The organism is Azonexus sp., assembly GCF_041909095.1.
Lineage (GTDB): Bacteria > Pseudomonadota > Gammaproteobacteria > Burkholderiales > Rhodocyclaceae > Azonexus.
Map to the genome: position 1 here is coordinate 113,172 of NZ_JAYREB010000010.1, position 41,394 is coordinate 154,565.

A 41,394-nucleotide genomic window follows, 5' to 3' on the forward strand; every position below is an offset into this window, starting at 1 on the left:
TTCGCCCTTGTGGATGCTGCGTGAGCCGGTTTCTTCGGAAACGCCTGAACCAGTTGCGGTGGCTGCCCCGGTCGCGCCGGCAACGCCAGCGCAGCCGGTGCTGCCGGCGCCGATCGCTCCGCCTGGTGCAGTGGCCGAATTCGACTGGCCTGCCTTGCTGGCGGGGATCGCTGATTGCCGTGCCTGCGAACTGTGCAAGCAGCGCCGCCAGGTCGTACCCGGGGTCGGCGACCGCAATCCTGACTGGCTGTTCATCGGCGAAGGCCCGGGCGCCGAGGAAGATGCGCGCGGCGAACCCTTCGTCGGCCAGGCCGGCAGGTTGCTCGACGCGATGCTGGAGGCGCTGGGCATGACGCGCGGCAACAAGGTGTATATCGCCAATGCCGTCAAGTGCCGTCCGCCCAACAATCGCACTCCGGAAGCAGCCGAGATGGCGGCCTGTCGTCCCTGGCTGGAGCGGCAGATCGTGCTGCTCAAACCCCGGGTCATCGTGCTGCTCGGCAAGGCGGCTGCGCACACCATTCTCGGTAATGATAGCGCACTGGCGGCAATGCGCGGCAAGCGTTTTGAATATGCCGGGATACCGGTCGCCGTGACCTATCATCCGGCGTATTTGTTGCGTAATCAGTTCGACAAGGGCAAGGCCTGGGAGGATCTTTTGTTCGCCCGGCGCCTGCTGCGCAGCGGGAATACCTGATCCCCTAGGGTAATACCCGGTTCCCCGATCCTCCCTTTGTTTCTAAGCTATGACGAACAACACAAAGAACAAGAAGGTGTTCGTCCATGTCGGAAGCAATCGACGAGAACAAAGACGGGCAAGCGTGCAACCTGGATTACCTGCTGGTGAATCTGGGGCGCAATCGAGCTGCCGCAGAACGACTTATCCGCATTTTTCTGGAAAACTATCCGCAGTTGGTGGCGCGTCTTGAGCGAGCTGCCGCCGATCACGACATTCTGGCGATGCAGGACGCGGCGCATGACATCCGCAGCAGTTGTGTGCTGTTTTCCGCCCATCAGACGGTGGCACTGGCTCGTGAGCTGGAATACATGCTTTATTGCCATCGGCGTGATGGCGTGCAGGTCGATTGGCTGTCGCGCAGTGGACGCTTGCGCGATTCGCTGTCCCGGGTTCGCGCCGAATTGCTGAACTATCTTGGCGAAGGCAGTGGCGCGGTGACGCCTTGAGCGTTCAGTAGATCAAGCCGTTCTGGATTGCGAAGCGGGTAAGGCCGGTCACATCATGGACACCGATGCGCTGCATCAGGCGGGCACGGTGAAATTCGACGGTCTTCGGGCTGATCTCGAGCTGGCGGGCGATTTCCTTGGTTGTCCGGCCGCCGGCGACGAGGCGCAGGATTTCGATCTGGCGTGTCGTCAGACGTTCGCCGCGCTCGCTGTCCGATCCCGTGTGGGGCTGGACGATCTCCCGAATCTTTGGCGACAGGAAGGGCTTGTCAGCCAGTACCGTCATCAGTGCTTCCTGTAGCTCATCGAGCAGGAAGTCCTTGAGCAGGTAGCCGTTGACGCCAGCGTTGAGCGCCTGTTCGACAATTTCCCGCCGTTCGATGCTGGACAGGACGAGGATGCGCAAGCTGTTGTCGTGCCCGCGCAGCGTTTTTGCCACTTCAATGCCCGAAGGGCCGGGCATGGCGATGTCGAGCAAGAGGACATCCGGTTGTTCCGTGGCAATTGCCGCCGGAACCTCGGCACCGTTGGCGCATTCGGCAACAACGGCATAACCGGGGAGGGTTTCAAGCAAGGCTCGGATGCCGGCGCGAACCAGCAATTGATCATCGGCGAGTACGATACGGACGCTTTTCATTTCATGGAAAGCATATGCGAAAGCATTGCTTTTGTGTTGCCAGGTTTACGTGGTATGCCGATTTTAACCGAGAGCCGGTAGCGTCCACCGGAAACGCAAGGCCAGCAGCCGCAATAGAAGGACGATGCCCATCGCCACCCAGGCCGCGCTTACCGGCGCCATGCCCAGGGTTTGCAAAGCGATCAACGACAGCGCGCCAAGCCAGGCAGCCGTCGCATACAGCTCGCCCTTGAGAAATACGCTGGGAACATCGTTGCACAGGATGTCGCGCAACACGCCGCCGACGACGCCGGTGATGACGCCCATCAGGCTGGCCGCCAGCCACGGGGTATGCCACTGCAACGCGACCTGGGTGCCGACGATGGTGAACAGCGCCAGGCCGATGGCGTCCGGGATCAGGAAGAGATTGGCCGGCAGGTGGCGATGGCGGACGATGATGAAGGCGAGGATGGCGGTAGCCAGTGCGGCCATCAGATAGGTCTGGTCGACTACCCAGAAGACGTTGCGGTCGAGCAGCAGGTCGCGCACCGTACCACCGCCGAGCGCGGTGGCGACGGCGACCAGCAGGGCGCCGATCAGGTCCATCCGCTTGCGTGCCGAATCGAGTACGCCGGTCAGGGCGTTGACGGCAACTGCTGCCATGCCGACCCAGTAGAGCAGGGTGTCCATGCGCGTTGCGCTCAGCGCAACTTTTCCTTCATCGCCCGTTGGGCCTCGCGTTTGCCTTCCTTCTCTTGTTGGTCGGCACGTTTGTGGCTACGGCCGCCGCTACGCGGCTTAACATCGCTACGCGAGTTAGCCTGCGCCGAAAACGTGCCGATCACCGCAATTTCTCCTTCATCGCCCGTTGGGCCTCGCGTTTACCTTCCTTCTCTTGCTGGTCGGCACGTTTGTCATGTTGTTTTTTGCCCTTGGCGAGGCCGATTTCGAGTTTGATGCGGCCGCGGACGAAGTGCAGGTCGAGGGGAATCAGTGCATAGCCGGCGCGTTCGACCTTGCCGATCAGCTTGCCGATCTCGCGGGCGTGCAGCAACAGCTTGCGGGTGCGTACCGGATCGTGGTGGTTGTGGCTGGACGCGGTCGATAGCGGCGTGATGTGCATGCCGATCAGGAACAATTCGCCGTGGCGGATGATCACGTAGGATTCCTTGATGTTCATCCGGGCGGCGCGGATCGCCTTGACCTCCCAGCCTTCGAGCACGATGCCGGCCTCGTACTTCTCTTCGATGAAGTAGTCGTGAAAGGCTTTTTTATTGACCGTGATGCTCATGCTGCCGCGCGTTCCATTAAAATCCGCAATTCTACAGGATTACAGGAATACCGCCGCAGCATGGCCCAGGTCGAAAAAACCGTCTTGATCGAATACTCGGCGTTGCAGATGTTCGAACTGGTTGATCGTTGCGAGGATTATCCCGCCTTTCTGCCGTGGTGCAGCCGTACCGAACTGAAGCACCGTGACGAGCGGAAAACGATTGCCACCCTGCATATCAACTACCATGCGGTGAAGTCGAGCTTCACCACCGAGAACGACAAGGAAATTCCGACCCTGATGAAGATTCGCCTGGTCGATGGTCCTTTCCGCCGTCTCGAAGGTGCCTGGCACTTCCGGCCGCTCGCCGAGCACGCCTGCAAGATCGAATTCCGCTTGCACTACGAGTTCTCCAGCAAGTTGTTTGAAAAGGTGATCGGTCCGGTGTTCAGCCACATCGCCAATACCTTTGTCGATGCCTTCGTGCGCCGTGCGGCGCAGGTTTATGGAGCCAGTCATGGCTGATGAAATGATCAATGTCGAAGTCTGCTACCCGCTGTCACTGCGCCAGGAGGTGATTCGTCTGCGTCTGGCGTCGGGTGCCACCTTGCAGCAGGCGGTCGAGGCTTCCGGCTTGCTGGCGAAGTATCCGGAAATCGACCTCCAGAAAAACAAGTTCGGCATCTGGAACAAGCTTTCCAAGCTCGATGCCGTGCTCCGCGATTTCGATCGCGTGGAAATCTATCGGCCGCTGATCGCCGACCCTAAGGAGGTGCGCAAGCAGCGTGCTGCCGAAGGCAAGGTCATGAAAAAAGGCGCCGGGGACGCCGACGCCTGATTGCGCTGAGGTCGGCGCTGCCTACTTGCAGGCTTCCTGCATGATGCGCCGCGTACGCTCAAGTTCCTGGCTGCGCCTTGCCGCATCCATGGTCTGCAGGTTTCCCTTGCTGTCCGCCTGCGATATCGGCGTATCGGACTGCAGCATCCGGTAATTGTTGCGGGCGCGTTCGCAGGTTTCGCGTTTCTGGCGAGCGGCAGCGGCTTCCTTTTCTTCCTTCTCGGCCTTCTCCCGGGCTTCCTGTTGCCGCTTGCGGAAATCGAGCTCCTTCTCGGCCACGGTCTGTGGCTCGCTGCTCGCAGCCTTGGCTTTTTCCGCTGTCCCGTTTTCGGTTGCGTTTTCTGCGCTGCCGGTGACGACTGCCGGCTGCTTGGCGCCGATCGAACGGCTGCCCTTGGCTGAGCCGGGTGGTGGGGTGTCGGAAATCACGGTCTTGCCGCTGCTGTCCTTCCATTGGTAAGTTTGCCCATGGGCAGCGCTGAGCATGACGACGGGGGCGACCAATAGTGCGGCAAACAGGGCTTTGTTCATGATTGGCTCGTGAAGGCGTGGCTCGGATTTCTGTATAATACGATTTTGTGACCTTGGATCAAAGGCCATGCGACTTCTGCAAAAAGCCCTCACTTTCGACGACGTCCTGCTCGTCCCCGCTCATTCTCAAGTTCTGCCGCGCGATGTCAGCCTGTCTACCCGCCTGACGCGCAACATCACCCTGAACCTGCCCTTGCTCTCCGCCGCCATGGATACCGTGACGGAAGGCCGTCTGGCCATTGCCATGGCCCAGGAAGGTGGCATTGGCATCATCCACAAGAATCTCACGTCCCGCGCCCAGGCTGCCGAAGTGGCCAAGGTCAAGCGTTTCGAGTCGGGTATCCTGCGCGATCCGATCACCGTGACGCCGAACATGACGGTGCGCGACGTGCTCGAAATCACCCGCCAGCACAAGATTTCCGGCTTGCCGGTGATCGACAAGTCGGGCAAGGTGGTTGGTATCGTCACCAACCGCGACCTGCGTTTCGAGACCAATCTCGACCAGCCGGTCAAGTCGATCATGACGCCGCGCAAGCGTCTGGTCACCGTCGGCGAGGAAGCCGGCGTCGAGGAGGCCAAGGAACTGATCCGCACGCATCGTCTGGAACGCGTTCTGGTCGTCAATGACGCCTTCGAACTGCGCGGTCTGATCACCGTCAAGGACATCCTCAAGTCCACCGAACATCCGCTCGCCAACAAGGATGCCAGCGGCCGCCTGCGCGCCGGTGCTGCGGTCGGCGTCGGTGCCGGTACGGAAGAGCGCGTCGAACTGCTGGCCGAAGCCGGCGTCGACGTCGTCGTCGTCGATACCGCCCACGGTCACTCGCAGGGCGTGCTCGATCGCGTGCGTTGGGTGAAGCAGAATTTCCCGCAGATTCAGGTCATCGGCGGCAACATCGCCACCGCCGACGCCGCGCGCGCGCTGGTCGATGCTGGCGCCGACGGCGTCAAGGTCGGCATCGGCCCCGGTTCGATCTGCACCACGCGTATCGTCGCCGGTGTCGGCGTGCCGCAGATCACCGCCATCCAGAACGTTTCCGAAGCCCTCAGGGGCACCGGCGTGCCGATGATCGCCGACGGCGGCATCCGCTACTCCGGCGACATCGCCAAGGCGATTGCCGCTGGTGCCGACACGGTCATGCTCGGTGGCCTGTTCGCCGGCACCGAGGAGGCGCCGGGCGAGGTCGAGCTGTTCCAGGGCCGCTCGTACAAGTCCTACCGCGGCATGGGTTCGCTTGGCGCGATGCAGGCTGGCTCCTCAGATCGTTACTTCCAGGAGAACACCGGCAACGTCGACAAGTTCGTCCCGGAAGGCATCGAAGGCCGCGTCCCGTACAAGGGTTCGGTGCTCGCCGTGATCCACCAGCTGATGGGCGGCCTGCGCTCGTCGATGGGTTACCTGGGCACGCCGACCATCGCCGACATGCACGAGAAGGCCTGTTTCGTCGAAATCACTTCGGCCGGCATCCGCGAATCGCACGTGCACGACGTGCAGATCACCAAGGAAGCGCCGAACTATCACCTCGACTGATCGTTCCAGTGTCCAGAAGGGCGGCTAATTCAGCCGCCTTTTTCATTCAAGGTTGTGAATATGTCCCACCAGAAAATCCTCATCCTCGATTTCGGTTCCCAGGTCACCCAGCTGATCGCCCGCCGCGTGCGCGAAGCCAAGGTCTTCTGCGAAATCCATCCTTACGACGTCTCGGATGATTTCATCCGCAACTACGGCGCCCAGGGCATCATCCTCTCCGGTGGTCCGAACTCGGTGACCGAGGGCGACACGCCGCGCGCGCCGAAAATCGTTTTCGAGTTGGGCATTCCGGTGCTCGGCATCTGCTACGGCATGCAGACCATGGCGCAGCAACTGGGCGGCCAGGTGATGACTGCCGAAGCGGCCGGCAAGGCGCGTGAGTTCGGTTACTCGGAAGTGCGGGCGCATGGTCACACCGCGCTATTGAAGGACATTGCCGACTTCACCACGGCCGAAGGCCACGGCATGCTCAAGGTGTGGATGAGCCACGGCGATTCCGTGATGGAACTGCCGCCCGGCTTCAAGACCATGGCGTCCACGCCGTCCTGCCCGATTGCAGCGATGGCAGACGAGAGCCGCAAGTTCTACGCTGTCCAGTTCCACCCGGAAGTCACCCACACACTGCAGGGCAGGGCGATCCTCGAACGCTTCGTGCATGGCATCTGCGGCTGCGGTACCGACTGGGTGATGGGCGACTACATTGCCGAAGCCGTCGAGGCGATCCGCGCCCAGGTCGGCAGCGACGACGTCATTCTCGGTCTGTCCGGCGGCGTCGATTCCAGCGTTGCCGCAGCATTGATCCATCGCGCCATTGGCGATCAACTCACCTGCGTCTTCGTCGATCATGGCCTGTTGCGCCTGAACGAAGGCGACATGGTCATGGACATGTTCGCGCGCAACCTCGGCGTCAAGGTCATCCGCGTCGATGCGGTCGATGACTTCATGGGCAAGCTGGCCGGCGTCTCCGACCCGGAGCAGAAGCGCAAGATCATCGGCAAGGAGTTCGTCGAAGTCTTCCAGGCCGAGTCGAAGAAGCTGGTGTCGGCCAAGTGGCTGGCTCAGGGCACCATCTACCCGGACGTGATCGAGTCGGCCGGCAAGGGCAAGAAGGGCGCCCATACCATCAAGAGCCACCACAATGTCGGCGGGCTGCCGGAAGACATGCACCTCAAGCTGCTCGAGCCGCTGCGCGAGTTGTTCAAGGACGAAGTCCGTGAGCTCGGCGTGGCGCTCGGCTTGCCGCGTGAGATGGTCTATCGCCACCCCTTCCCCGGCCCCGGTCTGGGTGTGCGCATCCTTGGTGAAGTCACGCTCAAGGCGGCGCACCTCCTGCAACGCGCCGATGCGATCTTCATTGACGAACTGCGCGCCACGGTTGCCACCGAGCGCGATGTCGCCACCGGTGCCTGCACCGAGGCCGACATCGGCAAGACCTGGTACGACCTGACCAGTCAGGCCTTTGCCGTTTTCCTGCCGGTCAAGAGCGTTGGCGTCATGGGCGACGGCCGCACCTACGAGAACGTGGTTGCGCTGCGCGCCGTCGTCACCAGCGACTTCATGACCGCGCACTGGGCGCACCTGCCGTACGAATTGCTCGGCCGCGTTTCCAACCGTATCATCAACGAAGTGCGCGGGCTGAACCGGGTGGTGTACGACGTGTCCGGCAAGCCACCGGCGACGATTGAGTGGGAATGATTCCGTGCCACCAGATGGCAACGAGTAGAATAGACATCTAAGCCCGCGTCATTGCGGGCTTTTTTGATTTCTTTTGGTGTTTCTTGGGAATATTTTTTATCGCGCGATTATTCGTTATTCGTTATTTGTTCGCGACGAATCGACTTCCAGTGTGTAACTTTCAGTTGCGACGTTCTTCGCTTCATTGAGATGATCAAGCTCAGCCAGCATCGTGTCGCTGATCACAGGGGATGACAAAGCGATGATGGCGATGATTGCAAGGCCGAAATCGAGGCAGGCGCAAAGACCGCGGATCGTCTCGATGTGGCTTGCTCCGTAAAGACTGGTATGGCTCACCGCGATAAAGCGGTCAGCCGGCTGCTCGCCTATGGACACATGGCCGAAAATACCTTTGATATTGGGATGTGCGCCGTAGTCAATGGCACCTTCGTAGCCGAGAGCAGCGAGCGCATGAATATCGGGAGCACGCTCCTTCAATGGTGCGATTGCTTTCTCGAATGTGAATGCTTTTCGACAAGCCTTTTTTTCCTTTTCTCCTTGATGTCTGCGGCACCAAATCTCTTGCAAATCAGGGTCATGCGTCATCAAACTGGCATAGGCTGCCGATTCGAGTGCCGTGCGTAGTAGCGGAAAAACAGCGGCACAATGGCCGCTCAGGGCCATGCGCGAGCCAGCCAGGAAGAGTTGGTACGCGTTCATGCATAGCACGAGCGGGACTGCGGTGAGTTGATGTTCCTGCCAAAGTCCTTCACGAAAATATGTGTCGTATTCCCTAAGTGCCACCACTATCGGGGCGCTTGAGTCCAGCAATTTGGAAGTCGTTTCATTGGCGGCGGCGATATAGGAGTCGATCCCGCCCTCAATCACGATACGCACTCCACCAGTTTCCATCGCTAGCACCTCCTTTGGCGGCTAGGCATCGATCACGATTTTGCTTGCAGAGTCATGTATTCCGTTGATAAGGCTGCCGAATGGGTTCAGTGCAAGTATGAATGATCCGTCCTCCGGCTGACAACAAAAACGGCGCCTCGCAAGGCGCCGTTTTCATTTCCCGATCAGTCGCTTACTGCGCAATCGCCTCTATCGCGACATCGATGCGCACGTCGTCGCCGACGTAGGGGGCGAACTTGCCGGCGTTGAATTCGGAGCGCTTGATCACGGTCCAGGCGTTGGCGCCGATGGCCTTCTTCTTCAGCATCGGGTGCGGCGCCGCCTTGAAGTCGGTGACGGTCAGCGTGACCGGCTTGGTGACGCCCTTGATCGTCAGTTGGCCTTCGATTCTGGCCGGCTTGTCGCCCTCGAAGACGACCTTGGTCGATTTGAAGGTGGCAGTCGGGAATTTGGCGGTGTCGAGTAAATCCTCGCCCTGGATGTGTTCGTTGAAGGTGGCGTAGCCGGTGTCGACGGATTTGGCGTCAATCACGATGTCGACTGTGCCGGTCCTGGCGGCGGCGTCATAGACGACCTTGCCGCTGGTGCTGTTGAAGCGTGAGAGCTGGGTCGAGTAGCCGAAGTGGCTGTACGAGAAGCGCGGGAAAGTGTGGGTGCCGTCGACCGTGTAGGTTTCCGGCGCGGCGAGGACCGGGCTGGCGGCGGCGAGGGCGAGGACGAGGCTGGCGAGTTGCTTTTTCATGGGGTTTTCTCCTTGGGGTTGGGGGTTACTTGCCGCTGGCGGCGATACGGAACTTGAGGCGGACATCGTTGGCGACGATGTCGAACTTGGCCCAGCTACCTTCGCCGATGGCGAAATCGGCGCGGCGCAGCGTGAAGGCGCCTTCGAAGACGCCGCTGGCGCCCTGCGCGGTGAAGGTGGCAGGAACGACGACATCCTGGGTGCGGCCTTTGATCGTCAGCTTGCCGGCGACTTCGTAGCGGTTGCCGCCGAGTGCCTTGACGCTGCTGGAAACGAAGCGGGCGACCGGGAAAGCGGCGGTGTTGAACCACGGCTTGCCGGCGACTTCGGCGTCGCCTTCCGGTGCACCGGTGTCGACACTGGCCAGTTCGACGTCGAAGCTGACGCGGGCGGCGGTCGGTTTGGCCGGGTCGAACGATAGCTGACCGGAAAACTTGCGGAACTGGCCGTCGACTGCGACGCCCATCTGCTGGTAGGTGAAGGCGACGCTGCTCTTGGCCGGCAGCACCTGGTTGTATTCGACGGCGCCGGCGCTCAGTGGTGACAGCGCGGCGAGCAGGGCGAGGGTGGATATGGCGTGTTTCATGTCAGTTCTCCGTGGTGGGGCGGGCAGGCAACATCCGGGTCAGGATGTCGTCGCGGTCGATGAGGTGGTGTTTGAGGGCGGCGGCAACGTGGCCGACGAGGATCAGGACGAAAAGTACGGCCAACGTCGCATGCACGTTCTGCAGCAGGTCGCCCAGTGCCTTGTCCTTGGCCAGCAGGTCGGGGATCGGCAGCAGGCCGAACCAGACGGTCTGGAAGCCCTTGGCCGAACTCATCAGCCAGCCGGACAGCGGCATCGCCAGCATCAGCCCGTAGAGCGCCAGGTGGCCGCCGTGCGCCGCCAGTTGCAGCGGCTTCGCCATGCTCGTTGGCAAGGGCGGCGGGCGATGACCGGCGCGCCAGGCGAGGCGGACGAGGACGAGCAGGAAGGCGGTGACACCGGCCCACTTGTGCCAGGAATAGAGCTTCAGCTTCTCGGGCGATAGCGGCAGGTCCTGCATGTAAAAGCCGAGGGCGAGCAGGCCGATGATCAGGACGGCCATGACCCAGTGCAGGGACTTGGCGGTGGCGGTGTAATGGTTTTTCATGGTCAAGCTCCTTGCTGGGGCAGAAACTGGTAGGCATCCATCGCCAGCACGTAGTCGTCGATGCCTGCATGGAAACGTTCGTAGTGGGCGTCGTCGCCGGCCGCGCCGAGGGCGACGAAGAGCGGCAGCAGGTGCTCTTCGGTCGGGTGGGCCTGAACGGCGCCGGGGGCTAGCTGGCGATAGTCGAGCAGGGCGTCGCGTTTGCCGGCGACCAGTTGCGCATCGAGCCAGTCGGCGAACTCGCGGACGTAGGCGGGCGTCTGGCCGCCTGCAGCGTAGGCGCGCTGGAAGTCGCGCAGGTTGTGGGTGATGTTGCCGGAAGCGACGATCAGGAAGCCGCGCTCGACCAGCGGCGTCAGCGCCCGGCCCAGTTGCCAGGCCTGCTGCGGCCCGCCGCGGCTCTGCAGCGACAGCGGAATGACCGGGATCTGCGCGTCCGGGAACATCAGTCGCAATGGCACCCAGGCGCCGTGGTCGAGGCCGCGATTGCGGTCGATGTCGACCGCCAGGCCGGCGGCCCTCAGAGCGGCGACGACTTCGGCGGCGGCTTCGGGGCAGCCGCTGGCCGGGTAGTTCAGCGTGTAGAGCTCGGGCGGGAAACCCCAGAAATCGTGGATGGTTTCCAGGCGTTCGGCACTGCCGACGGTGGCGACGGCGGTATCCCAGTGCGGGCTGACGACGACGATTGCCCGCGGCAACGGCAGCGTCGCTGCCTGCCGGGCCAGCGCGGCGCCGGCGGCGCCCGGCCGGAGCGCGAAGGTTGGCGCGCCGTGCGGAACGAAGAGGGTGGGAAGCGGTAAGGTCATGGCATGACTCCTGTGCGATGGACGTACTTTATTCGCCATCGCCTGAGCGAAATAGCCGACAATATGGAAATTATTATTGCTGGATATGCAACAATGGACCGTCTCGACGCGATGCGCCTGTTCGTCCGGGTCGCCGAACTCGGGAGTTTCTCCGCCGTCGCCCTGCAGCTCGACGTCGCCCGTTCAGTGGTGACGCGCCAGGTTGCCGGGTTGGAGAGTCGCCTCGGCGTCAAGCTGATGGCGCGCAGCACGCGGCGGCTGTCGCTGACCGCTGCCGGCGCCGCCTACCTGGAAAAATGCCGGGTCATTCTCAACCTGGTTGAGGCGGCGGAAAGCGAATTGAGCGATGAAAACCAGGCGCCGCGCGGTCATCTGCGCGTCAGCGTGCCGCTCAGTTTCGGCCTCAAGCGGGTGGCACCGCTCCTGCTCGACTTCGCCCGGCGCTACCCGGAAGTGACGCTGGACATGGATTACAGCGACCGCCCGGTGAAACTGATTGAAGAGGGGATTGACCTCTCGCTACGTATCACGCGCCAACTGGCCGGTGGCGATGTCGCCCGCCGCATCGGCAGCATCCGCCTGCACGCGGTGGCGGCGCCGGATTACCTGGCCCGCCACGGCCGGCCGCGCCATCCGGGCGAATTGTTGCACCACGAATGCCTTGCCTACGCGGCAGGTGGCAATACCCAGCAATGGCAGTTCACGGTTGACGGTCAGTTACGGGCATTTCCCGTGCGCAGCCGGATCCAGGCCAACAATGGCGATGTGCTGGTCGAGGCGGCGGCGCAAGGCCTGGGCATCACCCTGCAGCCGGATTTCATCGTCGAGGCGGCGCTCACCGCCGGCCGCATCGAGACCGTGCTGGAGGACTTTCCGCAGCCGGAACTCGGGATCTACGCGCTACTTCCGGGCAACCGCCACGTGCCGCACCGGGTCCGCGTGCTGATCGACTTCCTGGCCGCCGGACTCAGGCCGCCGGCGGCGTCTTGATCCCGTTACGCACGAAACTGACGATCAACGTGATCACCGTCAGCGGCAGCACGTAACCCAGCATCGCCGACGAGAATGCAGGCAGGCTCTCATGCTGCGTTGCCGAAAGCACCAGATAGAGCGTGTAAGCGACGTAGTAAGCGAGGAAGACGCCGCCTTCCCAGCGCGCGATCTCACGGCCGGTGACGACGATCGGCAGGCAGGCGAAGGCGACCGCGAGCATGACCCAGAGGTCGAAATTACGCGCCGCCTCGGAGACGACGATGCCGCCGTCGGCGATCAGGCTGGCGAAGCCGAGCACTGCGAAAACGTTGAAGATGTTGCTGCCGACCACGTTGCCGACCGCGATGTCGCGCTCACCGCGCCAGGCGGCGACCAGCGAGGTGGCGATTTCCGGCATCGAGGTGCCGACCGCGACGACGGTGAGGCCGATCACCAGATCGCTGACGCCAAAGGCGCGGGCGACCGCCACCGCCGCATCGACCAGCCAGTCCGCGCCGAGGACGAGCAGGCCGAGGCCGCCGGCGACCAGCAACAACTGGACGCTCCAGTGCGCGTCCCAGCGGCTGCTGGTATCAGGCATTTCGTCGGCGAATTCGGCTTCTACCGCCTTGCTGGCCCGGCGCGACTGGGTCACCAGAAAGACCGTGTAGGCAATCACCAGCGCGAACAGCAGTGCGCCCTCGCCACGACTCAGGTTGCCGTCGAGCGCCAGGACCAGGAAGAGCAGGCTGGCACCGATCATGATCGGGATCTCCTGACGGATGATCTGCTCGTTGACCGCCAGCGGCACGATCAGCGCCGATAGGCCGAGGATCAGCAGGACGTTGGCGATGTTGCTGCCGACCACGTTGCCGATCGCCAGGTCGCCCGAACCGCTGAGCGCGGCGCCGGCGGAGACCGCCATTTCGGGCGCGCTGGTACCGAAAGCGACGATGGTCAGGCCGACGACCAAGGGCGAGATGCCGAAGGTCAGCGCCAGGCGGGCGGCGCCGCGAACCATCAGTTCGGCGCCCAGGGTCAGGGCGGCGAGGCCGAGGATGAAAAACAGGAGATGTTCCAACATAGGTCTGGTCTGCGCAAAAAGGGGCCGGGAAGCTGATGAAGTGGCTGCGGTATACTACGCCCCCGCCTTGCCGCAGCGCCTCGGACGATGACTTCGGAAAATTCTGCTGACTCCTCATTTCCCGCCCTGGGCGACGAATATTTCATGCGCGAGGCGATCTCGCTGGCGCAAGCCGCCGAATGCCTTGGCGAAGTGCCGGTCGGGGCGGTTGTCGTCCTTGATGGGAAGATCGTCGGCCGCGGCTTCAACTCGCCGATCGGCGAACACGACCCGACCGCCCACGCTGAAATCGCCGCCCTGCGCGATGCCGCCCGCAACCTCGGCAATTACCGGCTGCCCGGCTGCGCGCTCTACGTCACGCTCGAACCTTGCGCCATGTGTGCCGGGGCGATCATGCATGCGCGGATCAGCCGCGTCATCTACGGCGCCCGTGATCCGAAGACTGGCGTTCATGGCAGCGTCGTCGACCTGTTCGGTGTCGAGCGCCTGAATCACCATGCGACGGTCGAGGGCGGCGTGCTCGCCGACGAATGTAGCCGGCTGCTTTCCGCCTTCTTCGCCGGTCGGCGCCGGAGAGCGCAATGAAGCTGCTGGTTTCGGTCGCTCGCCAGACTTTGCAGCTCGTCGACGAGACTGGCGCAATATTGCGCGAATACCCGGTGTCGACCGCCAAGGCAGGCGTCGGTGAAATCTCCGGCAGCTTCCAGACGCCACGCGGCCGCCACATCATTCGCGCCAAGATTGGCGCCGGCCAGCCGGCCAACACGGTTTTCGTCCGCCGCCGGCCGACCGGCGAAATCTGGACGCCGGAGCTCGCCGAACAGTTTCCCGGGCGGGACTGGATACTCACCCGCATCCTCTGGCTGTCCGGCTGCCTGCCCGGCCACAACCGCCTCGGTTGCGTCGATACCATGCGCCGCTACGTCTATATTCACGGTTCGCCGGATAGCGCGGAAATGGGCGTTCCCGGTTCGCACGGCTGCGTGCGCATGCGCAACGCCGACATCGTCGAGTTGTTCGACTACGTTCCCTGCTATTCTGAAGTTGAAATCACTGAAGATTGAATCACTTGTCCGTCAGAGTTAAAGCTTTTCTCGAATATCGTGATTGATCCGTCCTTGCCGCGCAGCAGCACGGTCGAGGCACGGGTGCCGTAATCCGCCGACTGCACGAAGACCGCCGAAAGCAGACGTTCCCAGGGCAAGGGCACGCCGGTGTCGGGCAAGCGGTGATCAGGTTCGACGGCGCGATCGGCGAGCAACGAAAAGCAGGCATCGGGATCGGGTAGGGTGGCGATGGCCGCGGCAAAGCGCTGGCGGGCCTTGAGCAGCTTGGGCCAGGGCGTGTCGAGACGATGGTTCGACACGCCGTAGATGCCGGGCGCCAGCGGGCGCGGGCCGGCGTCGCGGTTAGAGAGATAGAGCAAGCTGTCGTTGTCGGCGAGCAGCAGGTTGAAGCCGGCGTAATCGTCGAGGACGAGATTTGTTGCGTAGTCGGTGGGCGAGTTGGCCGAACGCAGGAAATCCGCCGTCAGCGCGCCGCGTGAGCGCCGGCCGGCCGGCCGGCCCGGTTCGCGGACATTGGTGACGGCGGCGAAGCGGCCGCCGCGCGTTGCGCCCAGCCAGGTGCCACCGGCTTCGAGGTCACGGCCGCCGAGGATCTCCGGTTCCGCTGGCCAGAAGCCGGCGGCAGCGCTTGGCCGGGCATGAAACTCGTCACGGTTGGCGGCGACTACCAGCGGGTAATCGGCATGCACCCGCCAAGCGACGACGATCAGGCACATGCCCGGCGCTCAGGCCGGATTGACGGCGACCGCCGAGACCGGCGCTCCTTCACGCGAGCCGAGCCGCAGGTTGGCCGCGAAATTGGACTGCACGACGGCCAGCGCGACGTGACCGCCAGTCGCCGACGGCGCCGCGGTCATCACCTTGCCGGCCGCCTGCTCCAGATTGTCGGGCGAGAACAGGTCGTCGCCGGCCTTGAGCGGGACGTCGGCGCTGAGACGGTAGAGGTGGCGCTTGACCTTGCCCAGGTACTGGGTGCGGGCGACGACTTCCTGGCCCGGGTAGCAACCCTTGTGGAAGCTGACGCCACCGATCTTCTCGAAGTCGGCCATCTGCGGCACGAATTCTTCCTTGGTCGCCAGCGTCACCAGCGGGAAGGCAGCCTGCACGTCGAGCCAGCGCCAGGCCGGCACGCCGGCCGCCCGCGCCTTGCCGCCGAGCTGCTGCCATAGCGCCGGGGCGGCGCTGAGCGGGGCGGCGACGATGAAACGCTGCGCTTCGATTTGCAGGACGGTAATGTCGCCGCTGACGGCGATCGTTAGCGCGGCATCGGGCAAGGCCAGGCCGGCATCGCCCAGCGCTTCGCCAGCCTGGGCGCCGGCCAGGCCGAGCAGTACCGTGTCGTCGCCGGCAGCGAGCTTGACCTTGTCGCGCAGCACGAACATCTGCAGGCGCTTGCGCGTGGCCTCCAGGAGGTCAGCGGCCAGCACCATGGCGTAGCGGCCGGCGCTGTGCCAGACGACGAAACTGGCCTGCATCCGTCCCTTGGCGGTACACCAGCCGGCGTGCTGCGCCTTGCCCTCGGCCAGGTGGTTGATGTCGTTGGTCAGCTGGTTGTGCAGGAAGCGCGTGGCATCCTCGCCCGTGGCGCTGAGCAGTGCGAGGTGGGTGAGGGGAACGAGGACGGTCTGTCGGCTGGCGGCGAGCAGTTCGCCGGCAGCGTCGCCAAAGTCGAGTACGTCGGTCGCGTCGGCGGCGAAGTTCGCTTCGGCCGATTCGAGAAAGCTGCGCCAGTTGGGATTCATGGGGGCTCCTTGAGGTTTGGGCTATTATATCGCCCGTTTTGCCAGCCGCCCGATGCGCCTTGCCGTGCGGTTTCCGACCGGCAAGACCCGATTTCCGCCCGCGAGTTCCCATGCATTTTGTGTTTCGCCTTGTCGCCCTGTTCCTGCTCGCTGTTGCTGCGCTTGCCGCCGCTTTCGTCTGGTGGGCGAACCGGCCGCTGGACTTGCCCGGCGAAGCCGTCGAATTCCGGGTGGCGCCCGGTAGCAGCCTGCACGGCACGATCCAGCAGATCAACGCGGCCGGCATCCCGCTGCAGGCCGACCTGTTCAAACTGCTGGCCCGCTGGCAGGGCAAGGTCAACGCGATCAAGGCCGGCAGCTATGCCACCGAGAGCGGCGAGACGCCTTATACCCTCCTCGTCAAGCTGGTCGAAGGCCGGGTCAGCCAGGCCAGCATCACGCTGGTCGAAGGCTGGACCTTCCGCCAGTTCCGGACCCGCCTCGACGCCCATCCGGCGTTGCGCCACGATAGCCGCGCGCTCAGTGAGGCCGAGATCGGCGAACGCCTCGGCTTGCCCTGGCGGCAGCTTGAAGGCCGGCTGTTGCCCGATACCTATCTGTTCGACAAGGAATCCAGCGATCTCGAAGTGATCGCCCGGGCCACTGCCGCGATGCAGAAGCAGCTTGGCGAAGCCTGGGCCGGGCGGCCCGCCGGTCTGCCTTACCGTTCGCCGGACGAGGCGCTGATCATGGCTTCGATCATCGAAAAGGAAACCGGGCGCCCGGAAGACCGCCCCCATGTCGCCGCCGTCTTCATCAACCGCCTGCGCCAGGGCATGCGCCTGCAAACCGATCCGACGGTGATCTATGGCCTGGGCGAGAATTTCGACGGCAATCTGCGCAAAAGCCATCTGCAGACCGACACCCCGTACAATACCTACACCCGCGCCGGCCTGCCGCCGACGCCGATCGCGATGCCCGGCCCGGCTGCGCTGCGCGCCGCGTTCCAGCCGGCGGCCAGCGATGCCTTGTATTTCGTCGCGCGCGGTGACGGCAGCAGCCATTTTTCGCGGACGCTCGACGAACACAACCGGGCGGTCAACCGTTATCAGCGAGGCGGCAAATGAGGGGCAAGTTCATTACTTTCGAGGGTATCGACGGCGCTGGCAAGAGCAGTCACGTCGAGTGGCTGGCCGAGTACCTGCGCCGCCAGGGGCATGTCGTCCTGGTCACCCGCGAGCCTGGTGGTACGCCGCTCGGCGAGCGTTTGCGGGAGCTGCTGCTGAACGAGTCCATGCATCTGGAGACGGAAACCCTGCTGATGTTCGCTGCCCGCCGCGAACACCTGGCCAGCCGCATCGAACCGGCACTGGCGCGCGGCGAGTGGGTGATCTGCGACCGCTTCAGCGATGCCACCTGGGCTTACCAAGGCGGCGGTCGCGGGCTCGACAAGAGCAAGTTCCTGGCGCTGGAGCACTGGGTCCATGAGCACCTGCAACCCGATCTGACCCTGCTCTTCGATCTGCCGCTGGAAGTGGCGCGCGAGCGCATCGTTCTCGCCAACCGGGTGCTCGACAAGTTCGAACAGGAAAGGGCAGACTTCCACGAACGGGTACGTCAGGCCTACCTTGATCGGGCCCATGCCCATCCCGCTCGGATGCGCGTGATCCAGGCTGACAATACGCTGGAAAATATTCGGAAAAAACTTGAAGAGATCGTTTCAACGCTATGTTGATAAACGTTTTTGATCTGCACAAGGAGCTCTGGTCCAGTCTTTTGGCGCGGCGTGAAAAATTGCCGCACGCCTTGTTGCTGATCGGCCAGAAGGGCCTCGGCAAGTACGCTCTGGCCCGCGAGTTTGCCGCCGCGCTGTTGTGCGAGACCGGGGCGCCGGATGGTCGGGCATGCGCTAGCTGCCTGGCGTGCAACTGGTTCGCTCAAGGCAACCATCCCGATTTCCGCTTGTTGCAGCCCGATGCGCTGAGCGAGGAAGTGGCGGCTGAGGAGAGCAAGAAGAAGCCGAGCCAGCAGATCACCATCGATCAGGTGCGCGAGCTCGACGAGTTTCTCGGTGTCGGCAGTCACCGTGGCGGCTTGAGCATCGTTCTGGTCAATCCGGCGGAAGCGATGAACCGGAATGCCGCGAATTCGATCTTGAAAACACTTGAAGAACCGCCGCCAAATACTTTGTTTTTATTGGTTTCAAGTGACCCGTCTCGGCTTTTGCCGACGATTCGGAGTCGTTGCCAGGCTATCCCCTTCGTCACCCCATCGCCGGAAACTGCGGCACGCATTCTCGGTGCTGCCGGCCTGCGCGACGCCGAACGCTGGCTGGCGATCAGCGGTGGCTCGCCAAGGCTCGCCCTGGAACTGGCTGAATCCGGGCAGGCTGCCTGGCTTGACCGCTTGACGAAGAATCTCGCCGGCGGCGGCAGGGTCGATGCGCTGGCCTGCGCTGGCGAACTCGACAAGGCGATCAAGGACAGCAAGGGCGGTTTGCAACTCAAGCAAATCGTCGAAGTCCTGCAGAAATGGACGATCGACCTGGCGCTGGCCGGGAACGGCTTGCCAATCAGATATTTTCTGGCACAGCAGTCCCAAATATCAGCGCTCGCTGCTATGATTCCGCCTGTGCGTCTGATCCATCAGTACCGGGACATGAACCAGCGTCGCCGCGAGGCGGAACAGCCTCTCAACGCACGACTGTTTCTGGAAAGTGTCTTTTTGGACTATCGAGCCATGTTTAGCCGTTGATCCCGGATGAGCGAAGTCAAACCCGTACCGCAACGTCCCAGCGTCCTGTCGCTGAACATCAATTCAAAGTCCGCCCTCTATGCTGCGTTCATGCCGCATCTGCGCAATGGCGGCATCTTCATCCCGACGACGCGTGTCTACGCGCTGGGCGATGAAGTCTTCATGCTGCTCTCCCTGATGGACGATCCGACCAAGCTGCCGATCGCCGGCTCGGTAATCTGGGTGACGCCGGCTGGTGCCCAGAACGGCCGGGCGCAAGGCATCGGCGTGCATTTCAACGATGACGAAAGCGGCCAGGAGGCACGGCGCAAGATCGAAGGCCTGCTCGGCGGCGTCCTGCAATCGGCTCGCCCGACGCATACCCTGTAACACGCAATGCTGGTCGATTCCCATTGCCACCTGGATTTTCCGGGCTTGAACGAACGTCTTCCCGAAGTGCTGGCGACAATGCGCGAGGCCGGGGTGGGTGCGGCAATGACGATCGGCGTCAATCTCGAAGACCTGCCTGCCGTGCTGGCTGTCGCCGAACAAGCCGACAACCTTTACGCCTCGGTTGGCGTGCATCCCGAATACACCGATTGCCAGGAGCCCGATGCCGCCACGCTGGTGACGCTGGCGCAGCATCCGAAGGTGCTGGCGATCGGCGAGACCGGTCTTGATTACTACTGGCACAAGGATCGCCCGGAATGGCAGCGGCAACGCTTTCGTACCCATATCCAGGCGGCCCGTGCCTGCGGCAAGCCGCTGGTCGTGCATACCCGGGAGTCGGCTGAAGACACCATACGACTTTTGCGCGAAGAAGGTGCGGAAGCGGTTGGCGGCGTCATGCACTGCTTCACCGAAAACTGGGAGATTGCCAGCCAGGCGCTGGACATCGGGTTTTACTTGTCCTTCTCGGGCATCGTCACCTTCAAGAACGCTGCCGTCGTCAAGGAAGTTGCCAGCCGCTGCCCGCTTGACCGCCTGCTGGTCGAGACCGACGCACCTTATCTGGCGCCGGCGCCTTTCCGCGGCAAGCCCAACCAGCCCGCCTACGTGCGCTACGTGGCCGAGGAAATTGCCCGCTTGCGTGATCTGTCGCCTGCGGCTGTTGCCGCTGCCAGCACCGAGAACTTCATCCGGCTGTTCCGGCCGGGGTTTCCTGAGCGATGGAGCTGATGAAAAAACACCTGCTGATCCTGCTCCTCGCCGCGGCGCCCTTCAGCGTCGTGGCGGGAACCTACGACGACCTGGTCCATGGTGCGCAAATGGGAGACGCCGCCGCGATCCGGCCTTTGCTGGCGCGGGGCGCCTCGGTGGATACGACCGACGGCGAAGGCAACACCCTGCTGATGCTGGCGGCCCGGGACGGTCATGAGGAACTGGCCAGGCTGCTGATCGATTACCGCGCCAAGCTGAACGCCCGCAACGCCGCTGGCGATACCGCACTGGCCATGGCGGCCTTGCGCGGGCAGCGGAAGATCGTCGAGATACTAGTCGCTGCAGGGGCTTCGCAGACTGTTGCCGGCTGGCCGCCGCTGGTCTATGCCGCGTTCGGCGGTCACCAGGAGATCGTCGCTTACCTGCTGGAAAAAGGAGCTGACATCAATGCTGTCAGCGAAAACGGCATGACGGCGCTGATGGCGGCCGCCCGCAATGGCCACCTGGCGGTCGCCCGCTTGCTGCTGGCCGGCGGTGCCGATGCGGGCAAGCGCAGCGACCGTGGAGAAAGTGCGCTGGACTTGGCGCAGCGCACCGGCAATTCGGAAATCGTGGCCTTGCTCACTGCTGCGCGCAAAGCCCCCTGAGCTGCTCAGGGCAGGGTGATGGTCAGACTTGGTGCACGTGGCGCCAACTGGACGATGTTCAGGTAAGGTGCCAGTGTTTCCTCGACCTGTCTGGCGCCATACCAGGCCATGCCGGCGTAGGCAGCAAGCCCGAAGAGGGCCAGTACCGAGTTGATCACCCAGAGCGGCACATCGCGCTTGATCGTGTTGCTGATGCTGTCGGGTGCCATCCAATGCGGGGCGAAAGCTGCCGCCCGGCCCTTGATGTGGGCGATTTGTTCGCCCAGTTGCGCCACCAGGTATTTCAGCTTTTCCGGCCCTTCGAGCAGGTAGCGGCCCTTGAACCCGGTCAGCAGGCACATGTGAAAGACCTCGAGCGCCTGGATCCGTGAGGCACCGTTGTTACGGGCAGTCTCCAGACGGTCGAAGAAATGCTCGCCGGCCAGTTGATCGCCAAACAGTTCGAGTTGCAGCGGACGCCGCTCCCAGATGTCGCGGATGTTCATCTTCGAGGTCAGGACCGCCTCGTCCACCGCCGCACACAGCGCGTATTTGGCGTCGAATACGTCGTCGGCGCTGAAGTTGCGCTTGCGCGCCGTGCGCTCGAAGTCTTCAAGAAACTGCCGGATGCTCGACGAGAAGGCGTTGGCGTCGGTCGGCACGCTGCGGCCACGAAGCAGGATCAGCAGGTAAAAGCCATCGTAAAGAAGGTCGACCAGGTTCTTGCCCTGGCTTTCCTGCTGCGGGAACTCCGCCTGCGGCAGGCTGGTTGACGGGAACGAGAGCAGGCTGGGGGCGGGATTCATGGTGTGACGGCAATCAGTTCGAGATTCAGTTCGCGGTAGCTTTCCGGTGCGTAAATCATCACCGACTGGGCTTTGAGCATTCGTTCATAGAGGGCGCCGTGGGCATCCAGGGCGAAATAGCAGGCGCCGGGACGCACGGGAATCGGCGCCGGCACCTGCGCCGCGTGGCTCAGGCGAACTCCGGACATGGCAGAAAGCACGAGCTTTTCCACATCGTCAGGCGCGCCGACCTTCAGTCGTAACGGCACCGATTCGATGATTTCCGATTGCGGATGAGCTGCGGACACCGAGATGTAGAAGGCGGTGTCGCCGTTGATCCGTTCCGAATCGAGATGGCCGGCATGGAAAGCCGGCTTGGGCTGGCTCAAGGCAATCGCGAAATAACGGGTGGAAATGACGGTGTCGAGCAGTTCGCGGACGATCGCATCAAGGCGCCAGAAGGCCGGGCCGGGCTGGGCATGGTCGTAGGTCGGCAGGTCGTTCAGGGTATGGGTCTTGGAGAAGGTCATCAGGCCGCCGGCGAGACGCAGCAGTTCCTGGAAAAGTCGTTCCGGTGCGGTTTCGGTATTGCGGAAAAGATGCGTCAGTGCCGCGCAGGCGCTGCTCGCCGTGTGCAGCAGCCAGAACGAGGCGATGTCGCCGGAGCGGAACTCGATCACATGGCGCGACGGTTCGCGATGGAAGCCGTACAAGGCGTCAACCTTGGCGAGCAAGGCGTCGATCTGCCGGCGCAGCATCTGCAGCAGACTGGGCGCGCTGCGCAGGCTGAGCGATGGCGGCAGGAAGGAGGGGTCGATTTCGAAGCCGTTGCTGGCGGTACGCTTGATGCGGGCAGCGGGCAGGGTCAGATACTGGTCACGTGGCTCGCTGGCCGACTTGATGCGACAAATCTTGCTCAGCGTGGTGACTTCGGCCTCGGCGGCGTCGGTAAACAGGTCCGTCGCTTCCAGTGGCAGGGAAAGGTAACGTGCCTGGGTCGCGGTTTCCTGGCTGTCGGCGGTATTTCCACCGTGAGGGTTGAGATGGTGCAGGGCCAGGAAGAACTCGGTCGTGCCGTCTTCGCTGACGGCATCGGCAAGTGCCAGCGGTGGCGGCAACTGGTCGATTTCCGGGGCAAGCAGGGAATCGCCGTTGGCAAACAGGACATCGACACGATTGAAGCGCAGAACCCCGTTCTTCAAGGCGTCGCGATCGATTTCCAGTTCCCGGACGCCCCAGGCGTAAGGATTCGCCGACAGTAGTACCTGCCTGGCCGTGGCATTCCAGTGCAGATCCTGCAATTGAAAATGCTGGGGGCGCAGGAACAGTCCCTCGCCCCACAGCAGTTGGGCTCCCTTCATTGCATTCCCTTCCGGTCAACCATTGCAGCGTACGTCGGACAGCGAGCGAACCGATTCGGCGCTGATGTCATTGACGAGAATTCCCTCGCTCAGGCTCAAGGCGCAAGCATGCGCGCTGGCGACGACGCCGTCGGACACCGACTCCTGGGCATCGAGTGCAATCCGCCAGCGATTCGCCGAGGGCGAGCGATACATGCCGACAATGGCGAGGGTTCTGGCATCACTGGGAATCTTGAGGCTGAGGTCATAAGACTTTCCCGGAATCAGCACGACTTCGCGGGTGGAGATCAGGTCCTCGCCAAAAATCGCGCCGTCCGAAGCGCTCTCCGACAATTCAGTGTAACTCAGGCTTCTCAGTCTTTCCGGGGAGCGCAGGACGTAGATCTTGGTCACTAGCGACATCGGAATGCCTTCGCTGGTCTGGTTGAGTGTCTTGTCCGCCAGCAGTTTGACGCTGATGTCGCGCGGGCGTCCGTCGCGCTTGATGATTCCGCCGGCTTCCAGAACCGCGCCAATCGCGGCGCCAGCCATTTGCACCCCGGAGGTGGCACACCCTGCCAGGGTGGTTGCCAGCAGAAGGCTCGCCAGCAGAGGGCGGGCCGCGGTCAGCCGCGAACGATGCAAATCATATTTGATGCTAAAAAACAACAATGGCATATATGCAAACGTGTTGATTTTTTCGAGGTCGTTAATGTACTATGCCTCCCTGTTTCAGGCAAACCCATCGGCATTATGTGTCATGACAATTACAAGCCGGTATTTCACATGGAGCAAGCATGACCAGCCCAGCCAGGCTCTTTTCTGCGCTAACCCTTTGTGCCACTGCCATTTTCAGTGGGTGTGCAACAGCCCCTTCGGCCTCATCCGATGAGCAGTTTTCCGAGTTGATGATGCAGACCGAAATCCAGGTTTCCGAATCGCTCGAGAAGGGCAACAAAGACGATGCGGTTCGCATTGTAAATGGCTTGGCAACTGCGAATCCGGGACGCAAGGAGCCCTGGATCAGGATCGCCAAGCTGCATTTTGATGCGACCGACTATGCCGAGGCCATCGTTGCCGCGGACGAGGCGCTCAAGATCGACAACGGTGACCGTACCGCCAAGAGTATCCGGGCAGTTTCCGGCCTGCGGGTCGCCGCCCAGTCGCTGGCAGACCTGCGCAACGATGCCGAACTCAAGGGCAATGCCCGCGCCGATGCAACCGGTCTGGCCATGACCATGCGTGACATTCTCGGTGAGGATGTGCTGGTTCCTCCGGCGGAACTGGAAGCCAGGAAGCGCCGTGAAGCCCGGGCGCGGCGGGAGGCAGCGCTTGCCGCGCGTCCGCCGGTTGTCAGGAGCAGGCCGCAGCCACAGGCGCGGGAAGCTCAGGCAGCGGCAGCAACCGGGAATCCTTTCGAGAATCTGAAGTAGAGGGCAGGGGGGCGCCGGTCGCCACGGACCGGTAAGCCGAGGCATTTTTCGATCCATCGGGAGATATTTGTGGCAAAGAAAGAAAGCGTCCAGAAGCGTCTGCAAAAGGTCAGGCCGCCGCGTGTACAACTTACTTACGATGTCGAAATCGGCGATGCCGTCGAGATCAAGGAAATTCCTTTCGCCGTCGGCGTGCTGGGCGATTTTGCCGCCCAGAGCAAGGTCGATCAGGGGCGGGTGCGCGATCGCAAGTTCGTCAACATTGACCTCGACAACTTCGATGACGTGATGACCGGCATGACGCCGCGCGCAACGTATCGGGTCAAGAACCGCCTTTCACCGGAGGGCGGGGAAATCGGCGTCGATCTCGAATTCCAGAAATTCGAGGATTTTCGTCCGGAAGCCGTGGTGCAGCAGGTCGAGCCGCTGCGCAAATTGCAGGAAGCCCGTTCCAAGCTGGCCGACCTGCGCAACAAGCTGGCAGGTAACGAGAAACTCGAGGATCTGCTCAGCGATGTCCTGAGCAATACCGAACAATTGCATGAACTGGACGGGGGCGAAAAATGAGCATGCAGCAAGCAGTTGCCCAACCGGCCGCCCAGGCGCAGGCCGGGATTCTCGACCAGATCATCGCCGAAAGCCGGGTCGCTCAGTCCGATCAGGAGCGGCACCGGGCGCGCGACATCATCAGCGAACTGGTGCGCCAGGTATTGCAGGGTGAGGTAGTCGTTTCGGAGAACCTGGCTGCATCGCTCGATGCACGGGTGGCCGAACTCGACCGTCTGATTTCCGAGCAACTCAGCGAGGTCATGCACGCGCCGGAATTCCAGGCACTGGAAAGCGCCTGGACGGGGCTGCACTACTTGTGCAAGCAGACGTCGACCGGCGAGATGATGAAAATCAAGCTGCTCAATGTCGGCAAGCGCGAACTGGTCAAGGACTTCAAGACGGCAATCGACTTCGATCAGAGCGCGTTGTTCAAGAAAGTTTACGAAGAGGAATTCGGCACTTTCGGCGGCGCCCCGTTCGGCGCCCTGATCGGTCAATATGAACTGAACCGCCAGGCCGAGGACATGTACTTCATCGAGCAGATGTCGCATATCGCGGCGGCGGCGCATGCGCCCTTCGTCACGGCGGCGTCGCCGCAACTTTTCGGGCTGGACAGTTTCACCGACCTGAGCAAGCCGCGTGACATGTCCAAGGTCTTCGATACCGTCGAATACGCCAAATGGAAGTCCTTCCGGGAATCGGAAGATTCGCGTTATGTCGGGCTGGCGCTGCCGCGCTTCCTCGGGCGTCTGCCGTTTAACCCGATCGATGGCGAAGTGACGGAAGGCTTCAATTTCGTCGAGGAAGTCGATGGCACGAATCACGACAAGTACCTTTGGTGCAACGCCGCCTTTGCCTTTGCCGCAAGGCTGACCTCGGCTTTTGAAAACTACGGCTGGTGCGCCGCCATCCGTGGTGTCGAGGGCGGTGGCCTGGTCGAGGATCTGCCGACGCATACCTTCCGCACCGACGATGGCGAGGTTGCGCTGAAGTGCCCGACCGAGGTTTCGATTACCGACCGCCGGGAAAAGGAGTTGAGCGATCTCGGCTTCATTCCGCTGGTGCATTGCAAGAACACCGATTACGCCGCCTTCTTCGGCGCGCAATCGACCCAGAAGCCGAAGAAATACGATACCGACTCCGCCAATGCCAATGCTTCGCTCTCGGCGCAGTTGCAGTACATGTTCGCGGTGTCGCGCATTGCCCACTACATGAAGGCAATGATGCGCGACAAGATCGGCAGCTTTGCCTCGGCCGCGAACGTGCAGAACTATCTGCAGCGCTGGGTGGATCAATACGTGACGGCCGACGATTCCGCCTCGCAGGAAACCAAGGCGCAATTCCCGTTGCGCGAGGCCTCGATCGAAGTTGCAGAAGTTCCGGGGCGCCCCGGCGTGTATCGGGCAGTAGCGTTCATCCGGCCGCATTTCCAGCTGGATGAACTTTCCGTTTCACTGCGTCTCGTCGCAGAGTTGCCGCAGTCTGGCAAAGCCTGATCTTGTCTTTTTAACCAAGGAGAAAGTAGGAAATGAAGGATATATACGTTGAGTTCAAGGGTAGCGACATCAAGGGTGATTCCCGTGATGCCAGACACAAGGATCAGGTTGAAGTTTCGACCTGGAGCCACACGATGCGTCAGCCGAAGTCGGCCACCGCTTCCGGTGCCGGTGGTCATACCGCCGAGCGTGTCGAGCATGGCGAAATGTTCTTCACCAAGGACATCGACGGTTCCAGCCCGAAGCTCTACCAGGCCTGTTCTTCCGGTCTCGTCGTCAATGATGTGGTGATCTACTTCTACCGCGCTTTCGGCGGCAAGAACACGACCGGCACCCCGTCGGGCACGCAGAACCGCCATCAATACCTGAAGATCGAACTGAAGAACGTGATCATCGCGTCCGTTTCGCCGTCGGTCGATAGCGAGGACATTCCGTCCGAAACCTTCTCGCTCAAGTATTCGGCGATCAAGTGGACCTACGACGAACTGAACATCGACGGCAACAAGTCCGGCAAGGTCAACATTCAGGGTGCCTGGAACCTGGCCACCAACACGCCGAGCCTGACCTGATTTTTTCGGTGTGCCCGAAATGGCGGAACTCGTTTCCGCCTTTTTTATGAACCAAGGTTTCGAGCCGTCCCTGTTCGACAAATTGTTCGACGACCGACCGGTCGCCGCAGCGCGGCGGCGGCTGTCGATCGAACAGTTGAAGGACACCGTTGCCCGCGATCTTGAGTCGCTGCTCAATACCCGAACCTTGATCGACGAATTCAGGAATGCCGAATTTCCGTTGGCCAGCCGTTCCGTGGCAGCGTTCGGCATGGGCGATTTCGCCGGCCTGAGTCTGGCCAGCGTGTACGACCGCAAGCGCATCTGCAGCGCCATCGAGCAGGCGATTTCCGCGCACGAACCGCGGCTGCGGGATGTCCGGGTGAACCTTGAGCTGCATCGCAAGACGATCAACGCGCTGTTTTTCTCGATCACCGCCGTGCTGCACGTGAAGCCCGCACAGGAGCCGGTTGCCTTCGACGCCTTGCTGCAGCCGACCAGCCTGCAGTACTCGGTACAACGGCAGAAGCCTCGCCCAGGAATGTAATTGGAAGACCTGCTTCCCTACTACGAACGCGAACTGGCTTTCCTCCGCCAGCATTCCCGGCAGTTTGCCGAGCGCTACCCGAAGCTGGCGGCACAGTTGCTGCTGTCTGGCGAAGGCTGTGATGATCCGCACGTCGAGCGGATGATCGAATCCTTCGCCCTGTTGACCGCGCGCGTCTCGAAAAAGCTCGAGGACAGCTATCCGCAATTCACCGAGGCGCTGCTCAACGTTCTCTATCCGCATTACCTGCGGCCTTTTCCCTGTTGTTCGATTGCGCATTTCGACGACGGTGGTAACACCGACATGACGACAATCGTTCCCCGCCATACCGAACTGCATTCGCGGCCGATTCGCGGTGCCGTCTGCAAGTTCCGCACCGCCTGGGCGCTCAAGCTGGCGGCGGTCGACCTCGATCAACTCGTTTTCAATCCGATTGCCAGCGCGCCGAGCGACATCCGCCTGCCGGTTGGCAGCAACGCGCTGTTTTCCTTCTCGCTGGGCGTGCGCGGACATCACGGCGACGAGGGTTTCCAGCGCATCGGCAAGCTGCGTTTCTACATCGATGCTGAACCATCGGTCGCTTCGGCACTGCGCGACGCTCTGTTCCTGCGCACGCTGAAAGTCTATGCGGCCGGTGCCGACGAGCGCTGGCATGCCGTCGACCGGGGAATGATCGGCGAAGTCGGTTTCGCCGCCGACGAGGCGCTGATCGAGATGCCCGACACCGCACACGACGCCTATCGCTATCTCACCGAGTATTTCTGCTTTCCCGAGAAATTCAATTTTTTCGAACTCGATCTTGGCAAATTGCCAGCGCGCCTGCGCGGCGAGCGCAAGGTCCGCCTGCACGTCGTTTTCGGCAACCTGCGCGCGGACAGCGATGCCTCGCGCCTGATGCAGACGCTGACCACGAAGAACCTGCGCCTGGGCTGCGTGCCGGTGGTCAATCTGTTTCCCCAACGTGGCGATCCGATCCGCGTCAGCCATCGACTGTCGTCCTACCCGGTCGTTGCCGACGGGCGCCGCGCTTACGCCTACGAAGTCTATGCCATCGACTCGGTACGCCGTGTCCGGCAGACGCCGCAGGGTGAGGCCATCACCGAGTTCCGTCCCTTCTTTGCCCTGCGTCACGGCGAAACGCCGGAGCAGAACGGCTATTACTGGTATGCCCAACGTGATCCGATCGTCGCTGAAAGCAGCCCCGGCTACGAAACCTCGCTTGCCATCGTCGATGCCGATTTCGATCCGGTGCAGCCGAAGACCGATGTGCTCAGCCTGCAGCTGACCTGTACCAACCGTGAATTGCCGACCATGATGTCGGTCGGCCTGCCTTCCGGCGACCTTTTCCTCGAAGGCGGTTCCGGCGTGCGCTCGATCCGCCTGCTGCGCAAGCCGAGCGCGCCGCACCGCTTCGACCACCGGCGCGACGGGCAGTGGCGGATCATTTCGCATCTGTCGCTCAACCAGTTGTCGCTCACCGGCAACGGGCTGAAAGCCCTGCAGGAAATGCTGGCGCTCTACGACCTGCCGCGTACCGCGGGTACCCGGCGGCAGATCGAAGGCGTGCTCGGCGTCGAACACCTGCAGCGTACCGTCTGGATGCCGGGCAAACCTTTCGCCTGCTTCATCCGCGGCCTGGAAATCCGCCTGACCATCGACGAATCAAGTTTCGCCGGCAGCGGTCTCGATGTCTTCACCCGCTGTGCCGACCGCTTCTTCGGGCTTTACGTCAGCCTCAACAGCTTCATTCAACTGGTTGTTGTTTCCAAACGAACCGGAGAGGAGTTGATCCGATGCGCACCCCGCAACGGCGAATCGATCCTGGGCTGATCGAGCAGACCCGCGAGGCGCCCGAGCGCTTCGAGTTCTTCCAGCTCGTGCGCCTGTACGAGATCGTCTTCGCCCGGCAAGGCGGTGATGCCGTCAGCGAGCGCATCCGCTTCCGCAACTCGCTGCGTCTCGGCTTTGCCCCCAGCCAGGTCGACGCGATGCAGAGTCATGAGCGCCTCGACGAGGACGGCAACGCGACCGGCGAACTGGAGCAGGTCGAGATCACGCCCAGCTTCATGGGCATGCTCGGCGTCAACGGCACCTTGCCCGTTCATTACACCGAGCAGGTCATCGACCACGAACGTTTCAAGCGCGATACCTCGGGGCGCGCTTTCCTAGACCTGTTCACCAACCGTGCCGTCGGCCATTTCTACCGCGCCTGGAAAAAATACCGCCTGCCCATCCAGTACGAGACCAATCGCCGCAACCGCTTCCTGCCGCTGATCCTGGCCCTCGGTGGGGTTGGCTTCGATGCCCTGCGCGACCGGCTGAACGACGCGCCGGGCGCCATCGAAGACGAATCGATCGCCTATTTCGCCACCTTGCTGCGGCAGCGGCCGGTTTCCGGCGAAGCGATGGCGCGGGTGCTTGCCGCCTATTTCCGGACCCCGGTTCGTGTCGAACAGTTCGTCGGCCGCTGGTACGTGGTGCCACGGGCGCAATGGACCACGTTGGGCGGCCAGAACTGCACACTGGGTGTCGATTCCCTGGTCGGCGAACGCGTCTGGCAGCGCAACCTGCGCATCCGCCTGCATATCGGGCCGATGGCGCACGAGCAGTACATGGGCTTCATGCCGCGCGGCGAACTCGCCCATGCCCTGGAAAAGCTGCTCGAGCTGGCCACCGGCGGCCAGTTCGAATACGAAATCCGTCCCATCCTGCGCGCCCCGGACGTCAGGCCGGTCTCCCTGAACGGCGGCCGCCTCGGCTACGACAGCTTCCTGATCAGCCGCCCCGAAACCCGCGACCGCAGTGATTGCCGTTACCTGACCCAGACCATTCATTAGCGATTCCCAGCGAAAGAAGCACCGATGAGCACCTCCCTGAAAACCCTGATCAGCAAACTCAACACCACCTGCCGCCAGGCCACCGAACGCGCCGCCGGCCTGTGCATGGCGCGCGGCAATTACGAAGTCGATTTCGAACATCTGCTGCTGGCCCTGCTCGAACAACAGGACAGCGACCTGACGACGATACTGCGCCGCAGCAAGATCAGCCCGAGCGGCCTGGAGCGCGAACTGCACGACGAAGTCGGCCGCTTCCGCAACGGCAACACGCGCACGCCGGTGTTTTCCACGCACATCATCAAGCTGTTCGAGCAAGCCTGGCTGATCGCCTCGCTCGACACCCGCCTGCCGCGCATCCGCTCCGGGCACCTGTTGCTGGCCTTGCTCACCGAACCTGAACTCGCCCAACTGGCGACCCGCGGCGCGCATCTGCTGGCCAAGGTCCGGCTCGACGAACTCAAGCACAAGTTCGACGAAATCACCGAAGGTTCCGCCGAAGCCGCCGAAGTGACCGGCCTGTCCGGCAAGCCGGCCGAGGAGGAGGGCGGCGACCCGTTGCAGGGCAGCGCGCCGCAGGCCGGCAAGACGCCGGCGCTTGACCAGTTCACCACCAACCTGACGCAGCGCGCGCGCGACGGCAAGGTCGACCCGGTGATCGGCCGCGATGCCGAAATCCGCCAGGCCATCGACATCCTGATGCGCCGCCGCCAGAACAACCCGATCCTTACCGGCGAAGCCGGCGTCGGCAAGACCGCCGTGGTCGAGGGCCTGGCCCTGCGCATCGCCGCCGGCGACGTGCCGCCGCCGCTCGCCGAGGTCGAACTGCACAGCCTCGACATGGGCCTGCTGCAAGCCGGCGCCAGCGTCAAGGGCGAGTTCGAGAACCGCCTGAAGAACGTCATCGACGAGGTCAAGAAAAGCCCGAAGCCGATCATCCTGTTCATCGACGAAGCCCACACCATGATCGGCGCCGGCGGCCAGTCCGGCCAGAACGACGCCGCCAACCTGCTCAAGCCGGCGCTGGCGCGCGGCGAACTGCGCACCGTCGCCGCCACCACCTGGGCCGAATACAAGAAGTACTTCGAGAAGGACGCGGCGCTTGCCCGCCGCTTCCAGGTGGTCAAGGTCGAAGAACCGTCCGAGCCGCTCGCCGCCGCCATGCTGCGCGGCATGGTGCCGTTGATGGAAAAGCACTTCGGCATCCGCGTCATGGACGAAGCCGTCACCGAAGCCGTCCGCCTGTCGCACCGCTACATCAGCGGCCGGCAACTGCCGGACAAGGCGATCGGCGTTCTCGACACCGCCTGCGCCAAGGTTGCCCTCGGCCAGAGCGCCAACCCGGCGCTGATCGACGAAACCGAGAAGCGCCTGCTGCGCGAGCGCGCCGAACTCGCCGCGCTCGAACGCGAAGCCGCCAGCGGCGCCTGGCACGATACGCGGATTGGCGAACTGAAGGCGCAGATTGCCGCGCTGGAAAGCGATCTGGCCATCCACCGCGCCCGCTTCGACGAGGAAAAGGCGCTTGTCGCCCGCATTCTCGAACTGCGCGCCGCGCTCGAAGCCGGCGAGCCGTCGCCCGCGGCCGACGCGGAAAAGGCCAGGAAACCCGCGCGCCGCAGCAAGAAGGCCGGTTCGCCGACCTCCGGCAATGCCGAACTCGACCAGGCGATGGCCCGCCTGCGCGAAGTGCAGGGCGAGACGCCGATGGTGCCGCTGCAGGTCGACGGCCATGTCGTGGCCGAAATCGTCGCCGCGTGGACGGGGATTCCGCTCGGCAAGATGGTCAAGGACGAGATCAAGACCGTGCTCAACCTGCAGCCGCTGCTGCAGGAACGGGTGATCGGCCAGGACCATGCGCTGGCGGCGATTGTGCAGCGGGTACGCACGGCGCGGGCGAACCTGGAGGATCCGAACAAGCCCAAGGGCGTCTTCCTGTTCGTCGGGCCGTCCGGCGTCGGCAAGACCGAAACCGCGCTGGCGCTGGCCGACATCCTCTACGGCGGCGAGCGGAAGCTGGTCACCATCAACATGAGCGAGTACCAGGAAGCGCACAGCGTCTCCGGCCTCAAGGGCTCGCCGCCGGGCTACGTCGGCTACGGCGAGGGCGGGGTGCTGACCGAGGCGGTGCGCCGCAACCCGTACAGCGTCGTGCTGCTCGACGAAGTCGAGAAGGCGCACCCGGATGTGCTCGAACTCTTCTTCCAGGTCTTCGACAAGGGCGTGCTCGACGACGCCGAAGGGCGCGAGATCGATTTCCGCAACACGCTGATCATCCTGACCAGCAACGTCGGCTCCAGCCAGATCATGCAGGCCTGCCTGAACAAGCCGGCGGAAGAACTGCCGGCTGCCGACGCGCTGGCCGAAGCGCTGCGCGCGGTGCTCTACAAGTCGTTCAAGCCGGCCTTCCTCGGTCGCCTGAAGGTGGTGCCGTACTACCCGATTTCCGACGAGGTGCTGCTGCAGATCATCGAACTCAAGCTGCGCCGCATCCAGGCGCGCATTGCCGCCAACCACAAGGCCGAGTTCAGCTGGGACGACAAGCTGGTCGAAGCAGTGCTGGCGCGCTGCACGGAAGTCGATTCCGGCGCCCGCAACGTCGATCACATCCTCAACGGCACGCTGCTGCCGGAGATTGCCGAAGCGGTGCTGACGCGCATGGCGGAAGGCACGGCGATCGGCCGTATCCGCGTCAGCGCGGCGAAGAACGGCAACTTCAAGTACAGCCTGGCGTCATGAACCGGCTCCTCGACCTGATCGGCGGCGCAGCCGGCTGGCGGCAAACCGACCGCCTGCTGACGCTGACCACCCCGGCCGGCCCCGACGCGCTGCTGGCCGAGACAGCGCACATCGACGAAGCGCTCGGGCCGGTCGCTGGCCACGCCGGCTTTCGCATCGACCTCACCGTGCTCACCGCCGACGCCCACCAGTCGCTGACAGCGCTGCAAGGGCAGCCGGCCCGGCTGGAATTGCAGACCGCGCTGTCGCGCACGGCACACCGCCCCTTCCACGGCCACATCAGCGGCGTCGAACGGCTCGGCGCCAACGGCGGCTTCGCCCGCTACCGGCTGCGCATCGAACCCTGGCTCGCCTTCCTCGACCACAACACCGACAACTACCTGTTTCAGGACAAGAGCGTCATCGAGATCGTCGATGAACTCCTCGGCGACTGGCACGGCCGCGGCAAGCTGGTGCCGGCCTGGCGCTGGGACCTGGCCGACGCGGCAATCTACCCGAAGCGCGGGATGACCGTGCAGTACCAGGAAAGCGATCTCGCCTTCTTGAAGCGCCTGCTGATCGAAGAAGGCCTGTTCTGCTGGTTCGAACACGCCCAGGAAGAGGGCGAGACGCTGGGCAAGCACACGCTGGTCATCGCCGACCACAACGGCGCCTTCACCGACAACGCCCAGCCGCGCATCCGCTACACCCAGCCCGGCGCCACCTTGCCGGAAGACAGCGTGGACCGCTGGCTGGCGCGCGAGCGCATCGACACCGCGGAAAGCCTGAGCCAGAGCTGGGACTACCGCAGCCTCGCCGGCCGCCCGCAAAGCGCCTTGAGCGCGCGCGCCGCCGGCGCGTTGCCGGCCACCGCCGCCTGGCACGACCCCGGCCAGTACGCCTGGCAGAGCCAGGCCGACGGCGAACGCATGCTCGGCAACCTGCGCCAGGCGCTCGACGCCCGGCTCGCCCGGCAGAGCGCCGAAGGCAGCGTGCGCACGGCCATGCCCGGCTGCGTCTTCACGCTTGCCGATCATCCGGCCGGCGACGGCCGCTACCTGATCACCGCCGTCAGCCACCGCGCCCGCAACAACCTCAACGAGCGGGTGCCGCAACTCAGCGAACTGCTCGGCCCGGCGCCGGACGAAACCCCGGACGAAACCCCGGACCACTTCGCCAAGCCGGCCGACCTCTACCGCAACCGCCTCGAAACCGTCGCCGCCGACCAGCCCTGGCGGGCGCTGATCGCCGACGCCCACGGCCGCCACATCGCCCCGCGGCCGACCGGGCGCGGCACGCTGACCGCCGTTGTCGTCGGCCCCGGCGACCCCACGCACACCGACCGCGACCTGCGCGTGCGCGTCCAGTTTCCCTGGCAACGCGGCAGCCAGGCCGGCGGCCGGCACAGCCACCCGACCGGCGCTGACAACGCCCCGGCCAGCGACGCGCTCGGCGTCTGGCTGCGCGTCGCCACCCCGGTCGCCGGCGCCAACTGGGGCGGCCACCTGACGCCGCGCCCCGGCCAGGAAGTCGTCGTCGCCTTCCAGAACGGCAACATCGACCGCCCGGTCATCGTCGGCACCGTCTACAACGGCCAGGGGCAGGGCGACGCCCAGGGCAACCGGATCGCCGGCAGCACGCTCAACGCCAGCGCCAACGCGCCGACCTTCTTCGCCGGCGAACAAGCCGAACCGCACAGCCACGGTGCCAGCCTGTCCGGGCTCAAGACCCAGCAACTGGCCAACACGCGCGACGGGCAGGGCGGCTACAACCAGCTCGTCTTCGACGACACCCCGGGCCAGGCGCGCATCGAACTATCCACCACCGAATACCAGAGCCGCCTGCAACTCGGTCACCTGCGCGAACAGGACGACAACGCCCGGCTCAACCACCGCGGCCACGGCGCCGACCTCGCCACCCAGGCGAGTGCCGCGCTGCGCGCCGGCAGCGGCCTGCTGATCAGCGCCGACGCCAGGAACAACGCCAGCAGCACCCACCTCGACAGCCGCGAACCGATCGCCCAGACGGAAAACGCGCTGAGCCTCTCGCGCAGCCTGGCCGACGTCGCCGCCAAACAGAACGCCGCCCTCAAAGGCGACCCCGCCGCCGAGCAACTCCCGGCCCTCGACGCCCTCAAGCACAGCATCGAAGTCCTCGAAACCACAAGCACCCGCGGCCCCGCCCAAGCTGCCGACGGCCCGATCAAGACCACGCGCGGCGGCGACGGCACCGTCCCGGCCTGGAGCGAACCGCGGCTGCACTACGCCGCCCCGGCCGGCATCGCCCAACTGACGCCGAACAACCACTTCCTGTTCGCCGGCAAGAACCTGTCGATCGCCAGCGGCCAGGACAGCAACCTGATCGCCCAGGGCAACCAGAGCATCGCCGTCAAGGACGGCATCGCGATCTTCACCGTCGGCAAGGCCGGCAACCCCCAAAAGCCCAACCAGGAAACCGGCACCCATCTGCACGCCGCCAGCGGCAAGGTCAGCCTGCAAAGCCAGAGCGGCAAGACGATGGCCGCCGCCGACAAGAAAGTTACCTTCGCCAGCACCCACGCCAGCCTCACGGTCGGCGCCCCCAAACACGTCCTCGCCACCGCCCAGGGCGCCTACCTGAAGCTCGAAGGCAGCAACATCCAGCTCCACGCCCCGGGCAAGGTGGAATTCAAGGCCAGCAGCAAGAACTGGACGGGACCGAAGAGCGATTCGAGTAGTTTGAGTTTGCCGAAGGCGGGGGAGGTGAAGGGGTGCTCGGAAAAAATAACCAATGCCGCAAAAAATGGCACGCCTTTCGCCTCCTGAAAACCGAACCCATGACCGTTGTCGCCAACTTTGCTGACCAAGCCTTCACGCGTCTGAGCGATCAATCCTCGCCACTGAATTGGTGCGTTCTGATCGATCCAACGCTGGGTGACCCAGGCGAAAGCTTGCTTGAAGGAATGGACAGTCAAGCCGCACAACAGCATATTCGGTTGCCGTTTTCCGAAAGTTATTGCCCCTATCTGCTGAAAGCTGATAACCCGCGTGATGCCGAGCGCTTGTTGTCTGCCTCCATCGAGCTTGCACGCAGCGAGTTGTCTGGTGTTTCCAAAGGCGTTGCACGTAGCGTTCATGCCTGGTTGAGAATGGACCAGATGGATTTGAGCCTGCTTGCGCTCGCCATGCAGATTGGGAAAAACGCTTTGGTAAAAGTGCCGAGTTCTCGATCGTTAAAAGTTTTTCGTTTTTACGATAGCCGCTTGAGCACCAAGCTGATCTCCCTCATCGGACTGGAAGGATGGCGTGCACTGGCCGGAGAGTCATGGAATTCCTGGTGGGTGCCGGATGCCCGAGAAGGCGTCGTTCCGTTGACCTCGACAGTGCAAGCTGCCGTGATGGAACCTCGCAAACTGCCTTTGCATCTGACTGAGCGAGAGTTTCGTGCCATTGAGCATCTGGGGTGGAGCAATCGAATTGAAACGGCAGCCTACCGATGGGAACTGCCCAGCCCCGCAACACGCCAACTCATTGAGCAGATTGCCAGTACGGCCTTGTTACGCGGCTTGACAAGCGACAAGGATATTCTCGCCTTTGCCTATTGCTCGCTGGTATGGCATGCCGATTTTCATGTGCATCCGGATGTTGAGGCGATATTTGCTCGAATTGGCGACAAAAACGCCGAAACACCGGATTTTTCTTTCCTGGTTGAGCAGATTGAAGATGAACATTGGCAGGAGATCGTGTGTTGGCTGAACAATCAACAAAGCGCCGGAAAATCGGAACGACCGACTGCAGAAACTGGAATTGAGAGAGTGATTCTATGAACGAACTATGTGATGGTTGCCAACGCAAAGGACTGGCGATTTTTCCAGCCTTGTATGCTGCAGCGCCAAAAGATGTTGCAGATGTGGCTCCGCTTGTGCCGCCCTCCGGGAATTTTGGCAAAGGCGTTACCGACGTCACCTTGCAGAATTCGAAGTACTTCTTGCGCAATCTGCCCAAAGGCTATCTCTATCTTCTGTATCCCAACAACGTTTGGCGCGGTTACCTGGTAGACCCTGAGGGCGCCATGTTGTATTTCCCCAGCCTGACCAAGGAGGACATGCCGGACCAACCGCCAGAGCTTGAACTCAAGAAAACCTGCATTCGTCGCGCCCATAACAGCCTCGCCGTCAAATGTTTCACCATTGAATCACCGAACGATATCAAAGACACCGTCTGGGTCGCATTCAGTCGCCACAAATGGGACAAAACTGTCCGGAACAAGATTGCCCAAGCGCCGGAGAAGCGTATGCAGGCAATTACAAAACTGGACGGCAGTGACTTCGATCATGCCGAAAAAGCAAATGCAAACTTGCTCAAGGCCTGGATCGCCAACTTCAACCCCGATCTGGTCAAACAACTGAATGACTCTCTTCCGGAGAGTCTGAATCTAGTCGATCTTTCGGGACAGGAAAAGGAAATAGCGCAGCACATGCTGGCGCATAGTGGAACGCTCAAGCTCCCCGGACTTATTCTGGCGCTGCACGATCCGATTGGCATGACCGCCTCCCTGAACGCTCGGAGGAATACTGCCCGCGGAGCCGAAACGGAATATGACAAAAAGCACGAACGCGAGATATTCTCGACCTCGGCACTGCGGTCGCTGGAGATGCAGGCCAAGAAAAATAGCCAACTCGCTGAGAAATGGAAATCCACCTACAAGAATGCAGTTTTATGGGAAAACGTCACCAAGTTCGAGGAAAAGCTCAAACCCGAGCGTGAAAAGTTCCGAAAACTGATCGACACGGCAGCCGAAGACTGGGTCAAATGGAACCTGAGTGAAGCACTGCAGAATGTCATGGACCTTGATTTCGGTGGTTCCATGCGGGACTCGCAAGAGTTTCGCTGCGCTGCTGTGTGGGCCGCTATGGGGGTCGGTGACTGCAAGGTGGAGCGCGAACAGTGGCTGCCGGTGGCGATCAACCCAGACAACGAGCGGAACTATCTCTGGCGCGCCACGATTCTGAACCAGCCGAATCTGGCCGCCTTCCTCAAAAGCGCCAGCAACCAGCCAACCGAATACAACGCTGCCAAGTGGCTTTATTCCTCATTGGACCAGTGGCTGGCCAAGCAGGATCGTCTCGCCGAATTGAATCAGCTGCAAACGGCTGGCCTAGTCAGTCCTTATGGGGGGCAAACCTACACTACCGCTTATAACCGCTTGCTGTTGTCCCTGCAAATGCTGCAAGGTGCGGCTCAAGACAATGCTCTGAAATTTATTCGAGCGACCCTGCTTTGTGCCTATCTGCATGGTGTGGAATTGCTGCCGGTCAAGGTTGAAGACACGGTAAAGCGCATCATCGGCATGCAGCGCGAGGTCATTTGGAAACCGGTGGGCAGTTTTTTCGAGGTTCGGCAGAGTACGGCAACCCGAACCCAATGGCGGGTCGATATTTTGCAACTGATGCAGGCCGCCGATGTTCAGGTAACCGCGAAAATCACCTTCACCCAATTTGTCATCACCCGCATCCGGGAAGGGACGGTCTGGAGCCCGACCAATCTGTTCAAACCCTACGAACTGACCCTGCAGAATCCGAACGCCACGCCCGCGCCGCAAGGCACGCCCGCCAACATCCCCAAACCGCCCAGCGGCCCCGGTATCGGAACGCGGATCGGCACCACGGCCAGACGTGGCGTGGAGAACATCGCTCATGCCAGCCGCAACTGGTGGGCGGCCAATCGCGAACTGGTGACCAAGATGGTTGGCAATACCTATGTCAGTGGTTCAATTTCCAGTGTCGCCCTGGCTTTTCAGGCCTACAGCTTTAACGGCGCCTACCAGTCGCTCAATGCGCTGAAAATACCAACCACCCAAGAAGTCAAGAATGCTCACGCGGCCATGGCCAGCGCAGCTGTGGCATCAATCGGCTTCACCATCGAAATTGTCGCGGCTGCGACCCAGGTGGCGAAAAAAAAGGCCGCGCAGAAAGCCGGTGAAGAAGCGATGAAGGCACTGGCAAAGCGGGTCGGGATGATTGCCGGTGTAGGGGAGCTGGTCGGGGCGGCCTCGGGTTTCGTGGGGGTTTGGCAGTTGGGGATTGCTAAAGATGTGCTTGTGGCGGCGGGAGATCTGGATGCGGCTCGGAATACGATGAAACAACAGATTGCATTGGGGGCTGCTTCTGTTGCCTCGTCATTTGCTGGAGTGACCATGGCCGCCTCTGCTTATACAGGCACTTATGTCACATTTCTTGGTTTTGGGCCGGTGGGGTGGCTATTGTTGGCTGCTGCAGGAACGATTGCATTAATCTGGTTTATTTATGAGACCGAAAAATCCCGCGACGACCCCATGGAGTCGTGGTTGAAACAGTGTGCCTTCGGCAAATACCGCAATGCTGAATGGACGGGGCCCATGGAGCAGGAGCGGTATGGCAAGATTTTCGCCATCGAGTGGAATGTGGATATGCAATGGACGGTAGAGCAACCCATGTTCGGTGGACTGGAACTCATGAGCAACTCATTCGGGGAAATATTCAAGTTGAATGCGCAAGCAGGAGAAGTAAGCAAACACGCTAGCCTGGTGCTAGATATTCGTTTTTTCCGAGAAAGTGGCGTAGTCGATATCATGGTGGTAATCGGGCCCAATGGCTTGCGAACTGACATTCAGCCGCCGAATATGGCGTTCCGGTACGGTGAGGGGGCACGTGTATCGGGCAAGGCTAAGGATGGTGTACTGGAGGCCAGTGTTGAATTCCGGCAAGAAGTTCCCAATCCGATCGGTGAATTTGGCCCAAAACTGCCTGCCAACAAGGAAATTTGTACGCGAGTGGACGTTAAATCACGATATTGGCCTGATCAGTTGAATCAACCCGAGGTAGTACTACCTAGTGAGGAGGGGCGCATTGACCGCCTCTCCCATCCCGGGGTTGCTTTCATCAAACAAGCGCTTGACCGGAAGGCGGCCAATGAAAAGCGTGCGGCTGAGTGCGTGGCTTCCGGACGATGTGCTCCTGCGTACGGAAAAGCGAGATAGTCTTGGAAAAAATTAAACTGGGTTGCGAAGTACGCAATGTGCCAGTATTCGAAACCGAAACGGCGTTGCACGTGCGCAAGGTCGGGGTTCTCGAAAAACTGACCAAGACCCCGACAAAAAGCATTGCTTCTCAGGGACTCATCGAGCATGCCGATACGGCGTTTTTACAAACGCGGGCGGGAATGGATTTCATTGCGGGCTTGGGAATTTTTATATTTTTGATTGTTACAGGTCCTGGTTCTTTATTTTTTTTTATGGCGGCAATTCGGCACGCAATCGACCCAGAAACTAATCAGCTTGATTGGTTTATTGCATTTATGGGCCCCGCTGGAATCATTATGTGCATCGTCGGTGGTCTGCAAATGTTTCTCATGGACTGGCGAGACAATCGTGACATGCACTATCGTTTCAGCCGCCGCAGCCGCAAGCTCTACGCCTGGCGTTTCGGTCGCCTTGTGGTTTCCAATTTCGACGACCTCATTCCCTGCCACCACCGCGTCGGTACCGTGACGGCAGCCAACGGTTATCTGGACCTAGTGGATTACGACCCGGACCACAAGATCATTCGCTACATTCACAACTTCAGCGTCACATCCCCTTTTCCGGAAGACAGCCAGGCCGCCTGGGAATACCTGCGTCGTTACATGGACGGCGAATTCGAGCGTTGGCCGGTACAGGTCCGTTCGCCAGAATTGGCCTACGGTTACTTTGCGGTTATGCGCAACTATTTTCCCGCCCGCTGGGGCCGCGCCCTGATTCGCCAGGGGGGCATCAAGATTCCGCTAGGTATCGTGGTAACCCTTTTCTTCGGCATCATCGTCGCTCTCCCCTGGTTATTTATTACCTACGCCCATGGTCGCCTCAAGGGAGCGGACTGGTCCGGCATCCCGGCTAGCGAACTGACGCCTGATCCCGCCGAAGAAGCCGCTTACCCCGAACTGCTCAAGTTCGATCCGGTCAAGAGCGTCACGCCACCGGCGGCAACATGGGAAAAACCTCTATACGCCGTTGCAATTACCTTGGGAATGCCGTTGTGGCTAGCGGGCGTCTATGGGGCGTTTTACTTTGCGCACATGGTAGGGAAGTAATCGTTCTCCTGCATGCGCAGCGATACCTGAAGGACTGGCGCCTTGAAACAGTGACGGTTCGGCAATATTTTCGCCATAGACACGCGCTGTCGCGCACCGCACACCGGCCCTTCCACGGCCACATCAGCGGCGTCGAACGGCTCGGCGCCAACGGCGGCTTCGCCCGCTACCGCTTGCGCATCGAACCCTGGCTCGCCTTCCTCGACCACAACACCGACAACTACCTGTTCCAGGACAAGAGCGTCATCGAGATCGTCGATGAACTCCTCGGCGACTGGCACGGCCGCGGCAAGCTGGTGCCGGCCTGGCGCTGGGACCTGGCCGACGCGGCCATCTACCCGAAGCGCGGGATGACCGTGCAGTACCAGGAAAGCGATCTCGCCTTCTTGAAGCGCCTGCTGATCGAAGAAGGCCTGTTCTGCTGGTTCGAACACGCCCAGGAAGAGGGCGAGACGCTG

43 protein-coding genes (1 of these 43 cut by a window edge) are annotated in these 41,394 nt (G+C 62.2%); 28 read left to right on the forward strand and 15 right to left on the reverse strand.

Translation table 11 applies throughout. The annotated features are described in order from the left end of the window. Together ACE3OV_RS16025 and ACE3OV_RS16030 are read left to right on the forward strand one after the other, a co-directional pair. A protein-coding gene (locus ACE3OV_RS16025) for a uracil-DNA glycosylase family protein (protein ID WP_374328478.1) crosses the window boundary here: on the forward strand, positions 1–697 show its 3' portion. It extends 41 nt beyond the left edge of the window; the window shows 697 of its 738 coding nt (coding positions 42–738); its start codon lies off the left edge, out of view; its stop codon occupies positions 695–697. Positions 698–783: 86 nt separating this feature from the next. Further along, positions 784–1,185, forward strand: coding sequence for an Hpt domain-containing protein (locus ACE3OV_RS16030; protein ID WP_374328479.1), 402 nt, complete (start codon positions 784–786; stop codon positions 1,183–1,185). Positions 1,186–1,189: 4 nt separating this feature from the next. Here ACE3OV_RS16030 and ACE3OV_RS16035 read toward each other — a convergent pair whose 3' ends face one another. The 3 genes from ACE3OV_RS16035 to smpB all read right to left on the reverse strand — a co-directional run bounded on the left by ACE3OV_RS16035 (position 1,190) and on the right by smpB (position 3,092). Next, positions 1,190–1,822, reverse strand: a complete 633-nt coding sequence (locus tag ACE3OV_RS16035) for a response regulator (RefSeq protein ID WP_374328481.1) — start codon at positions 1,820–1,822, stop codon at positions 1,190–1,192. A 63-nt stretch (positions 1,823–1,885) separates the two neighbouring features. Then, complete coding sequence (locus tag ACE3OV_RS16040) at positions 1,886–2,491, reverse strand: trimeric intracellular cation channel family protein (RefSeq protein WP_374328482.1); 606 nt, start codon at positions 2,489–2,491, stop codon at positions 1,886–1,888. Positions 2,492–2,642: 151 nt separating this feature from the next. Further along, complete coding sequence (gene smpB, locus ACE3OV_RS16045; RefSeq protein ID WP_374328483.1) at positions 2,643–3,092, reverse strand: SsrA-binding protein SmpB; 450 nt, start codon at positions 3,090–3,092, stop codon at positions 2,643–2,645. A gap of 60 nt (positions 3,093–3,152) precedes the next feature. Here smpB and ACE3OV_RS16050 point away from each other — a divergent pair, with 60 nt between their 5' ends. Then, positions 3,153–3,596 (forward strand): type II toxin-antitoxin system RatA family toxin, encoded by a 444-nt coding sequence (locus ACE3OV_RS16050; protein WP_374328484.1) that lies wholly within the window; start codon positions 3,153–3,155, stop codon positions 3,594–3,596. Next, positions 3,589–3,909, forward strand: coding sequence for an RnfH family protein (locus ACE3OV_RS16055; RefSeq protein WP_374328485.1), 321 nt, complete (start codon positions 3,589–3,591; stop codon positions 3,907–3,909). Before ACE3OV_RS16050 ends, ACE3OV_RS16055 begins: the two co-directional genes overlap by 8 nt. A 21-nt stretch (positions 3,910–3,930) precedes the next feature. Here ACE3OV_RS16055 and ACE3OV_RS16060 read toward each other — a convergent pair whose 3' ends face one another. Further along, positions 3,931–4,509, reverse strand: a complete 579-nt coding sequence (locus ACE3OV_RS16060; protein ID WP_374328486.1) for a DUF4124 domain-containing protein — start codon at positions 4,507–4,509, stop codon at positions 3,931–3,933. On the opposite strand from ACE3OV_RS16060, the gene guaB reads away from it, so the two are divergent. Together guaB and guaA are read left to right on the forward strand one after the other, a co-directional pair. Then, complete coding sequence (guaB, locus tag ACE3OV_RS16065; RefSeq protein ID WP_374328487.1) at positions 4,508–5,971, forward strand: IMP dehydrogenase; 1,464 nt, start codon at positions 4,508–4,510, stop codon at positions 5,969–5,971. The two genes, ACE3OV_RS16060 and guaB, sit on opposite strands and share 2 nt — an antisense overlap. A 60-nt stretch (positions 5,972–6,031) precedes the next feature. Then, complete coding sequence (gene guaA, locus ACE3OV_RS16070) at positions 6,032–7,666, forward strand: glutamine-hydrolyzing GMP synthase (RefSeq protein WP_374328488.1); 1,635 nt, start codon at positions 6,032–6,034, stop codon at positions 7,664–7,666. Positions 7,667–7,780: 114 nt separating this feature from the next. On the opposite strand, the gene ACE3OV_RS16075 is transcribed toward guaA, so the two are convergent. The 5 genes from ACE3OV_RS16075 to ACE3OV_RS16095 all read right to left on the reverse strand — a co-directional run bounded on the left by ACE3OV_RS16075 (position 7,781) and on the right by ACE3OV_RS16095 (position 11,238). After that, positions 7,781–8,557: a hypothetical protein gene (locus ACE3OV_RS16075; protein ID WP_374328489.1), complete on the reverse strand. Its 777-nt coding sequence runs from the start codon at positions 8,555–8,557 to the stop codon at positions 7,781–7,783. 172 nt (positions 8,558–8,729) lie between these two features. Beyond that, on the reverse strand, positions 8,730–9,299 hold the full coding sequence (locus tag ACE3OV_RS16080; protein ID WP_374328490.1) for a YceI family protein: 570 nt from the start codon (positions 9,297–9,299) through the stop codon (positions 8,730–8,732). Between the two features lie 25 nt (positions 9,300–9,324). Further along, the gene (locus tag ACE3OV_RS16085; protein ID WP_374328491.1) at positions 9,325–9,885 is read right to left on the reverse strand and encodes a YceI family protein; all 561 of its coding nucleotides are present in this window, start codon (positions 9,883–9,885) and stop codon (positions 9,325–9,327) included. 1 nt (position 9,886) lies between these two features. After that, positions 9,887–10,432: a cytochrome b gene (locus ACE3OV_RS16090; RefSeq protein WP_374328492.1), complete on the reverse strand. Its 546-nt coding sequence runs from the start codon at positions 10,430–10,432 to the stop codon at positions 9,887–9,889. Positions 10,433–10,434: 2 nt separating this feature from the next. Then, positions 10,435–11,238 carry a class III extradiol ring-cleavage dioxygenase gene (locus ACE3OV_RS16095; RefSeq protein WP_374328493.1) on the reverse strand — a complete coding sequence of 268 codons (804 nt, stop codon included), beginning with the start codon at positions 11,236–11,238 and terminating at the stop codon, positions 10,435–10,437. Between the two features lie 93 nt (positions 11,239–11,331). Here ACE3OV_RS16095 and ACE3OV_RS16100 point away from each other — a divergent pair, with 93 nt between their 5' ends. Next, positions 11,332–12,228 carry a LysR family transcriptional regulator gene (locus ACE3OV_RS16100; RefSeq protein ID WP_374328495.1) on the forward strand — a complete coding sequence of 299 codons (897 nt, stop codon included), beginning with the start codon at positions 11,332–11,334 and terminating at the stop codon, positions 12,226–12,228. Here the strand turns inward: ACE3OV_RS16100 and ACE3OV_RS16105 are convergent. Further along, positions 12,206–13,294: a calcium/sodium antiporter gene (locus ACE3OV_RS16105; protein WP_374328496.1), complete on the reverse strand. Its 1,089-nt coding sequence runs from the start codon at positions 13,292–13,294 to the stop codon at positions 12,206–12,208. The genes ACE3OV_RS16100 and ACE3OV_RS16105 overlap by 23 nt on opposite strands. A gap of 126 nt (positions 13,295–13,420) precedes the next feature. Between ACE3OV_RS16105 and tadA the strand changes: the two genes are divergently transcribed. Together tadA and ACE3OV_RS16115 are read left to right on the forward strand one after the other, a co-directional pair. Next, positions 13,421–13,879 (forward strand): tRNA adenosine(34) deaminase TadA, encoded by a 459-nt coding sequence (gene tadA / locus ACE3OV_RS16110; RefSeq protein WP_374328526.1) that lies wholly within the window; start codon positions 13,421–13,423, stop codon positions 13,877–13,879. Next, complete coding sequence (locus tag ACE3OV_RS16115; RefSeq protein ID WP_374328497.1) at positions 13,876–14,358, forward strand: L,D-transpeptidase family protein; 483 nt, start codon at positions 13,876–13,878, stop codon at positions 14,356–14,358. The genes tadA and ACE3OV_RS16115 overlap by 4 nt, the downstream gene beginning before the upstream one ends. Here ACE3OV_RS16115 and ACE3OV_RS16120 read toward each other — a convergent pair. Together ACE3OV_RS16120 and ACE3OV_RS16125 are read right to left on the reverse strand one after the other, a co-directional pair. Further along, positions 14,328–15,077: an NRDE family protein gene (locus ACE3OV_RS16120; protein ID WP_374328498.1), complete on the reverse strand. Its 750-nt coding sequence runs from the start codon at positions 15,075–15,077 to the stop codon at positions 14,328–14,330. The two genes, ACE3OV_RS16115 and ACE3OV_RS16120, sit on opposite strands and share 31 nt — an antisense overlap. A 9-nt stretch (positions 15,078–15,086) precedes the next feature. Further along, entirely contained in the window at positions 15,087–16,103 is a 1,017-nt protein-coding gene (locus ACE3OV_RS16125) for a folate-binding protein YgfZ (protein WP_374328499.1), read from the reverse strand. Positions 16,104–16,213: 110 nt separating this feature from the next. Here ACE3OV_RS16125 and mltG point away from each other — a divergent pair, with 110 nt between their 5' ends. Genes mltG through ACE3OV_RS16155 form a run of 6 tightly spaced genes read left to right on the forward strand, consistent with a single transcriptional unit; the run spans position 16,214 to position 20,623 of the window. Further along, positions 16,214–17,209 (forward strand): endolytic transglycosylase MltG, encoded by a 996-nt coding sequence (mltG, locus tag ACE3OV_RS16130; protein WP_374328500.1) that lies wholly within the window; start codon positions 16,214–16,216, stop codon positions 17,207–17,209. Continuing rightward, positions 17,206–17,817: a dTMP kinase gene (tmk, locus tag ACE3OV_RS16135; RefSeq protein ID WP_374328501.1), complete on the forward strand. Its 612-nt coding sequence runs from the start codon at positions 17,206–17,208 to the stop codon at positions 17,815–17,817. Before mltG ends, tmk begins: the two co-directional genes overlap by 4 nt. Next, on the forward strand, positions 17,811–18,836 hold the full coding sequence (gene holB, locus ACE3OV_RS16140) for a DNA polymerase III subunit delta' (RefSeq protein WP_374328502.1): 1,026 nt from the start codon (positions 17,811–17,813) through the stop codon (positions 18,834–18,836). The genes tmk and holB overlap by 7 nt, the downstream gene beginning before the upstream one ends. A gap of 6 nt (positions 18,837–18,842) precedes the next feature. Continuing rightward, on the forward strand, positions 18,843–19,205 hold the full coding sequence (locus tag ACE3OV_RS16145) for a PilZ domain-containing protein (RefSeq protein ID WP_374328503.1): 363 nt from the start codon (positions 18,843–18,845) through the stop codon (positions 19,203–19,205). Between the two features lie 6 nt (positions 19,206–19,211). Further along, the gene (locus tag ACE3OV_RS16150; protein WP_374328504.1) at positions 19,212–19,994 is read left to right on the forward strand and encodes a TatD family hydrolase; all 783 of its coding nucleotides are present in this window, start codon (positions 19,212–19,214) and stop codon (positions 19,992–19,994) included. Beyond that, positions 19,994–20,623, forward strand: coding sequence for an ankyrin repeat domain-containing protein (locus ACE3OV_RS16155; RefSeq protein WP_374328506.1), 630 nt, complete (start codon positions 19,994–19,996; stop codon positions 20,621–20,623). The genes ACE3OV_RS16150 and ACE3OV_RS16155 overlap by 1 nt, the downstream gene beginning before the upstream one ends. Before the next feature lie 5 nt (positions 20,624–20,628). Here the strand turns inward: ACE3OV_RS16155 and icmH are convergent, their stop codons facing one another. From icmH to tssJ, 3 genes are read right to left on the reverse strand one after another with little or no spacing between them, the layout of a single operon-like run. Beyond that, a complete protein-coding gene (gene icmH, locus ACE3OV_RS16160; protein WP_374328508.1) occupies positions 20,629–21,408 on the reverse strand; it encodes a type IVB secretion system protein IcmH/DotU in 780 nt (259 codons plus the stop codon). Beyond that, complete coding sequence (gene tssK, locus ACE3OV_RS16165; RefSeq protein ID WP_374328509.1) at positions 21,405–22,748, reverse strand: type VI secretion system baseplate subunit TssK; 1,344 nt, start codon at positions 22,746–22,748, stop codon at positions 21,405–21,407. Before tssK ends, icmH begins: the two co-directional genes overlap by 4 nt. A gap of 15 nt (positions 22,749–22,763) precedes the next feature. After that, positions 22,764–23,405: a type VI secretion system lipoprotein TssJ gene (gene tssJ, locus ACE3OV_RS16170; RefSeq protein ID WP_374328510.1), complete on the reverse strand. Its 642-nt coding sequence runs from the start codon at positions 23,403–23,405 to the stop codon at positions 22,764–22,766. Between the two features lie 233 nt (positions 23,406–23,638). On the opposite strand from tssJ, the gene ACE3OV_RS16175 reads away from it, so the two are divergent. From ACE3OV_RS16175 to ACE3OV_RS16235, 13 genes are all read left to right on the forward strand, one after another. Next, complete coding sequence (locus ACE3OV_RS16175; RefSeq protein WP_374328511.1) at positions 23,639–24,160, forward strand: tetratricopeptide repeat protein; 522 nt, start codon at positions 23,639–23,641, stop codon at positions 24,158–24,160. Between the two features lie 69 nt (positions 24,161–24,229). Next, positions 24,230–24,727 (forward strand): type VI secretion system contractile sheath small subunit, encoded by a 498-nt coding sequence (gene tssB, locus ACE3OV_RS16180; protein ID WP_374328512.1) that lies wholly within the window; start codon positions 24,230–24,232, stop codon positions 24,725–24,727. Between the two features lie 2 nt (positions 24,728–24,729). Next, positions 24,730–26,205: a type VI secretion system contractile sheath large subunit gene (gene tssC / locus ACE3OV_RS16185; RefSeq protein WP_374328513.1), complete on the forward strand. Its 1,476-nt coding sequence runs from the start codon at positions 24,730–24,732 to the stop codon at positions 26,203–26,205. A gap of 32 nt (positions 26,206–26,237) precedes the next feature. Further along, positions 26,238–26,774 carry an Hcp family type VI secretion system effector gene (locus ACE3OV_RS16190; protein WP_374328514.1) on the forward strand — a complete coding sequence of 179 codons (537 nt, stop codon included), beginning with the start codon at positions 26,238–26,240 and terminating at the stop codon, positions 26,772–26,774. 46 nt (positions 26,775–26,820) lie between these two features. Then, positions 26,821–27,300 carry a type VI secretion system baseplate subunit TssE gene (gene tssE, locus ACE3OV_RS16195; RefSeq protein WP_374328516.1) on the forward strand — a complete coding sequence of 160 codons (480 nt, stop codon included), beginning with the start codon at positions 26,821–26,823 and terminating at the stop codon, positions 27,298–27,300. After that, positions 27,301–29,130: a type VI secretion system baseplate subunit TssF gene (tssF, locus tag ACE3OV_RS16200; protein ID WP_374328517.1), complete on the forward strand. Its 1,830-nt coding sequence runs from the start codon at positions 27,301–27,303 to the stop codon at positions 29,128–29,130. Then, positions 29,094–30,137 carry a type VI secretion system baseplate subunit TssG gene (gene tssG / locus ACE3OV_RS16205; protein ID WP_374328518.1) on the forward strand — a complete coding sequence of 348 codons (1,044 nt, stop codon included), beginning with the start codon at positions 29,094–29,096 and terminating at the stop codon, positions 30,135–30,137. Before tssF ends, tssG begins: the two co-directional genes overlap by 37 nt. A gap of 24 nt (positions 30,138–30,161) precedes the next feature. After that, on the forward strand, positions 30,162–32,873 hold the full coding sequence (gene tssH / locus ACE3OV_RS16210; RefSeq protein WP_374328519.1) for a type VI secretion system ATPase TssH: 2,712 nt from the start codon (positions 30,162–30,164) through the stop codon (positions 32,871–32,873). After that, a complete protein-coding gene (locus ACE3OV_RS16215; protein WP_374328520.1) occupies positions 32,870–35,656 on the forward strand; it encodes a type VI secretion system Vgr family protein in 2,787 nt (928 codons plus the stop codon). Before tssH ends, ACE3OV_RS16215 begins: the two co-directional genes overlap by 4 nt. Before the next feature lie 11 nt (positions 35,657–35,667). Next, positions 35,668–36,657, forward strand: coding sequence for a hypothetical protein (locus tag ACE3OV_RS16220; RefSeq protein ID WP_374328521.1), 990 nt, complete (start codon positions 35,668–35,670; stop codon positions 36,655–36,657). Then, entirely contained in the window at positions 36,654–39,848 is a 3,195-nt protein-coding gene (locus ACE3OV_RS16225) for a T6SS effector BTH_I2691 family protein (RefSeq protein ID WP_374328522.1), read from the forward strand. The genes ACE3OV_RS16220 and ACE3OV_RS16225 overlap by 4 nt, the downstream gene beginning before the upstream one ends. Before the next feature lie 2 nt (positions 39,849–39,850). After that, a complete protein-coding gene (locus ACE3OV_RS16230) occupies positions 39,851–40,936 on the forward strand; it encodes a hypothetical protein (protein WP_374328523.1) in 1,086 nt (361 codons plus the stop codon). A 50-nt stretch (positions 40,937–40,986) separates the two neighbouring features. After that, a partial coding sequence (locus tag ACE3OV_RS16235) for a contractile injection system protein, VgrG/Pvc8 family (RefSeq protein ID WP_374328524.1) occupies positions 40,987–41,394 on the forward strand: 408 nt, incomplete at its 3' end.

Excerpts from the sequence above, each read along its gene's own strand:
- mltG (WP_374328500.1), top strand. The coding sequence starts at position 16,214 with ATGCATTTTGTGTTTCGCCTTGTCGCCCTGTTCCTGCTCGCTGTTGCT.
- tssG (WP_374328518.1), top strand. The coding sequence starts at position 29,094 with ATGCGCACCCCGCAACGGCGAATCGATCCTGGGCTGATCGAGCAGACC.
- smpB (WP_374328483.1), bottom strand. The coding sequence starts at position 3,092 with ATGAGCATCACGGTCAATAAAAAAGCCTTTCACGACTACTTCATCGAA.
- guaB (WP_374328487.1), top strand. The coding sequence starts at position 4,508 with ATGCGACTTCTGCAAAAAGCCCTCACTTTCGACGACGTCCTGCTCGTC.
- ACE3OV_RS16120 (WP_374328498.1), bottom strand. The coding sequence starts at position 15,077 with ATGTGCCTGATCGTCGTCGCTTGGCGGGTGCATGCCGATTACCCGCTG.
- ACE3OV_RS16050 (WP_374328484.1), top strand. The coding sequence starts at position 3,153 with ATGGCCCAGGTCGAAAAAACCGTCTTGATCGAATACTCGGCGTTGCAG.
- tssK (WP_374328509.1), bottom strand. The coding sequence starts at position 22,748 with ATGAAGGGAGCCCAACTGCTGTGGGGCGAGGGACTGTTCCTGCGCCCC.
- holB (WP_374328502.1), top strand. The coding sequence starts at position 17,811 with ATGTTGATAAACGTTTTTGATCTGCACAAGGAGCTCTGGTCCAGTCTT.
- tssE (WP_374328516.1), top strand. The coding sequence starts at position 26,821 with ATGAACCAAGGTTTCGAGCCGTCCCTGTTCGACAAATTGTTCGACGAC.
- ACE3OV_RS16125 (WP_374328499.1), bottom strand. The coding sequence starts at position 16,103 with ATGAATCCCAACTGGCGCAGCTTTCTCGAATCGGCCGAAGCGAACTTC.
- ACE3OV_RS16145 (WP_374328503.1), top strand. The coding sequence starts at position 18,843 with ATGAGCGAAGTCAAACCCGTACCGCAACGTCCCAGCGTCCTGTCGCTG.
- icmH (WP_374328508.1), bottom strand. The coding sequence starts at position 21,408 with ATGAATCCCGCCCCCAGCCTGCTCTCGTTCCCGTCAACCAGCCTGCCG.
- guaA (WP_374328488.1), top strand. The coding sequence starts at position 6,032 with ATGTCCCACCAGAAAATCCTCATCCTCGATTTCGGTTCCCAGGTCACC.
- ACE3OV_RS16035 (WP_374328481.1), bottom strand. The coding sequence starts at position 1,822 with ATGAAAAGCGTCCGTATCGTACTCGCCGATGATCAATTGCTGGTTCGC.
- ACE3OV_RS16040 (WP_374328482.1), bottom strand. The coding sequence starts at position 2,491 with ATGGACACCCTGCTCTACTGGGTCGGCATGGCAGCAGTTGCCGTCAAC.
- tssC (WP_374328513.1), top strand. The coding sequence starts at position 24,730 with ATGCAGCAAGCAGTTGCCCAACCGGCCGCCCAGGCGCAGGCCGGGATT.
- ACE3OV_RS16150 (WP_374328504.1), top strand. The coding sequence starts at position 19,212 with ATGCTGGTCGATTCCCATTGCCACCTGGATTTTCCGGGCTTGAACGAA.
- ACE3OV_RS16055 (WP_374328485.1), top strand. The coding sequence starts at position 3,589 with ATGGCTGATGAAATGATCAATGTCGAAGTCTGCTACCCGCTGTCACTG.
- ACE3OV_RS16115 (WP_374328497.1), top strand. The coding sequence starts at position 13,876 with ATGAAGCTGCTGGTTTCGGTCGCTCGCCAGACTTTGCAGCTCGTCGAC.
- ACE3OV_RS16060 (WP_374328486.1), bottom strand. The coding sequence starts at position 4,509 with ATGGCCTTTGATCCAAGGTCACAAAATCGTATTATACAGAAATCCGAG.
- ACE3OV_RS16190 (WP_374328514.1), top strand. The coding sequence starts at position 26,238 with ATGAAGGATATATACGTTGAGTTCAAGGGTAGCGACATCAAGGGTGAT.
- tmk (WP_374328501.1), top strand. The coding sequence starts at position 17,206 with ATGAGGGGCAAGTTCATTACTTTCGAGGGTATCGACGGCGCTGGCAAG.
- ACE3OV_RS16075 (WP_374328489.1), bottom strand. The coding sequence starts at position 8,557 with ATGGAAACTGGTGGAGTGCGTATCGTGATTGAGGGCGGGATCGACTCC.
- ACE3OV_RS16085 (WP_374328491.1), bottom strand. The coding sequence starts at position 9,885 with ATGAAACACGCCATATCCACCCTCGCCCTGCTCGCCGCGCTGTCACCA.
- ACE3OV_RS16175 (WP_374328511.1), top strand. The coding sequence starts at position 23,639 with ATGCAGACCGAAATCCAGGTTTCCGAATCGCTCGAGAAGGGCAACAAA.
- ACE3OV_RS16080 (WP_374328490.1), bottom strand. The coding sequence starts at position 9,299 with ATGAAAAAGCAACTCGCCAGCCTCGTCCTCGCCCTCGCCGCCGCCAGC.
- ACE3OV_RS16090 (WP_374328492.1), bottom strand. The coding sequence starts at position 10,432 with ATGAAAAACCATTACACCGCCACCGCCAAGTCCCTGCACTGGGTCATG.
- ACE3OV_RS16100 (WP_374328495.1), top strand. The coding sequence starts at position 11,332 with ATGGACCGTCTCGACGCGATGCGCCTGTTCGTCCGGGTCGCCGAACTC.
- ACE3OV_RS16095 (WP_374328493.1), bottom strand. The coding sequence starts at position 11,238 with ATGACCTTACCGCTTCCCACCCTCTTCGTTCCGCACGGCGCGCCAACC.
- ACE3OV_RS16030 (WP_374328479.1), top strand. The coding sequence starts at position 784 with ATGTCGGAAGCAATCGACGAGAACAAAGACGGGCAAGCGTGCAACCTG.
- tssJ (WP_374328510.1), bottom strand. The coding sequence starts at position 23,405 with ATGCCATTGTTGTTTTTTAGCATCAAATATGATTTGCATCGTTCGCGG.
- ACE3OV_RS16105 (WP_374328496.1), bottom strand. The coding sequence starts at position 13,294 with ATGTTGGAACATCTCCTGTTTTTCATCCTCGGCCTCGCCGCCCTGACC.
- ACE3OV_RS16215 (WP_374328520.1), top strand. The coding sequence starts at position 32,870 with ATGAACCGGCTCCTCGACCTGATCGGCGGCGCAGCCGGCTGGCGGCAA.
- ACE3OV_RS16155 (WP_374328506.1), top strand. The coding sequence starts at position 19,994 with ATGAAAAAACACCTGCTGATCCTGCTCCTCGCCGCGGCGCCCTTCAGC.
- ACE3OV_RS16225 (WP_374328522.1), top strand. The coding sequence starts at position 36,654 with ATGAACGAACTATGTGATGGTTGCCAACGCAAAGGACTGGCGATTTTT.
- ACE3OV_RS16220 (WP_374328521.1), top strand. The coding sequence starts at position 35,668 with ATGACCGTTGTCGCCAACTTTGCTGACCAAGCCTTCACGCGTCTGAGC.
- tssH (WP_374328519.1), top strand. The coding sequence starts at position 30,162 with ATGAGCACCTCCCTGAAAACCCTGATCAGCAAACTCAACACCACCTGC.